This window comes from Pseudomonas chaetocerotis, from assembly GCF_015712105.2.
In the GTDB taxonomy this organism is placed as follows: domain Bacteria; phylum Pseudomonadota; class Gammaproteobacteria; order Pseudomonadales; family Pseudomonadaceae; genus Aquipseudomonas; species Aquipseudomonas chaetocerotis.
In genome coordinates this window covers 56,857-113,347 of the sequence record NZ_JACFYX020000011.1, presented here as the reverse complement: position 1 = coordinate 113,347, position 56,491 = coordinate 56,857, and the positions used below count along the sequence as shown (strand labels likewise).

54 protein-coding genes and 1 pseudogene (1 of these 55 cut by a window edge) are annotated in these 56,491 nt (G+C 61.5%); 23 read left to right on the top strand and 32 right to left on the bottom strand.

From position 1 onward, the window contains the following. The 8 genes from sucC to sdhC all read right to left on the bottom strand — a co-directional run. Positions 1-297, bottom strand: partial view of an ADP-forming succinate--CoA ligase subunit beta gene (gene sucC, locus H3221_RS19295; RefSeq protein ID WP_037051889.1) — the beginning only. It extends 870 nt beyond the left edge of the window; the window shows 297 of its 1,167 coding nt (coding positions 1-297); it begins with the start codon at positions 295-297; its stop codon lies off the left edge, out of view. A 241-nt stretch (positions 298-538) separates the two neighbouring features. Beyond that, the gene (gene lpdA / locus H3221_RS19290; RefSeq protein ID WP_192980861.1) at positions 539-1,975 is read right to left on the bottom strand and encodes a dihydrolipoyl dehydrogenase; all 1,437 of its coding nucleotides are present in this window, start codon (positions 1,973-1,975) and stop codon (positions 539-541) included. A gap of 66 nt (positions 1,976-2,041) precedes the next feature. Continuing rightward, the gene (odhB, locus tag H3221_RS19285) at positions 2,042-3,268 is read right to left on the bottom strand and encodes a 2-oxoglutarate dehydrogenase complex dihydrolipoyllysine-residue succinyltransferase (RefSeq protein ID WP_196474843.1); all 1,227 of its coding nucleotides are present in this window, start codon (positions 3,266-3,268) and stop codon (positions 2,042-2,044) included. A gap of 64 nt (positions 3,269-3,332) precedes the next feature. Then, positions 3,333-6,164 carry a 2-oxoglutarate dehydrogenase E1 component gene (locus H3221_RS19280; protein WP_196474844.1) on the bottom strand — a complete coding sequence of 944 codons (2,832 nt, stop codon included), beginning with the start codon at positions 6,162-6,164 and terminating at the stop codon, positions 3,333-3,335. 249 nt (positions 6,165-6,413) lie between these two features. Next, a complete protein-coding gene (locus tag H3221_RS19275; RefSeq protein WP_013715382.1) occupies positions 6,414-7,121 on the bottom strand; it encodes a succinate dehydrogenase iron-sulfur subunit in 708 nt (235 codons plus the stop codon). An 11-nt stretch (positions 7,122-7,132) separates the two neighbouring features. Beyond that, on the bottom strand, positions 7,133-8,905 hold the full coding sequence (sdhA, locus tag H3221_RS19270; protein WP_003459985.1) for a succinate dehydrogenase flavoprotein subunit: 1,773 nt from the start codon (positions 8,903-8,905) through the stop codon (positions 7,133-7,135). A 3-nt stretch (positions 8,906-8,908) separates the two neighbouring features. Continuing rightward, positions 8,909-9,277 carry a succinate dehydrogenase, hydrophobic membrane anchor protein gene (gene sdhD, locus H3221_RS19265; protein ID WP_074678171.1) on the bottom strand — a complete coding sequence of 123 codons (369 nt, stop codon included), beginning with the start codon at positions 9,275-9,277 and terminating at the stop codon, positions 8,909-8,911. Then, positions 9,271-9,645, bottom strand: a complete 375-nt coding sequence (gene sdhC, locus H3221_RS19260; RefSeq protein WP_013715379.1) for a succinate dehydrogenase, cytochrome b556 subunit — start codon at positions 9,643-9,645, stop codon at positions 9,271-9,273. Before sdhC ends, sdhD begins: the two co-directional genes overlap by 7 nt. Positions 9,646-10,008: 363 nt before the next feature. Here sdhC and gltA point away from each other — a divergent pair, with 363 nt between their 5' ends. Then, positions 10,009-11,292, top strand: a complete 1,284-nt coding sequence (gene gltA / locus H3221_RS19255; RefSeq protein ID WP_059392428.1) for a citrate synthase — start codon at positions 10,009-10,011, stop codon at positions 11,290-11,292. 63 nt (positions 11,293-11,355) lie between these two features. On the opposite strand, the gene H3221_RS19250 is transcribed toward gltA, so the two are convergent. From H3221_RS19250 to H3221_RS19240, 3 genes are all read right to left on the bottom strand, one after another. After that, positions 11,356-11,955: an START domain-containing protein gene (locus tag H3221_RS19250; protein ID WP_196474845.1), complete on the bottom strand. Its 600-nt coding sequence runs from the start codon at positions 11,953-11,955 to the stop codon at positions 11,356-11,358. 66 nt (positions 11,956-12,021) lie between these two features. Continuing rightward, complete coding sequence (locus H3221_RS19245) at positions 12,022-12,273, bottom strand: YkgJ family cysteine cluster protein (RefSeq protein ID WP_196474846.1); 252 nt, start codon at positions 12,271-12,273, stop codon at positions 12,022-12,024. Between the two features lie 73 nt (positions 12,274-12,346). Continuing rightward, positions 12,347-13,219 (bottom strand): NAD(P)-dependent oxidoreductase, encoded by an 873-nt coding sequence (locus H3221_RS19240; RefSeq protein ID WP_196474847.1) that lies wholly within the window; start codon positions 13,217-13,219, stop codon positions 12,347-12,349. 309 nt (positions 13,220-13,528) lie between these two features. On the opposite strand from H3221_RS19240, the gene H3221_RS19235 reads away from it, so the two are divergent. The 3 genes from H3221_RS19235 (at position 13,529) to rhtA (ending at position 15,594) form a co-directional block, all read left to right on the top strand. After that, complete coding sequence (locus H3221_RS19235) at positions 13,529-14,077, top strand: exonuclease domain-containing protein (RefSeq protein WP_196474848.1); 549 nt, start codon at positions 13,529-13,531, stop codon at positions 14,075-14,077. A gap of 138 nt (positions 14,078-14,215) precedes the next feature. Then, a complete protein-coding gene (gene ppnP, locus H3221_RS19230; RefSeq protein ID WP_196474849.1) occupies positions 14,216-14,497 on the top strand; it encodes a pyrimidine/purine nucleoside phosphorylase in 282 nt (93 codons plus the stop codon). 245 nt (positions 14,498-14,742) lie between these two features. Further along, a complete protein-coding gene (gene rhtA / locus H3221_RS19225; RefSeq protein WP_196474850.1) occupies positions 14,743-15,594 on the top strand; it encodes a threonine/homoserine exporter RhtA in 852 nt (283 codons plus the stop codon). Here the strand turns inward: rhtA and H3221_RS19220 are convergent. The 5 genes and pseudogenes from H3221_RS19220 to H3221_RS19200 form a co-directional block, all read right to left on the bottom strand. After that, positions 15,591-17,348, bottom strand: a complete 1,758-nt coding sequence (locus H3221_RS19220; RefSeq protein ID WP_196474851.1) for an ABC transporter transmembrane domain-containing protein — start codon at positions 17,346-17,348, stop codon at positions 15,591-15,593. The genes rhtA and H3221_RS19220 overlap by 4 nt on opposite strands. Before the next feature lie 8 nt (positions 17,349-17,356). Then, positions 17,357-17,772 (bottom strand): annotated as a pseudogene (locus tag H3221_RS19215) (DoxX-like family protein). Continuing rightward, complete coding sequence (locus H3221_RS19210; protein WP_196474852.1) at positions 17,765-18,199, bottom strand: thiol-disulfide oxidoreductase DCC family protein; 435 nt, start codon at positions 18,197-18,199, stop codon at positions 17,765-17,767. Before H3221_RS19210 ends, H3221_RS19215 begins: the two are co-directional and overlap by 8 nt. Continuing rightward, positions 18,196-18,786 carry a DUF1287 domain-containing protein gene (locus H3221_RS19205; RefSeq protein WP_196474853.1) on the bottom strand — a complete coding sequence of 197 codons (591 nt, stop codon included), beginning with the start codon at positions 18,784-18,786 and terminating at the stop codon, positions 18,196-18,198. Before H3221_RS19205 ends, H3221_RS19210 begins: the two co-directional genes overlap by 4 nt. Positions 18,787-18,795: 9 nt before the next feature. Beyond that, positions 18,796-19,911 carry an ATP-NAD kinase family protein gene (locus H3221_RS19200; protein ID WP_196474854.1) on the bottom strand — a complete coding sequence of 372 codons (1,116 nt, stop codon included), beginning with the start codon at positions 19,909-19,911 and terminating at the stop codon, positions 18,796-18,798. A gap of 147 nt (positions 19,912-20,058) precedes the next feature. Here H3221_RS19200 and H3221_RS19195 point away from each other — a divergent pair, with 147 nt between their 5' ends. Continuing rightward, positions 20,059-20,235, top strand: a complete 177-nt coding sequence (locus H3221_RS19195; protein ID WP_196474855.1) for a PA1571 family protein — start codon at positions 20,059-20,061, stop codon at positions 20,233-20,235. A gap of 41 nt (positions 20,236-20,276) precedes the next feature. Here the strand turns inward: H3221_RS19195 and msrB are convergent, their stop codons facing one another. Beyond that, positions 20,277-20,672, bottom strand: coding sequence for a peptide-methionine (R)-S-oxide reductase MsrB (gene msrB, locus H3221_RS19190; RefSeq protein ID WP_160017939.1), 396 nt, complete (start codon positions 20,670-20,672; stop codon positions 20,277-20,279). 274 nt (positions 20,673-20,946) lie between these two features. Here msrB and H3221_RS19185 point away from each other — a divergent pair, with 274 nt between their 5' ends. The 3 genes from H3221_RS19185 (at position 20,947) to htpX (ending at position 23,578) form a co-directional block, all read left to right on the top strand. After that, positions 20,947-22,158: a pyridoxal phosphate-dependent aminotransferase gene (locus tag H3221_RS19185; RefSeq protein ID WP_160017938.1), complete on the top strand. Its 1,212-nt coding sequence runs from the start codon at positions 20,947-20,949 to the stop codon at positions 22,156-22,158. Between the two features lie 6 nt (positions 22,159-22,164). Continuing rightward, positions 22,165-22,611, top strand: coding sequence for a hypothetical protein (locus tag H3221_RS19180; protein WP_160017937.1), 447 nt, complete (start codon positions 22,165-22,167; stop codon positions 22,609-22,611). A gap of 94 nt (positions 22,612-22,705) precedes the next feature. After that, positions 22,706-23,578, top strand: a complete 873-nt coding sequence (gene htpX / locus H3221_RS19175; protein ID WP_017676754.1) for a protease HtpX — start codon at positions 22,706-22,708, stop codon at positions 23,576-23,578. Positions 23,579-23,637: 59 nt separating this feature from the next. Here htpX and H3221_RS19170 read toward each other — a convergent pair whose 3' ends face one another. Next, positions 23,638-24,294 (bottom strand): thiopurine S-methyltransferase, encoded by a 657-nt coding sequence (locus H3221_RS19170; protein ID WP_196474856.1) that lies wholly within the window; start codon positions 24,292-24,294, stop codon positions 23,638-23,640. Between the two features lie 105 nt (positions 24,295-24,399). Between H3221_RS19170 and H3221_RS19165 the strand changes: the two genes are divergently transcribed. Then, a complete protein-coding gene (locus tag H3221_RS19165) occupies positions 24,400-25,167 on the top strand; it encodes a DODA-type extradiol aromatic ring-opening family dioxygenase (RefSeq protein ID WP_196474857.1) in 768 nt (255 codons plus the stop codon). Here the strand turns inward: H3221_RS19165 and H3221_RS19160 are convergent. Next, the gene (locus tag H3221_RS19160; RefSeq protein ID WP_196474858.1) at positions 25,164-25,748 is read right to left on the bottom strand and encodes a TetR/AcrR family transcriptional regulator; all 585 of its coding nucleotides are present in this window, start codon (positions 25,746-25,748) and stop codon (positions 25,164-25,166) included. The genes H3221_RS19165 and H3221_RS19160 overlap by 4 nt on opposite strands. Positions 25,749-25,851: 103 nt before the next feature. Here H3221_RS19160 and H3221_RS19155 point away from each other — a divergent pair, with 103 nt between their 5' ends. Then, positions 25,852-26,289 (top strand): hotdog fold domain-containing protein, encoded by a 438-nt coding sequence (locus tag H3221_RS19155; protein ID WP_196474859.1) that lies wholly within the window; start codon positions 25,852-25,854, stop codon positions 26,287-26,289. 38 nt (positions 26,290-26,327) lie between these two features. Here H3221_RS19155 and H3221_RS19150 read toward each other — a convergent pair whose 3' ends face one another. Next, positions 26,328-27,317 (bottom strand): YhdH/YhfP family quinone oxidoreductase, encoded by a 990-nt coding sequence (locus H3221_RS19150; RefSeq protein ID WP_196474860.1) that lies wholly within the window; start codon positions 27,315-27,317, stop codon positions 26,328-26,330. A 72-nt stretch (positions 27,318-27,389) separates the two neighbouring features. After that, a complete protein-coding gene (gene sohB / locus H3221_RS19145) occupies positions 27,390-28,409 on the bottom strand; it encodes a protease SohB (RefSeq protein WP_192980874.1) in 1,020 nt (339 codons plus the stop codon). Positions 28,410-28,608: 199 nt separating this feature from the next. Between sohB and H3221_RS19140 the strand changes: the two genes are divergently transcribed. The 4 genes from H3221_RS19140 (at position 28,609) to H3221_RS19125 (ending at position 31,748) form a co-directional block, all read left to right on the top strand. Beyond that, positions 28,609-29,307 carry a histidine phosphatase family protein gene (locus H3221_RS19140; RefSeq protein WP_196474861.1) on the top strand — a complete coding sequence of 233 codons (699 nt, stop codon included), beginning with the start codon at positions 28,609-28,611 and terminating at the stop codon, positions 29,305-29,307. Positions 29,308-29,363: 56 nt separating this feature from the next. Next, positions 29,364-29,675, top strand: coding sequence for an SCP2 sterol-binding domain-containing protein (locus tag H3221_RS19135; protein WP_003459932.1), 312 nt, complete (start codon positions 29,364-29,366; stop codon positions 29,673-29,675). A 221-nt stretch (positions 29,676-29,896) separates the two neighbouring features. Further along, complete coding sequence (locus tag H3221_RS19130; protein WP_196474862.1) at positions 29,897-30,964, top strand: phosphotransferase family protein; 1,068 nt, start codon at positions 29,897-29,899, stop codon at positions 30,962-30,964. Positions 30,965-30,980: 16 nt separating this feature from the next. Beyond that, positions 30,981-31,748, top strand: a complete 768-nt coding sequence (locus tag H3221_RS19125) for an SDR family oxidoreductase (RefSeq protein ID WP_196474863.1) — start codon at positions 30,981-30,983, stop codon at positions 31,746-31,748. Between the two features lie 234 nt (positions 31,749-31,982). Here the strand turns inward: H3221_RS19125 and H3221_RS19120 are convergent, their stop codons facing one another. Further along, positions 31,983-32,630 (bottom strand): hypothetical protein, encoded by a 648-nt coding sequence (locus H3221_RS19120; protein WP_160017927.1) that lies wholly within the window; start codon positions 32,628-32,630, stop codon positions 31,983-31,985. Positions 32,631-32,732: 102 nt separating this feature from the next. On the opposite strand from H3221_RS19120, the gene H3221_RS19115 reads away from it, so the two are divergent. Continuing rightward, positions 32,733-33,512, top strand: coding sequence for a TSUP family transporter (locus H3221_RS19115; protein ID WP_160017926.1), 780 nt, complete (start codon positions 32,733-32,735; stop codon positions 33,510-33,512). A 91-nt stretch (positions 33,513-33,603) separates the two neighbouring features. On the opposite strand, the gene nudC is transcribed toward H3221_RS19115, so the two are convergent. The 7 genes from nudC to H3221_RS19080 all read right to left on the bottom strand — a co-directional run bounded on the left by nudC (position 33,604) and on the right by H3221_RS19080 (position 41,609). Beyond that, positions 33,604-34,428: an NAD(+) diphosphatase gene (gene nudC, locus H3221_RS19110; RefSeq protein ID WP_196474864.1), complete on the bottom strand. Its 825-nt coding sequence runs from the start codon at positions 34,426-34,428 to the stop codon at positions 33,604-33,606. Continuing rightward, entirely contained in the window at positions 34,428-36,107 is a 1,680-nt protein-coding gene (locus tag H3221_RS19105) for a ferrous iron transporter B (protein ID WP_196474865.1), read from the bottom strand. The genes nudC and H3221_RS19105 overlap by 1 nt, the downstream gene beginning before the upstream one ends. 37 nt (positions 36,108-36,144) lie before the next feature. Next, on the bottom strand, positions 36,145-36,957 hold the full coding sequence (locus tag H3221_RS19100; protein ID WP_196474866.1) for a crotonase/enoyl-CoA hydratase family protein: 813 nt from the start codon (positions 36,955-36,957) through the stop codon (positions 36,145-36,147). Positions 36,958-37,158: 201 nt separating this feature from the next. Continuing rightward, positions 37,159-39,402: an Orn/Lys/Arg family decarboxylase gene (locus H3221_RS19095; protein ID WP_196474867.1), complete on the bottom strand. Its 2,244-nt coding sequence runs from the start codon at positions 39,400-39,402 to the stop codon at positions 37,159-37,161. Positions 39,403-39,524: 122 nt separating this feature from the next. After that, a complete protein-coding gene (gene dnaQ, locus H3221_RS19090; RefSeq protein ID WP_196474868.1) occupies positions 39,525-40,283 on the bottom strand; it encodes a DNA polymerase III subunit epsilon in 759 nt (252 codons plus the stop codon). Positions 40,284-40,356: 73 nt separating this feature from the next. Beyond that, complete coding sequence (gene rnhA / locus H3221_RS19085; RefSeq protein ID WP_021488942.1) at positions 40,357-40,809, bottom strand: ribonuclease HI; 453 nt, start codon at positions 40,807-40,809, stop codon at positions 40,357-40,359. A gap of 41 nt (positions 40,810-40,850) precedes the next feature. Beyond that, the gene (locus H3221_RS19080; protein WP_196474869.1) at positions 40,851-41,609 is read right to left on the bottom strand and encodes a class I SAM-dependent methyltransferase; all 759 of its coding nucleotides are present in this window, start codon (positions 41,607-41,609) and stop codon (positions 40,851-40,853) included. A gap of 72 nt (positions 41,610-41,681) precedes the next feature. Here H3221_RS19080 and gloB point away from each other — a divergent pair, with 72 nt between their 5' ends. Continuing rightward, positions 41,682-42,455 (top strand): hydroxyacylglutathione hydrolase, encoded by a 774-nt coding sequence (gene gloB, locus H3221_RS19075; protein WP_196474870.1) that lies wholly within the window; start codon positions 41,682-41,684, stop codon positions 42,453-42,455. Positions 42,456-42,576: 121 nt separating this feature from the next. Next, positions 42,577-44,154, top strand: coding sequence for a lytic transglycosylase domain-containing protein (locus tag H3221_RS19070; RefSeq protein WP_196474871.1), 1,578 nt, complete (start codon positions 42,577-42,579; stop codon positions 44,152-44,154). Here the strand turns inward: H3221_RS19070 and H3221_RS19065 are convergent, their stop codons facing one another. Next, a complete protein-coding gene (locus H3221_RS19065; protein ID WP_196474872.1) occupies positions 44,155-45,597 on the bottom strand; it encodes an HDOD domain-containing protein in 1,443 nt (480 codons plus the stop codon). A 147-nt stretch (positions 45,598-45,744) separates the two neighbouring features. Here H3221_RS19065 and H3221_RS19060 point away from each other — a divergent pair, with 147 nt between their 5' ends. The 6 genes from H3221_RS19060 to fabI are packed head-to-tail and all read left to right on the top strand — an operon-like array spanning position 45,745 to position 53,965. Continuing rightward, entirely contained in the window at positions 45,745-47,574 is a 1,830-nt protein-coding gene (locus H3221_RS19060; RefSeq protein WP_196474873.1) for an extracellular solute-binding protein, read from the top strand. Continuing rightward, positions 47,571-49,418 (top strand): extracellular solute-binding protein, encoded by a 1,848-nt coding sequence (locus tag H3221_RS19055; protein ID WP_196474874.1) that lies wholly within the window; start codon positions 47,571-47,573, stop codon positions 49,416-49,418. The genes H3221_RS19060 and H3221_RS19055 overlap by 4 nt, the downstream gene beginning before the upstream one ends. Position 49,419: 1 nt before the next feature. Continuing rightward, positions 49,420-50,505 carry a microcin C ABC transporter permease YejB gene (locus tag H3221_RS19050; RefSeq protein WP_196474875.1) on the top strand — a complete coding sequence of 362 codons (1,086 nt, stop codon included), beginning with the start codon at positions 49,420-49,422 and terminating at the stop codon, positions 50,503-50,505. Positions 50,506-50,507: 2 nt separating this feature from the next. Beyond that, the gene (locus H3221_RS19045) at positions 50,508-51,527 is read left to right on the top strand and encodes an ABC transporter permease (protein ID WP_196474876.1); all 1,020 of its coding nucleotides are present in this window, start codon (positions 50,508-50,510) and stop codon (positions 51,525-51,527) included. A gap of 1 nt (position 51,528) precedes the next feature. Further along, a complete protein-coding gene (locus H3221_RS19040; RefSeq protein ID WP_196474877.1) occupies positions 51,529-53,142 on the top strand; it encodes an ABC transporter ATP-binding protein in 1,614 nt (537 codons plus the stop codon). Positions 53,143-53,170: 28 nt separating this feature from the next. Further along, positions 53,171-53,965 (top strand): enoyl-ACP reductase FabI, encoded by a 795-nt coding sequence (gene fabI / locus H3221_RS19035; RefSeq protein WP_074678102.1) that lies wholly within the window; start codon positions 53,171-53,173, stop codon positions 53,963-53,965. A gap of 135 nt (positions 53,966-54,100) precedes the next feature. On the opposite strand, the gene H3221_RS19030 is transcribed toward fabI, so the two are convergent. Beyond that, the gene (locus tag H3221_RS19030) at positions 54,101-55,948 is read right to left on the bottom strand and encodes a SurA N-terminal domain-containing protein (RefSeq protein ID WP_196474878.1); all 1,848 of its coding nucleotides are present in this window, start codon (positions 55,946-55,948) and stop codon (positions 54,101-54,103) included. Positions 55,949-56,143: 195 nt separating this feature from the next. After that, on the bottom strand, positions 56,144-56,416 hold the full coding sequence (gene hupB, locus H3221_RS19025; RefSeq protein ID WP_003239952.1) for a nucleoid-associated protein HU-beta: 273 nt from the start codon (positions 56,414-56,416) through the stop codon (positions 56,144-56,146). Positions 56,417-56,491: the final 75 nt, after the last annotated feature.

Here is a 56,491-nt window from a genome sequence, read left to right as displayed (position 1 = left end):
TTCGACCAGGATTTTGCTGACCGGCTGACCATTGGCGTCAGTCTGGTAAGTCACCAGACGCTTGCCCAGCCAGTTGGCGGCGAAGGCCTTGGCGTCTTCTTTGCTCTTGACCAGCTTTACGCCACCGGCTTTACCGCGGCCACCCGCGTGGACCTGAGCCTTGACGACCCACTCGCTGCCGCCGATTTTTTCGCAGGCTTCTGCGGCTTCTTCCGGGGTGTCTACCGCGAAGCCCTTGGATACGGGCAGGCCGTATTCAGCGAACAGCTGCTTACCCTGATACTCGTGAAGATTCATGCTTGTCTACCGTCTTCGTTTAGGTATTGCGCATTCGGCGCTGTACTTGTGATACCGCGCCACCTGTGACTGCCGAAGCAGTCCGCCGGGCCTTCCGCTGCGAGTCGAACTCGACGCGGGCCACCCGACGTGGTTCTGCTTGCAAACACCACCGTAGCGATGAGGCGATTACACGACGCCCCGCCTTCCACGGCGGCTTACAACAACTACTGCAGTGGCCGGACACTGCCGGCCACTTCGCTTAACGCTTCTTGCGGTTGGCGATGTGAATCGCGCCACCGTTGACCGCCAGGGCCGCTTCATGGAGCGCCTCGGACAGGGTCGGGTGCGAGAAGACCATCATGCCCAGGTCTTCGGCACTGGTGCCGAACTCCATGCCGATCGCGCCTTGCTGTACCAGCTCGGCAGCGCTTGGGCCGATCACGTGAACACCCAGTACGCGGTCGGTGTTGGCGTCAGCGATGACCTTGACGAAGCCGCCGGTGTCGTTGGCCGCCATGGCGCGACCGCTGGCAGCGAACGGGAAGGTGCCGACGTTGACGGCAACGCCTTCGGCCTTCAGCTGCTGCTCGGTCTTGCCGACCCATGCAATTTCCGGGTGGGTGTAGATCACGGACGGGATCAGGTCATAGTTCATCTGCGCCTTGTGGCCAGCGATACGCTCAGCAACCATCACACCCTCTTCCGAGGCCTTGTGCGCGAGCATGGCGCCACGCACCACGTCACCGATGGCATATACGCCCGGAACGCTGGTTTCGCACTGGTCGTTGACGAAGATGAAGCCGCGCTCGTCCAGGTCCACACCGCTGTCGGAAGCCAGCAGATCGGTGGTCACCGGGCGACGACCTACGGCCACGATCAGCTTGTCGAAGGTCATCTTCTGCTCGCCATTGGCGTCAGTAAAACTGACGACGACCTGCTTCTTCTTGACTTCCGAACCGGTTACGCGAGCGCCCAGACGGATATCCAGGCCCTGCTTGGTCAGGGTCTTCTGGGCTTCCTTGGCGACCTGCTCATCGGCAGCAGCGAGGAACTTGTCCATGGCTTCCAGGACGGTGACTTCGGCACCCAGGCGAGCCCATACCGAGCCCAGCTCCAGACCGATCACGCCAGCACCGATGACACCCAGCTTCTTCGGTACACTCTGGAATTCCAGGGCACCGGTGGAGTCGACGATGACATCCTGATCGACTGGGGCCGGCGGTATCTCGACCGGCTTGGAGCCAGAGGCGATGATCACGTGAGCAGCTTCGACCACCTGGGTCTTGCCGTCGGTGCCGGTGACTTCGACCTGCTTGCCGGCCAGCAGCTTGCCGTGGCCTTCGAGCAGGGTCACGCCATTGGCCTTGAACAGGCCGGCAACACCGCCGGTGAGGTTCTTGATGATGGTGTTCTTGCGCGCCACCATGGCCGGGACATCGATGGTCACGCCCTTGGCTTCGATACCGTGAACGGCAAAGCCGTCTTTCGCTTCGTGGTACTTCCAGGAGCTGTCCAGCAGCGCCTTGGAAGGAATGCAACCGACGTTCAGGCAGGTGCCGCCGAGCGCGACCTTGCCGTCGCTGCCCTGATACTTCTCGATGCAGGCAGTCTTCAGGCCGAGTTGCGCTGCTTTGATGGCGGCTACATAGCCACCAGGGCCGGCACCGATGACTACCACGTCGAATTTCTGGGTCATAACGTATTCCTTCTCGAATAAACCGGACGGCCCTGAGAACAGGGCCGCCGTGGAGGAGACTGGCTTTTAGATTTCCAGCAGCAGGCGAGCCGGGTCTTCAAGCAAGTTCTTGATGGTCACCAGGAAGGTCACGGCTTCCTTACCATCAATCAGGCGGTGGTCGTAAGACAGCGCCAGATACATCATCGGACGGATCACCACCTGACCATTGATCGCCATCGGGCGCTGGATGATGTTGTGCATACCCAGGATGGCAGCCTGCGGCGGGTTGACGATCGGCGTCGACATCATCGAACCGAAGGTACCACCGTTGGTGATGGTGAAGGTGCCGCCGGTCATTTCTTCGATCGACAGCTTGCCGTCTTTGGCCTTCTTGCCGAAGGTGGCGATGCCGCTCTCGATTTCAGCCAGGCTCATCTGCTCGGCATTACGCAGTACCGGAACGACCAGGCCGCGGTCGCTGGACACGGCAACACCGATGTCGGCATAGCCGTGGTAAACGATGTCGTTGCCGTCGATCGAGGCGTTGACTGCCGGGAAGCGCTTCAGCGCTTCGGTGGCGGCCTTGACGAAGAACGACATGAAGCCCAGGCGCACGCCATTGTGGGACTTCTCGAACAGGTCCTTGTACTTCGAACGCAGGGCCATGACTTCGGTCATGTCGACTTCGTTGAAGGTGGTCAGCATGGCCATGGAGGACTGAGCCTCGACCAGACGCTCGGCGATCTTGGCGCGTAGGCGGGTCATCGGCACACGCTTCTCGGTGCGGTCGCCAGTGGCGACGACAGCGGCAGCGGCCGGAGCAGCGGCAGGCTTGGCAGCGGCAGCCGGAGCGTTCTTCTTGGCTTCGACGGCAGCGACCACGTCTTCCTTGGTCACTCGGCCACCTTTGCCGGTGCCAGCGATGCTGTTGGGGTCGATACCATTCTCTTCAGCCAGCTTGCGCGCGGCCGGCGAGAGGATGGCGTCGTCGCCAGCAGCGGCAGCCGGAGCAGCAGCCTGAGCCGGAGCGGCAGCAGCGGCCGGAGCGGCAGCCGGAGCAGCGGCGGCAGCGCCACCTTCGGTCAGTTTGCCCAGCAGTTCGTTGGAGAGAACGGTGTCGCCTTCGTTCTTGATGATTTCAGCCAGAACGCCGTCGGCCTCAGCCAGTACTTCGATCACGACCTTGTCGGTTTCGATGTCGACGATCAGCTCATCACGCTTGACCGCTTCGCCCGGCTTCTTGTGCCAGGTGGCCACGGTGCCGTCGGCAACCGATTCCGGGAAGGTTGGGGCTTTGATCTCGATAGCCATTGTATGCGTTTCCTTAAATTCGGTTTACCGGCAGGTGGCACTCGCCACCTGCCGGATGAAGGCGTTAAACAGTAAAGGCGTCCTGCAGCAGTTTTTCCTGCTGCTCGGCGTGCATCGACGCATAGCCACAAGCGGGCGCTGCCGACGCATCACGACCGGCGTATTCCAGGAACAGCGACTTCTTGTGTGCAGTAGCGACGCGACGCATGTGGTGCTGACTGCAGTACCAGGCACCCTGGTTCATCGGCTCTTCCTGACACCAGACGATGTGCTTGAGGTTCTTGTAAGGCGCCAGCGCTTCAGCCAGATCGTCTTCCGGGAACGGATAGAGCTGCTCGAGGCGCACGATGGCGATGTCTTCACGACCCTCGGCACGACGCTTCTCCAGCAGGTCGTAGTAGACCTTGCCGCTGCACAGGACCATACGCTCGACCTTTTTCGGGTCCAGCGAATCGATCTCGCCGATCACCGTCTGGAAGGAGCCTTCGGCCAGATCTTCCAGGGTCGAGATGGCCAGCTTGTGACGCAGCAATGACTTCGGCGTCAGCACCACCAGCGGCTTGCGCAGCGGACGGATCACCTGGCGACGCAGCATGTGATAGACCTGCGCCGGGGTGGTCGGTACGCAGACCTGCATGTTGTGCTCGGCGCACAGTTGCAGGTAACGCTCCAGACGCGCCGAGCTGTGCTCAGGCCCCTGCCCTTCATAGCCGTGCGGCAGCAGAACGGTCAGACCGCAGAGACGACCCCACTTGGTTTCGCCACTGGAGATGAACTGGTCGAATACCACCTGGGCACCGTTGGCGAAGTCACCGAACTGGGCCTCCCAGATCACCAGCGCGTTCGGCGTGGTGGTGGCATAGCCGTATTCGAAGGCCAGTACCGCCTCCTCGGAGAGGTAGGAGTCGTACAGTTCGAACTTCGGTTGGCCGTCGTACAGGTTCTTCAGCGGAACGTAGGTCGAGGCGTCCTTCTGGTTGTGCAGCACCGCATGACGATGCGAGAAGGTGCCACGGCCGATATCCTGACCGGTCATGCGGATCGGGTGACCTTCGACCAGCAGCGTGGCGTAAGCCATGGTTTCGGCGAAGCCCCAGTTGATCGGCAAGCCGCCTGCGCCCATCTTCTGACGGTCTTCGAGGATCTTCGCCACCTGACGCTGAACCAGGAAGCCTTCAGGGATTTCCAGCAGCTTGGCCGAGAGATCCTGCAGGGTCTTCAGATCGAAGCGGGTATCATGACGCGCGGTCCAGGCATGGCCCAGGTACGGACGCCAGTCGACGAACAGCTCCTTGTTCGGTTCCTTGACCAGGCTCTTGACCACGTGCTGACCATTGTCCAGCGCGGTGCGGTACTCGTCGATCTTGGCCTGCACGTCGTCGCTGTTCTGCGCGCCGGCTGCAATCAGAGCGTCGGCGTACAGTTCACGGGTGGTGCGCTGCTTGGCGATCTGCTGGTACATCAGCGGCTGGGTGCCGTTCGGCTCGTCGGCCTCGTTGTGACCACGACGGCGGTAGCAGACCAGGTCGATGACCACGTCACGCTTGTACTGCATGCGGTAGTCGACAGCCAGCTGAGTCACGAACAGCACAGCTTCCGGATCATCACCATTCACATGGAAGATCGGCGCCTGAATCATCTTCGCCACGTCGGTCGCGTACTCGGTGGAGCGCGCATCCAGCGGGTTACTGATGGTGAAGCCGACCTGGTTGTTGATCACGATGTGGATGGTGCCACCAGTCTTGTAGCCGCGGGTCTGCGACATCTGGAAGGTTTCCATGACCACACCCTGACCGGCGAAGGCTGCGTCACCGTGGATGGAAATCGGCAGTACCTTGTCGCCAGTGGCGTCACTGCGACGATCCTGACGAGCACGCACCGAGCCCTCGACCACCGGCGAAACGATTTCCAGGTGCGAGGGGTTGAACGCCAGCGCCAGGTGCACTTCGCCACCGGCAGTCATGACGTTGGAGGAGAAACCCTGGTGGTACTTCACGTCACCGGACGACAGACCTTCGGTCTTCTTGCCTTCGAACTCGTCGAACAGGTCGCGCGGATTCTTGCCGAAGGTGTTGACCAGAACGTTGAGGCGGCCGCGGTGGGCCATGCCGATGACGATTTCCTTGGTGCCGTAGGAGCCGGAACGCTGGATGATCTCGTCCAGCAACGGAATCAGGCTTTCGCCACCTTCCAGGCCGAAGCGCTTGGTGCCCGGGTATTTGGTACCCAGGTATTTTTCCAGGCCTTCGGCAGCAGTAACGCGCTCGAGCACATGCGCCTGAACCTCGGCGGAAAACTGCGGACGACCGCGCACGCTTTCCAGGCGCTGGGCAAACCAGTTGCGCTGACCGGAGTCGACGATGTGGGTGAATTCGGCACCGATGGTGCGACAATATGTCTGCTGCAGCGCATCGCGGATTTCGCGTAGCGTTGCCTCTTCCTTGCCGATATACAACTCGCCAGTGCGGAATGTGGTGTCCAGATCCGCGTCGGTCAGGCCATAGTGGTTGATCGACAGGTCAGACGGCGCAGTGCGCACCCATAGACCCAGAGGGTCGAGCTGGGCGGCCTGATGGCCACGCATGCGGTAGGCCTGGATCAAGCGCAGCACTTCCACCTGCTTCTTTTCGTGCTCGCTGCTGACGGCCCCGGCGGAAACCGGCTGGGCACGACGCGAATTCTTGGCGAGCAGGACGAAATGATCGCGAATGGTCGAATGCGATACGTCCGTTGCAGCGCTGCCGTCGGTCGGCAACTTCTGGAAGTAAGTGCGCCACTCTTCTGGCACAGCGTTGGGATCGTGCAGGTAGAGCTCGTAGAGCTCTTCCACGTAGGCAGCGTTGCCACCGGATAGGTGGGCACTGTCCCACATGCGCTGCATCACGCTTTCTTGCATGCTTGGTCACCCTCGGTAAGGGGACACCACCGGCGTGAATACCGCATGGTCCTGATCAAAGTCATGATGCTGCGACTCGGATAAAGCCACTTGGGTTCCCGCAGATAGTCCGGGTACCAGCCCGGATGCCCCTGCTGGTCGTCATGTTTTTCGTATATGAGCCGCGGCTTTGTGAGCTGCGGCCCTGGCTTTACTGCGAGGCCGACCTGAGCCGGACTCGCAGGTGTTACAGGTATAGCAACTTGCGAATCAGGTACCGCTCTGCAGCAGCATGTTACGCACGTGACCGATCGCCTTGGTCGGGTTCAGTCCCTTAGGGCAAACGTTCACGCAGTTCATGATGCCGCGGCAACGGAACACACTGAACGGATCGTCCAGCGAGGCCAGACGCTCAGCGGTCTTGGTGTCACGGCTGTCGGCCAGGAAGCGATAGGCCTGCAGCAGTGCAGCGGGACCGAGGAACTTGTCAGGGTTCCACCAGAACGACGGGCAGCTGGTCGAGCAGCACGCGCACAGGATGCACTCGTACAGACCGTCGAGCTTCTCGCGCTCTTCCGGCGACTGCAGACGCTCGATGGCCGGAGCCGGCGTATCGTTCTGCAGGAACGGCTGCACCTTCTCGTACTGCTTGTAGAAGATGCTCATGTCGACGACCAGGTCACGAATGACCGGCAGACCCGGCAACGGACGAATCACCAGCTTGCCGCCCTTGAGGCCGGCAGCGGAGATCGGCGTGATACAGGCCAGGCCGTTCTTGCCGTTGATGTTCATGCCGTCGGAACCGCATACGCCTTCACGGCAGGAACGACGGTAGGAGAAGCCCTCGTCCTGTTCCTTGATCAGCGCCAGCACGTCGAGGACCATGATGTCCTTGCCGCCGGTGTCGACCTGGAAGTCCTGCATGAACGGAGCAGCGTCCTTCTCCGGGTTGTAGCGATAAACACTGACTTGCAACATATCAGTCACCCTTAATAAGTCCGAACCTTGGGTTCAAATGCCGGAACGGTCTTCGGCGCGAAGTTGACATCACGTTTGGCAACGCGCTTCTCGCCCGGGAAGTAGAGCGAGTGGCACAGCCAATTCTGATCATCGCGCTCCTCGAAGTCTTCACGAGCGTGGGCGCCACGGGACTCTTTACGAGCCTCGGCCGCGACCGCGGTCGCTTCGGCGACTTCGAGCAGGTTTTGCAGTTCCAGCGCTTCGATACGCGCAGTGTTGAACGCCTGGCTCTTGTCCGCGATTTTGACTTTCGCGATGCGCTCACGCAGGTCGGCCAGTTGTTGGATGCCCTTCTGCATGTATTCGCCGGTACGGAATACACCGAAGTAGTTCTGCATGCACTGTTGCAGCTCTTTACGCAGCGGGGCGACGTCTTCGCCGGTGCTGCGCTCGTTGACACCTGCCAGACGCGACAGCGACTGTTCGATGTCGGTTTCGCTGGCGCCACGGACTTCCACGCCTTCTTTCAGCGCTTTTTCCAGGTGCAGGCCAGCGGCACGGCCGAATACCACCAGGTCGAGCAGCGAGTTGCCGCCCAGACGGTTGGCACCGTGCACCGATACGCACGCCACTTCACCTACGGCGAACAGACCTTCGATGATCTTGTCGTTGCCGTTGGCGTCCTGAGTGATGGCCTGGCCATGAATGTTGGTCGGCACGCCGCCCATCATGTAGTGGCAGGTCGGGATGACCGGGACCGGAGCGACGACCGGGTCCACGTGAGCAAAGGTCTTGGACAGCTCGCAGATACCCGGCAGACGGCTGTGCAGCACTTCTTCGCCGAGGTGGTCGAGCTTGAGCAGTACGTGGTCCTTGTCCGGACCACAACCGTTGCCGGCGATGACTTCCTTGACCATGGAGCGGGCAACCACGTCACGACCAGCCAAGTCTTTGGCGTTTGGCGCATAACGCTCCATGAAGCGCTCGCCATGGGCGTTGATCAGGTAACCACCCTCACCACGGCAGCCTTCGGTGACCAGTACACCGGCGCCGGCGATACCGGTCGGGTGGAACTGCCACATTTCGATGTCCTGCACCGGAACGCCGGCGCGCAGGGCCATGCCCACGCCGTCACCGGTGTTGATCAGGGCGTTGGTGGTGGAGGCGTAGATACGACCAGCACCGCCAGTGGCCAGAACCACGGCCTTGGAGCGGATGTAGACGGTTTCGCCAGTCTCGATGCAGATAGCGATGACGCCGACGATGGCGCCGTCCTGGTTCTTCACCAGGTCAACCGCGTACCACTCGTTGAGAAACGAGGTGCCGGCTTTCAGGTTGGCCTGATACAGGGTATGCAGCAGTGCGTGACCGGTACGGTCGGCGGCAGCGCAGGTGCGAGCAGCCTGGGTCGGATTGTCCGGGCCCTTGGACTGACCGCCGAACGGACGCTGATAGATGCGCCCCTGCTCGGTACGGGAGAACGGCAGGCCCATGTGCTCAAGCTCGAACACGGCCTCCGGACCGACGGAGCACATGTATTCGATAGCGTCCTGGTCACCGATGTAGTCGGAACCCTTGACGGTATCGTACATGTGCCAGCGCCAATCATCGTTCGGGTCGGCCGAAGCGATGGCGCAGGTGATGCCACCCTGTGCGGAAACGGTGTGCGAACGAGTCGGGAAGACCTTGGTGACCACGGCGGTCTTGTGACCGCCCTGAGCCAGTTGCAGCGCAGCACGCATGCCGGCGCCGCCGCCACCAACGATGATGGCGTCATAAGAGAGAGTACGAATGCTAGCCATGAATCAGAGACCCCACAGAATCTGCACGCCCCAGACGAACATCGCGAACATCGCAATGCCACACACGGCCTGGAACAGGAAACGCACACCAGTCGCCCACTTACCCAGCGCCATCGGCGTCAGGTAGTCGGTGGAAATGGTCCACATGCCAACCCAGGCGTGCACGCTCAGTGCAACGAGGGCCAGCAGGCTGAAGATGCGCATTGCGGTATGCGAGAACAGACCATGCCATTCGGCGTAGCCCATACCCGGATTACAGATCACATAGCCCAGCAGAAACAGCGTGTAAGCCGCGAGAACGACCGCAGAAACGCGCTGAGCCATCCAGTCATAGAGGCCCGAACGCGAGAAATTCGTGACATTGGTTACCATATCCACACCCCCAGCAGCACGATCACGACCGCCGCGACGGCGATGACGATTTTCGAGCCCAGCTTGCCGCCTTCCAGCGTCTCGCCGATGCCCATGTCCATGATCAAGTGGCGCACGCCGGCCACCAGGTGATACAGCAGAGCGGACAGAAGACCCCAGATCACGAACTTGGCCAGCGGGCTGGTCAGGCATTCTTTCACCTGGGCGAAGCCCTCTTCGGAGGTCAGCGACTTGTCGAGGCCGAACAGCAGAATGGCGATACCGACAAAGAGGATGACACCGGAGATACGGTGAAGAATGGAGGTGTAAGCGGTGACTGGGAGCTTGATAGTCCTAAGGTCTAGGTTTACAGGTCGTTGGCTATTCACGGCTTTTTTATCACACTGAGAGCCCCTAACTATCAGGGCAAAGTTGTTGGGAAGTGCACTGGTCAGGTACCCATCACCCAATGAGTGACAACCGCCATGACACGGCCCTAAAGCCTGTGGCGGTCGGCCGCAGAGTATAGACAGTTAGCAGACTAATGACAATGCAATGCCCTACCCCAAAAAGCGCATTGCAGCCTGTAAACAAATGGCGTAAATAGCGCCCTTTTTTCGTTGAAAATACCGTTCAAACCCTTCTACTGCCTGGGTTCTCGCAAATTGACTTTCGGATTTATCCCACTATAGTGGTGCGGGCCCTGCGTGGGGGGCTGTCTGATGATTTCAAGCATAACTAGGAGGCCACATATGGCTGACAAAAAAGCGCAGTTGATCATCGAGGGCAATGCCCCCGTCGAACTGCCCGTTCTGACCGGCACTGTTGGTCCCGATGTAATCGATGTGCGGAGCCTGACCGCCACGGGTCGGTTCACCTTTGATCCTGGTTTCATGTCGACCGCCTCTTGCGAGTCGAAGATCACCTATATCGATGGCGACCAGGGTATCCTGCTGCACCGCGGCTACCCCATCGAGCAGCTCGCTGAGCAATCCGACTACCTGGAAACCTGCTACCTGCTGCTCAATGGCGAACTGCCGAGCAAGGAAGAGAAGGCCAAGTTCGTCAGCACCATCAAGAACCACACCATGGTTCACGAGCAACTGAAGACTTTCTTCAACGGTTTCCGCCGAGATGCCCACCCGATGGCCATCATGTGCGGCGTGGTTGGCGCCCTGTCCGCCTTCTATCACGACTCGCTGGACATCAATAACCCGCAGCACCGTGAAGTGTCGGCCATGCGCCTGGTGGCCAAGATGCCGACCATCGCCGCCATGACCTACAAGTACTCCATGGGCCAGCCCATGATGTACCCGCGCAATGACCTGAATTACGCGGAAAATTTCCTGCACATGATGTTCAACACCCCGTGCGAGATCAAACCGATCAGCCCGGTGCTGGCCAAGGCGATGGACAAGATTTTCATCCTCCATGCCGACCATGAGCAGAACGCCTCCACCTCCACCGTACGCCTGGCGGGCTCCTCGGGTGCCAACCCGTTCGCCTGTATCGCAGCCGGTATCGCCGCGCTGTGGGGCCCGGCACACGGTGGCGCCAACGAAGCCGTACTGGCCATGCTCGACGAGATCGGTGACGTTTCGAACATCGACAAGTTCATCGCCAAGGCCAAGGACAAGAACGACCCGTTCAAGCTGATGGGCTTCGGTCACCGCGTGTACAAGAACCGCGACCCGCGCGCCACCGTGATGAAGCAGACCTGCGACGAAGTCCTCGGCGAGCTGGGCATCACCAATGACCCTCAGCTGGAACTGGCCATGCGCCTGGAAGAGATCGCCCTGACCGATCCGTACTTCAAAGAGCGCAACCTGTACCCGAACGTCGACTTCTACTCGGGCATCATCCTCAAGGCCATCGGCATTCCGACCTCGATGTTCACCGTTATCTTCGCCCTGGCGCGTACCGTGGGCTGGATCTCGCACTGGAAGGAAATGCTCTCGGGCCCGTACAAGATTGGCCGTCCGCGCCAGCTGTACACCGGTTACGAACAGCGCGATCTGCCGACTAACCGCGACTGATAGCGCCACGAGACAAAAAAGGCTGCCAATCTGGCAGCCTTTTTTATTGCCGATATCCCGAACTCAGCGCCCTTCTACCTTCGCCCGCAGGCCCCGCAGCGTCTGCAGCGGCGCATCGACGACGAAGCTATTGGCCAACCAGGAGGGCACGCTACCACCCGGTTCGGTATGCACCTCGTAGGTCACCTCCACCCTGCCCTGATCCAGCGGCTTCAGGTGCCACTCACCGTCAACGCGCGGCACCCGCACGAAGCCCTTCTCCTCCGGCAATCGCTGCGGCACTGCCTTGAGCACGCGGGTGACAGCGCCATCGGCATCAGTGCGCGTGGTCACCTGGATCACCGAGTCACGCGCCTTCACCGGCCAGGGCATGTCGAAACGGGTGTACAGCTCGCTCACATCACCCTCGGTTTCGAGCAGCCGCTGCTGCTGACAGCTGAAGATCCAGGAGCACGCCCCCGCGACATCCTCCTGCGCCGCTTGCACCGCAGCCAGGTTCGCGTTGATCGTCACCACACCGCGATAGGCCTTGTACTTGGACCCAGGTACATCGGCCAGGTAAACGCTCACACCGTCTTCTTCGCGCTCCAGTTGCCACTGCCTCTCGGCAGCCTGGACAGCGCTCGCACACAACATCATGGCCAGAACGGAATAACGCATCATCTTCGAGCAACTCCCGGTGGGACTGTTTGCGTTTCGACCCGCACGGGCCAAGAGCGGTTCACATCGTCAGGCAGTCGCCTGCTCCAGCCAACCCAACATACGAATGGCGCTTTCGCGATCATCCGCGCACAGCTGCTCTTCCGCCTTGAACCCACCGCACACTGCGGGCCTCTCGGGACGACCAAAGATGGCGCAGAGAAACTCGGCATTGAGGTGAATGCAGCGCACGCCAGCGGGCTTGCCCTCAGGCATACCCGGAATAGGTGAACTGATGGAAGGCGCGATGCAGCAGGCACCGCAACCGGCACGACACTCCATGAAACGACCTCGATTGGAAGCAAACGGCGGCGATCCTAATGACCTCCGCGCTTGCCGTCGAGGTCTTTGGCGATCAGCGGTTACGCTGCAGGCGAGCCAGCAGGCTGGAGGTATCCCAGCGCCCGCCGCCCATGGCCTGAACGTCGGCGTAGAACTGATCGACAAGCGCCGTGACTGGCAGTTGGGCGCCGTTACGACGCGACTCCTCGAGCAGGATCGACAGGTCCTTGCGCATCCAGTCGACCGCGAAACCGAAGTCGAACTCGCCAGCCAGCATGGTCTTGTAGCGATTTTCCATCTGCCAGGACTGCGCCGCGCCCTTGCTGATCACATCGACCACAGCATGGCCATCGAGCCCCGCGCACTGAGCGAAGTTCAGTGCCTCTGCCAGCCCCTGAACCAGGCCGGCAATGCAGATCTGATTGACCATCTTGCTCAGTTGGCCACTCCCAGCCGGCCCCATCAGGCGCATCATTCGCGCGTAGCTCTGGATGACCGGCTCGGCAACCGCATAGGTCTCGGCCTCGCCACCGACCATCACAGTCAAAATGCCATTGACCGCGCCGGCCTGGCCGCCTGATACCGGCGCATCGAGAAAGCCCAGGCCACGCTCGGCCGCAACAGCCGCCAGCTCACGCGCCACATCGGCGGAGGCGGTGGTGTGATCTACCAGAATGGCGCCCGGCGCCATGCCGGCGAACGCGCCCTGCTCGCCCAGAATCACGCTGCGCAGGTCGTCATCGTTACCGACGCAGCACATCACCAGCTCGGCGCCCGACACAGCCTCGCGCGGGCTAGGCGCACTGCTGCCGGCATATTCACCCATCCACTGCTCAGCCTTGCCAGGCGAGCGGTTATAGACCGTTACCTGATGACCGTTGCGAGCCAGATGCCCAGCCATCGGATACCCCATGACGCCCAAACCGAGAAACGCGACCTTTGCCATAGCAACCTCCAGCAGATATAGACGCCAGAGCCTAACGGGCATGCCGCTAATCATCAAAGCTTTTGCAGCACACCTTCCCCTCATCTGACGCTACGCGCCACCTTCCCCCGCCGGGGAAAGACATCAGGAGTGTTCGCTGTGCGACTCTCGCACCAAGGTCGTTTGCCCTGCTCGAAAAGGCCTTCCATACTGCCTGCGATTCCGTTCAGAACGGGAGGCCTGAGCTTGCCTCGGCCCTGATGCCAGGAACCTTTTCCATGCAGCGGGGCCGAAGCGCAACAGATCGCAGACAGGTTCTAAGGAGCGCCCATGGGGCATTGGCTAGTCATCGACCTGGAGGCCACCACCGATGAGGGTGGCTGGGCGATGGAGGAAATGGAAATCATCGAGATCGGCGCCAGCCTGGTTGGCGTGGATGGCCATGAGCGGGATCACTTTCAGCGTTTTATCAAACCACAGCGCCGCCCATGCCTGACCGACTTCTGTCGCGAACTCACCCACATCAGCCAGGGCGATGTCGACAGTGCAGCACCATTACCCCTGGTCTGGGCTCAATTCGAACGCTGGCTCATGCAACATGCATCGCGCCTGGTCGGCTGGAGCAGCTGGGGCGATTACGATCGACGTCAACTGGAACAGGAGTGGCGCCAGCACCGATTGCATAGCCTGCTGGCTGACGTGCCACACCTCAATCTCAAGCAAGCTTTCGCCAAGGCGCGCCAGCTACAGCGCCCGGTAGGCCTGCACAGCGCGCTGCAGTTGGCCGGCATGCAGTTTCAGGGGCAACAGCACCGCGCCCTCGAAGATGCACGTAACACCGCACGCCTGCTGCCGCTGGTACTGCCTCTCAAAGACTGATGACGAAAAAAAGGCGCTTGGGCATACTGGCGGCCCTTTTATGGCCTGCCATTCATGGCGGCTACCCTTCGGGCCGTCGCCACACGACGTAAAACATGGTTCTCAGCAAATTTTCCACCCCCTTCCGAGGAATCGCAGATGTTCAAGGTCAACGAATACTTCGACGGCACCGTCAAATCCATCGGTTTCACCATGGCCGAAGGCCCTGCCACCATCGGTGTAATGGCCCCGGGCGAATACGAGTTCGGCACCAGCCAACTGGAAGTCATGCATGTGGTTGCCGGCGCACTGACCGTCAAACTGCCAGGCAGTGAAAACTGGAACACCTTCGAAGCCGGCAGCAAGTTCACCGTCGAGGCCAACAGCAAGTTCCAGCTCAAGGTGGCCGTAGACACCGCCTACCTCTGCGAATACCGCTAACAGGCCGTTGAAAAACTACCTACATTGGCAATACCGCGTTAAAAGCGACCTCGCGTGCGAGGCCAGTCAAAATGCTCATTTACAGCTTGTAAAGTCGAGCGCGACTCCGACCGTTTTTCGGTCGTTTTTGCCTTGTCTTGCCTGCCTAGCCTACTTTTTTTTCAACGGCCTGGCAGCAACTAGGCGCCACGAAGAACCGGCCTCAGCGGCCGGTTTTTTCTTTGACCATCATCAGGATTCTGTCCATGCAACGCTCCGCCCTTCTTGTTCCCATCGCCCTGCTCGTGGTGGCTATGGTCTCGATCCAGAGCGGCGCGTCGCTGGCCAAGAACCTGTTCCCACTGGTAGGCGCCGAAGGCACCACAGCACTGCGCCTGGTGCTCGGCGCGATCATTCTGTCGCTGGTGATGCAGCCCTGGCGGGCCAGGCTGGATCTGCGCAAGTGCCATGCCCTGCTCGCCTACGGCCTGGCGCTGGGCGGGATGAACCTGATGTTCTACATGTCGCTGCAGAGCATCCCGCTGGGCATCGCCGTGGCGCTGGAATTCACCGGCCCACTGGCCCTGGCGCTGTTCTCTTCACGCCGTCTGCTGGATTTCGTCTGGGTGATCCTGGCTATCGCAGGCCTGTGGATGCTGCTGCCCACCGGCGCCACGCAAAGTGCCATCGACCCTCTCGGCGCAGCCCTGGCCCTCGGTGCGGGCGTTTGCTGGTCCCTGTACATCATCTTCGGGCAGAAAGCCGGCGCCCGGCATGGCCGCCACACCGTCGCCCTGGGCACCTGGGTCGCTGCCTTGCTGGTATTGCCCATTGGCATCTGGCATGCAGGCACTGACCTGCTGAGCGTGGACCTGCTGCCCATCGCCCTCGGCGTCGCACTACTGTCCTCAGCTCTGCCCTACAGCCTGGAGATGGTCGCCCTCACGCGCCTGCCAGCGCGCACCTTCAGCGTGCTGATGAGCCTGGAGCCGGCAGTCGCCGCCATGTGCGGCCTGGCCTTTCTCGGTGAGAAACTGCTCTGGGGCCAGTGGCTGGCCGTCGGCGCCATTATCGTCGCCTCGGCCGGTGCGGCCGCCACTATCAGACCCAAGAGCTAGTTGCCAAACTGCAACTCGGCCAACCGCGCATAGAGCGGGCTACTCTCGATCAGCTCGGCATGGCTGCCGATCGCAGCCAAACGGCCATGCTCGATCACCGCGATGCGATCGGCCTGCTTCACGGTGGCCAGGCGATGAGCGATCACCAAGGTGGTACGCCCGGCCATGAGTGACGGCAGCGCCTGCTGGATCAGGTGCTCGCTCTCGGCATCCAGCGCGCTGGTAGCCTCATCGAGCAGCAGGATAGGCGCATCGGCGAGCAAGGCACGGGCAATCGCCAGGCGCTGACGCTGGCCCCCGGAAAGCCCGAGCCCGGCCTCCCCCAGATGAGTCTGGTAACCCTGCGGCAGGCGCTGAATGAACTCATGCGCATGCGCTGCCCGTGCGGCCGCCTCCACCTCGGCCTGGCTGGCATCCAGGCGACCATAGCGAATGTTGTCGTCGACCGAACCGAACAACAGCGCAGGATTCTGCGAAACCAGTGCAAAACTGGCGCGCAGCTCGCGTGGGTCGAGCTGATTGATCGGCACACCGTCGATAAGGATGCGCCCGCCCTGCGGATCGAAGAAACGCAGCAGCAGGTCGAACAGTGTCGACTTGCCAGCCCCGGACGGCCCCACCAGTGCCAGCGTCTCACCCGCCGCCACCTGCAGGTCAACGCCATCGATGGCGTAGCTGTCCGAACGCGACGGATAGGCGAAACGTACGCTCTGCAGCTCGATGCGCCCCTGTACCGGCTGCGGCAGATGCTGCGGCTGCTCCGGCGCCACGATGGCGTTAGTGGCTCGCAGTAGCTCGCCGATACGCTCGGCGGCGCCTGCAGCGCGCTGCAATTCACCGATCACCTCGCTCAGCGTGCCGAAGGACGAGCCAACGATCAGGCTGTAGAACACGAAAGCTGCCAACTCACCGCCAGAGATGCGCCCGGCGATCACGTCCATGCCGCCGACCCAGAGCATCACCCCGACGGCGCCGAGCACCAGCACGATGACCACGGTGATCAGCCAGGAACGCTGGGCGATGCGCTTGCGCGCCACATCGAAAGCCGCTTCGGCAGACTCGCCAAAACGGCGCTTGTCCTCGTCCTGGTGGTTGTAGGCCTGCACCGTCTTGATCTGTCCCAGCACCTCACCGACATAGCTGCCGACATCGGCCACGCGGTCCTGACTCTGCCGCGACAGTGCGCGCACACGGCGGCCGAACAGCAGGATCGGCGCCACCACCAAGGGTAGAGCCAACAGAACGATACCGCTGAGCTTGGGATTGGTGACCACCAGCAGCACGCTGCCACCGATCAACATGATCAGGTTGCGCAGTGCCATCGACAGTGACGAGCCGATTACCGACTGCAGCAAGGTGGTATCGGCAGTCAGCCGCGACTGGATTTCCGAGCTGCGATTGCTCTCGTAGAAGCCAGGATGCAACTCGATCAGGTGATCGAACACACGCCGACGGATATCCGCGACCACCCGCTCGCCGATCCACGACACCAGGTAGAAGCGCGTGTAGGTGCCGAAGGCCAGCGCCAATACCAGCACGAAAAACAGCAGCAGGGACTGCCGCAGCGCGGCCGGCGACTGCGTGGCCAGCCCCTGATCCACCAGCAGTTTGATGCCCTGCCCCATGGATAGGGTGATCGCCGCCGTGAACATCAGGGCCAGCAGCGCGCCAAGCACCCGGCCGCGATAGGGCGCGATAAAGCGCCAGGCCAGACGTATGGCGCCACGCTGGCGAGAAGAAAGCATCGATGTCATGACGGGTCTCAGGAGTCAGCAGCCGAGGGCGCTTCGGCCAACCAGGCCACTGCGCACAAGGCCAGCGCAGCCAGGTTGGTCGAAAGCGGATTGAACGCCTGAATCAACAGATGGGGGCTCAGCAGCACGACATCAAGCAGCAATACCAGCAACACCGCGCCAGCGACCGGCAGGGGCCAGCGCTGGCGCTGCACCGTCAGCAGCAGGACGCCCACAAGGATCTCGGCAATACCGCCAGCAGCCGCGATCAGTTGCGGCGCGAACAGCGGGTGATCTGGCAATCCATGGGCCGCGATCATCGCCACCTCGTCAGGGCTTAGCCAGAGAATCTTCGGCGCCAGGCCATGCCAGATGAAAACCACTGCCAGAGCCAAGCGAGCGAGCGAGCGAGCCAGGCGATCTGCGCCAGGCGCCGCTCAGTCATGCAGAAAGCGCTCAGCGTGATCGGCAGTGGGCAGCAGGCAGACCTGGTAGCGCCCGAACAGGCGGTAGCGATTCAGCGCGATGCGGTCATAACACCAGTCACGCAGTGGGCGCGGAATCAGGCGCAGCCAGGCAAGAACACGCCAGGGCTGGGGCAGGAGGGCGAGAATGCGCAACAACGCGGTGGAGCGTACATGCAAGCCTGCCTCATCGATCAGCGCCATGGTGTCGAAACGGTCGGTCGGCAGCCCATGCCAAGCCAGCAACGCCTGGCCTTGCACCGACTGCACCGAAGCCAGGCGAAACTGGCGTTGGCGGTCATGCCGAATGAGGAATCTCGCCCAGCCATTGCACAACTTGCAGACGCCATCGAACAGCACGACACGCTCGCCTTCAGCAAGACCGGGCGGCAGCGACTGCTGCGTCATTGGCCAGCGCTCGCCTGTTGCGCCAAAGGGCGGTAATGGCCGGTGATGCGGTAGGCGAACAGAATGTCTTCTTCCTGCGTGCCACGGCCGATGTTGTGCAGCACCAGCGGCGTAGCCGTTGGCGCCTGACGATCACTGATGATGCCAATATGAGTGAGACCACGACCCAGATCCCAAGTGACGATATCGCCGGGCTGGTATGCAGCGGCCTCCTGTTTGACCGGCAGCAACCAGCCCTGGCGCGTGAACCAGGTCATCAGGTTGGGCACGCGTCGGTGGTCGATATTGCTGTCCGGGCGACTCAGTCCCCAGTTCTTCGGATAGACGGAGAAGTTGCCACGCATATCGCGATGCACCGCTTCCTGCAGATCCAGCCCCTGCTGACGCAGTGCGCGGATCACCACGTCGGTGCAGACCCCGGTTGCCATGGGCACGTCGCCGCCCGGATAGCTCAAGCGGCGATAGGCCGGGTCATAGCTCAGGGTCACGCCGATCTGCTTGCGTGCATCCAGCACCAGTCTGTCTGCCTCAATGGCCTGCACGGCAAAAGCCAGCAACCCGAGCAGCAGCGCGCTCACTATGCGCATATCGATCTCCTATCGACTCAGGGGGTACAGCAGTTCTTCCTTATAACCGGCCCAGACCCGCACTGCATCGGGAAACGCGTCGTCCAGACTCACGTCGCCACTGTCAACCAGCAGCGGCCGACCTTCCAGCGTCGCCAGCTTGCGCTTGGTCGCCACCACGCGCAGACGCTCCAACCCCACGGCGAGCAGCACGCGCGGGCTGATCTGCTGGTTGCCGCGACCGATGATATGGCCCTGACCACCAATCGCGGTCACCAGCAGGTAAGTCGGGTGCCCCTCGACCAGGGCGAACAGCTCGACTTCATTGACGTCGCGGGCGATGACCCGGCCATCCTCGATCACATCGACGCCGAGCAAGGTGGTTTCCAGACCAAGATTCTGCGCCAGACCGTGCAGGGTCGAGCCGGGACCGAACACGTAACGCGCACCCGGCTCCCACTCGCTCTCGAGCCAGGCGGCCAGATCAGCCAACACCAGCTCTTCGGACTCCACACCACCCTGTTTCACCGCCTGCACGTAGCCGCCCTCCTGCGGCACGCACAACTCGCCGTACCAGCGCGCGGTGACGCGGCCTTCGCGCAGGGCGCTCTCGTCGATGTCACGCACCTCGCCGCTGGCCAGTCGTACCAGGCCGCCCTCCACCAGGCGCGCAGTCAACTCGCCCGCTGCACGCGGGCTGATGGCGTAGACGCCGGACTGGATCTTCACCCCAGCTGGAATGCCCAGCACCGGCTGCCCATGCCGGACAGCCGCGCACACATCGCGCGCGGTGCCATCACCGCCAGCGAAGAGGATCAGCGCAACGCCGGCGTCCTGCAACTGCTGCACTGCCTGGCGAGTGTCTTCGGCGGTGGTTGGCTGTACGCCGAGCGACCCCAGCAGACGGCGCTCGAAGCCCATCTGCGCCAAAAGATCGCCACCCATAGCGCCCGGATAGCTGAAGAACTCGATGCGCTCGCGCAGGGTCAACAACTGTTCAAGCGCGGTGCGCGTACGTTGCGCCGCCTTTGGCTCGACCCCCAGAGCCAGCGCCTGCTCGGCCATGCCGTCACTGCCCTTGAACCCTGCAGGGCCACCCAGCCCGGCCAGTGGATTGATGATCAGACCGATATGAAAACGCGACATGAATTCCTCGTTCCACACAGACTGGCACGCAGCCTGCAATACGACTTTCGCAATGTGTTTTGTGACATAGTTCCTACGTCGCAGCTGTCACCGCGCCTTCATCTGGAATCTCTAAAGTGGCGCGCATCACTGATGAGGAGACAGGCCATGAGCTTGCAAGATAACCCAGCCCAGTACCCCACCGCAGCCAAGCAACAACAGGAGCTGGTGGGCGGTTTTATCATTGATGGTCAGGGCCGCGAAGTGCCCATTACCGAAGAGATGATCAAACAGGCCTGCGATGCTCTGGAAGAAAGCCGTCAGCGCACCAGCCAGCAGGCTTGAACCTCCTGCGCCAGACACGCAATGTGCCTGGCGTACCGGCCTCAATCGTGTGGCACCAGCTTCAACGACAGTGAGTTGATGCAGTAGCGCAACCCGGTCGGACGAGGCCCATCGGGGAATACGTGCCCCAGGTGCGCGTCGCATTTGGCACATTTGACCTCGATCCGATGCATACCGTGACTGTAATCGTCGAGGCTGGCGATCACCTCGTCGTTGATCGGCTGAAAGTAGCTTGGCCAACCGCTTCCAGAGTCGTATTTGGCATCCGAGTCGAAGAGCGCCTCGCCGCAGCAGGCGCAGTGGTAAATGCCAGGGGTCTTGCTGTCGTGATAAGCGCCGGTGAACGGTCGTTCCGTGCCGCCCAGACGGCAGACATGAAATTGCTCGTCAGTCAGTTCTTCGCGCCAGCTATCCAGGGGTTTATCGACTTTATCCACGAACAGGGTTCCTCCTCGGTAATTAGGCAATACGCGGCGTTACAGCTAGCACCAGCATTTGACAGCTTCGACGGTGAGGGTTCTACGACTGCAGCGCCATTGTGCGCCGCGTGGCAGGCCAGAAAAAAGCAGGACGGGTACCTTTGCCGCGATCAGGTCGCCACGTATGATTCGACCCCAGTCTGTCACCCACGTTACAGGCTGCCAAGATTCCTCCGGTGGGAGAATTTTGCAGCGTACTTCAGTGGGTTCTCCATAGCTCGGGATTCCTTACATGCAGGTCAGCAAATCGAACAAGCTCGCCAACGTCTGCTACGACATCCGCGGGCCGGTGCTCAAGCACGCCAAGCGTCTGGAAGAGGAAGGCCATCGCATCCTCAAGCTGAACATTGGCAACCCGGCGCCGTTCGGTTTCGAGGCGCCGGAAGAGATCTTGCAGGATGTGATCCGCAATCTGCCAACCGCGCAGGGCTACAGCGACTCCAAGGGTCTGTTCAGCGCGCGCAAGGCGGTGATGCAGTACTACCAGCAGAAGCAGGTCGAAGGCGTCACCATCGAGGACATCTACCTCGGCAACGGCGTGTCCGAGCTGATCGTCATGGCCATGCAGGCGCTGCTCAACAACGGTGACGAGGTGTTGATTCCGGCGCCTGACTATCCGCTGTGGACCGCTGCAGTGGCTCTGTCTGGCGGTAAGCCAGTGCATTACCTGTGCGACGAGCAGGCCGGCTGGTTCCCCGACATCGCCGACATGCGCACCAAGATCACACCGAACACCAAGGCGCTGGTGTTGATCAACCCAAACAACCCGACCGGCGCGGTGTACTCCAAGGAAGTGCTGCAGGACATCGTTGAACTGGCGCGTCAGCACAATCTGGTGATCTTCTCCGACGAGATCTACGACAAGATCCTCTACGACGAGGCCGTGCACATCAGCACCGCCTCGCTGGCACCGGATGTGCTCTGCCTGACCTTCAACGGCCTGTCCAAGAGCTACCGCGTAGCGGGCTTCCGCTCCGGCTGGGTAGCCATCTCCGGGCCCAAGCACAGGGCACAGAGCTATATCGAAGGCCTGGATATCCTGGCCAACATGCGCCTGTGCGCCAACGTGCCGAGCCAGCACGCGATCCAGACCGCGCTCGGCGGCTACCAGAGCATCAATGATCTGGTACTGCCCAACGGCCGCCTGCTGGAGCAGCGCAACCGTGCCTGGGAACTGCTCAACGACATTCCTGGCGTCAGCTGCGTCAAACCCATGGGCGCGCTCTACGCGTTTCCCAGGATCGACCCGAAAGTCTGCCCGATCCATAACGATGAGAAGTTCGTCCTCGACCTGCTGCTGTCAGAAAAACTGCTGATCGTCCAGGGCACCGCCTTCAACTGGCCGTGGCCGGATCATTTCCGTGTGGTCACACTGCCCCGCGTCGACGACCTGGAGCAGGCCATCGGCCGTATCGGCAACTTCCTCAAGGGTTACAGCCAGTAAGCCGACATGGACCTGCAGATCGACGATTTCTACAAGGACGCCGCCAGCGGCCTGCTCATGCTCTATCAAGCCTTCCCGCGCAAGATGGCGCTGTACGTGGAAGACCTGATCGGGCGCGAGGAACCGGACGAGTTCGGCCTGCCCAGCAAGCGTCACCAGGCTTGCCTCGGCGCGCTGCTGTGGCTGGCCGAGGAAGGCTATCTGCGTTTCGAGTCGACCATCGCTTACGACGCGCTGGATCAGGCGGTGCTCAGCGAGAAAGGTTTTCTGCGCCTGTCACGCGCTATCCCCCATGCCTTGCGCGAGGGTGAAGTGCTGCCGCCAAGCGTGCGCCGCGTGCACGCCACACTGGCATTTCAGCTGCGCGAGGCCCTGGCCCAGCAGCACGGTGAGCGCACTGCCCGTCTTACTCGCCTGCTGTTCGAGAGCGCGCTACAGGGTCAAGAGACATAGTTTGAAATAGTCGCTGGTTGAAAGCCCCAGGGGGGCGCCCTTATATAGCCGGCATTACTCGTACGTCTTTCCCCGTGAGGAGTCCGTTCACACCATGATGCGCATTATGTTGTTCCTGGCCACCAACCTGGCGGTTCTGGTTATCGCCAGCATCACCCTCAAACTACTGGGGGTCGACCGCTTCACCGGCCAGAACCATGGCAGCCTGCTGATTTTCTGCGCCGTGTTCGGTTTTGCCGGCTCGCTGGTGTCGCTGTTCATCTCCAAGTGGATGGCGAAGATGAGCACTGGCACGCAGATCATCACCCAGCCGCGCACCCGTCACGAACAGTGGCTGTTGCAGACTGTCGAGGAGTTGTCGCGCGAAGCCGGGATCAAGATGCCTGAAGTCGGCATCTTCCCTGCCTACGAGTCCAACGCCTTCGCCACAGGCTGGAACAAGAACGACGCACTGGTAGCCGTCAGCCAGGGCCTGCTCGAACGTTTCTCGCCGGATGAAGTACGTGCGGTGCTGGCCCACGAGATCGGCCACGTCGCCAATGGCGACATGGTCACTCTGGCGCTCATCCAGGGCGTGGTGAACACCTTCGTTATGTTCTTCGCACGCATCTTCGGTAACTTCGTCGACAAGGCGATCCTGAAGAACGAAGACGGCCACGGCATCGGCTACTTCGTCGCGACCATCTTTGCCGAGCTGGTACTGGGCATCCTGGCCAGCATCATCGTCATGTGGTTCTCGCGCAAACGCGAGTACAAGGCCGACGAAGCCGGTGCTCGCCTGGCCGGTACCGGCGCGATGATCGCCGCACTGCAACGCCTGCGTGCCGAACAAGGCGTACCGGTGCAGATGCCGGACAGCCTGACCGCTTTCGGTATCAATGGTGGCCTGAAGAATGGCCTGGCGGGCCTGCTGATGAGCCATCCGCCACTGGAAGATCGCATCGAGGCGCTGCGACGCCGCGGCTGATCCATCTGGCACAGACAAAAAGGCGACCTTCGGGTCGCCTTTTGCATTGGCCTGCCGTATCAGCGGCGTGCCAGGTGAAACACCACCTCCTCCACCGCCTCGAGCTGATTCTCGATAAAGCGCGGGTTGCCACTCAGCACGTCCTTGCGCTCCACCTCACGCGGCACCCAGCCTGCACTGAAGTGCTGAACGACTTCGGCGTCATCGACCGAGAAGGGAGGACCATCCATGCGCTGCTGGTCGTACACCAGGGTCACCAGCAGGCCCTGGCAGGCTGGCGGCAAAATTGCCTGCAGATGAGCGACATAGCGCTGGCGCATTTGTGGCGGCAAGGCGATCAGTGCAGCGCGATCATAGAACGCCTGGCAGTCGGCAACATCCTCACGACTCAGGGCGAAAAAGTCGCCGCATAGAATCCGCAGCTTGCCCGCCTGGTAAATCTTGAACGCGCCGTGCTGAGCGATCTGCGGCTGCACATCACGCTCGGCGAAGAAATCCTGCACCGCGCGCTCAGCCAACTCCACACCAATCACGGCATGCCCTTGCTCCGCCAGCCAGGCCAGGTCGAGGCTCTTTCCACACAGCGGCACCAGTACTGCCGCATCCTCAGAGAGCCCGAGTCGAGCCCAGTGCCGGCGCAGATAGCCGTTGACCTTCTCCTGATGAAAGCCAATTTGGCTACGTGCCCAACGCTCCTGCCAGAACGCCTCTTGCATGAATGAAACCTCCACAAAATCGATAGGAATACTCAACTATTTATGCTGGAAATCGATAGGTCCAGCAACGAAGATGACGACATCCTACTTCAGGAGCTGATTGCGATGCTGCCCTCACTGTTCATATCTCATGGTTCGCCCATGCTGGCCCTGGATCCGGGTGCCAGCGGCCCTGCCCTGGCCAGACTGGCCGCCGAGCTGCCCAGGCCCAAAGCCATCGTGGTGGTGTCGGCCCACTGGGAAAGCCAGCGCCTGCTGCTGACGGCGGGCGAGCATCCCAAAACCTGGCACGACTTCGGCGGTTTCCCGGCTGCGCTGTATACCGTGCAATATCCGGCACCCGGCGCACCAGAGCTGGCCGCGAAGATCGCCGGGCAATTGAACGAGGCCGGCCTGCCGGCTGAGCTCGATGCTCAGCGCCCCTTCGATCATGGCGCCTGGGTTCCGCTGTCGCTGATGTATCCGCAAGCCGATATTCCCGTGCTGCAACTGTCGCTACCAAGCCGCATGGGCCCCGAGCTGCAGACCCGCGTGGGCCGTGCTCTGGCCAGCCTGCGTACACAAGGCATCCTGCTGATTGGTTCCGGCAGCATCACCCACAATCTCGGCGAACTCGACTGGCGCGCCGGACCGGACGTCATCACGCCCTGGGCCAAGGCCTTTCGCGACTGGGTGGTGGAAAAGCTCGAAGCGAACGACGAAGAGGTCTTGCACCATTACCGTCACCTGGCACCGAGTGCCGTACGCAATCACCCCAGCGACGAACACCTGCTACCGCTGTTCTTCGCCCGCGGTGCTGGCGGCGCCTTCAAGGTCGAGCACAGTGGTTTCACCTACGGTGCACTGGGGATGGATATCTATCGCTTCGGCTAGCCTCTGTTTTTCACACTATCCCAGGCGATCTGCGCCAGTAGCTCGCGGCACTCGCCAAGATTGCTCCGGGTGCGGCCTGCCAGCCAGTTGCGCGCCAGATCATGCGTTGGGCCAATCACCACCGAGGCGAAACAGTCATCCGGCAGCGCCTTGAACAGTCCCTGCCGACGGTACTCGGCGAGCGCCGTGAGAATCTGCGCAAAATGCTGATGATTGGCGTCGCGCAGGGTATCGCCCATCTCCCCCGCTTCGACCCGACCGCGGCTGTGCAGGATGAAACGCGCCCAATCCGGATTGGCCACCACCCAGTCGATATAGCTGGTCACCAGCAACTTGACGCAGGCCTCAGCGCTGGCTGCGCTGGCAAATCCGCGCTGCAGCAGGTCGGCGTATTGCGCGGTGCCGGCCAGATAGAGCGCGGCGATGATCCGCTCCTTGTTGCCGAAGTGATGATACAGGCTGCCGATACTCGCCCCCGAGCGGTCACGGATCATCTCGATGGTGGTGACGTCGACGCCGTGCTCGGTGAAGCAGGCCAACGCTGCCTGCAGGATCTCGTCTTTACGCGATGGACGGGCCATGCCGCTTCCTATGACTAGAATATTTTTCTAGAATAACTTTCTAATGCTCGTATACTGCCTCGGCGCGCGCTCATCTTCAATCGCCAATACGCAGGAGAGAGTCATGAGTCAGATGTTGCAGATGTTCCAGCAGGCCGGCGCTGCCCAGTTCAGCGCGATGATCGGCCAGGTCGCCCCTTACTTCGCCACTATCGCTCCGCAGATGGTCGAGCTGCGTCCCGGCTATGCCGAGGTCAGTTTCGCCAAACGCCGCGAAGTGCTGAACCATATCGGGACAGTGCACGCCATTGCCCTGTGCAATGCAGCCGAGCTTGCCGCCGGTAGCATGACCGATGCGTCCATTCCCAGCGGTTGTCGCTGGATTCCCAAGGGCATGACGGTGGAGTACCTGGCCAAGGCCGATGGCGACATCCGCACCGTGGCCGACGGCAGCAAGGTGGATTGGAGCCAGTCCGGCGACATCAAGGTGCCGGTGATGGCCTACGTCGGCGACAAGCCGGTGTTCCGCGCCGAGATCACCATGTACGTCAGCCAGGCCTGAAAATGCAGAGGCCCGTCATCGACGGGCCTCTGACTCACTCAGTCGAGTCGCACCAGGATACGGCCAACCATACCGCCGGAGAGTATCCGCTCGATGGCCGTAGGCAACTGGGCCAGGCCTATTTCCTGGCACAGCGGCGAAAGATCGAGCTTCCACTGCAGCGACAGCTTGTCCCACATGGAAGCCTTGACCACCAGTGGCAGCTCCACCGAATCCACGCCCAGCAGGTTGACCCCGCGCAGGATGAACGGCAGGACGCTGGCCTGGAAACCGACACCGGCAGTCAGTCCACAGCAAGCCACACTGCCGCTGTGGCGCAGCGACTTGACCACATTGAACAGGATGTCGCCACCCACTGTGTCCACCGCTCCCGCCCAGCGTTCCTTGAGCATCGGACGCTCACTCCCTTGCTGGAGCTCTTCGCGGCTGACGATCTCGTCAGCACCCAGGCCACGAAGGAAATCGCCCTGCTCGGCCTTGCCGGTCGCGGCAGCGACGCGATAGCCCAGCTGCTTGAGCAGCACCACGGCGATGCTGCCAACGCCGCCCGTGGCGCCGGTGACCAATACGGTGCCGGACTCGGGAGTGACACCGGCCTGCTCCAGTTTGTCCACACACAGCGCGGCGGTGAGGCCGGCGGTACCGAGAATCATCGCCTCGCGCAGCGGCAAGCCTTGTGGGCGCTTGATTGCCCAGGCGGCAGGCACGCGAATGTACTGGCCGAAACCACCGGCAGTGTTCATGCCCAGGTCGTAGCCAGTGACGATCACCTCGTCGCCCACGGCGAACTCGGCAACGCTGGAGGCTTCGACTACACCGGCCGCGTCGATACCGGGCGTATGTGGGTAAGCCTTGGTCACGCCTCGATTGCCGCTGGCGGACAGGGCGTCCTTGTAGTTGAGCGAGGAATAGCGCACGCGAATCAGCAGCTCGCCCTGCGGCAGTTGCTCGACGTTACGCTGGACCACTTCACGCTGGAAACCGCCATCGACGCCTTCGCTGACCAGCAAGGCCTTGAAATCGGTCATCATCCTCTCCTCTTGTCGTGGCTCGCGACTGCGCGGCGCAAGTCGCTCGTGCAGTCCATCATGAACGAAGCGTTACCAGAAGCGCTGCTGATTGAGTCTGCTCAACCAGGTCAGGACGAAGCGATCTGCCGCCATACTGGCAGCCAGCCCGACGCGCTCCTGCAGGCTCTTCTTATGAGCGAAATGCAGATGGAACAGTTCAGCCTCGACGGCGCGCTCGGCCAGGTACTGATCGCTGGTCTTGAGTTCGTCAACCAACAGGCGCTCCTGCGCCGCCATGCCCAGCCAGATCTCACCGGTGGCAATGGCATCGATGTCCAACTGTGGGCGGTAACGGGCAACGAAGCCCTTGAACAGTTCGTGGGTGGTCTCCAGGTCTTCCTGGAATTTTTCCCGGCCCTTTTCGGTGTTCTCGCCGAATACGGTCAGCGTGCGCTTGTACTCACCAGCCGTCAGCACTTCAAAATCGATTTCGTGCTTCTTCAGCAGGCGATGCACGTTGGGCAACTGCGCCACCACCCCGATGGAGCCAAGGATGGCGAACGGCGCGCTGAGAATCTTCTGGCCGATGCAGGCCATCATGTAACCGCCGCTGGCCGCCACCTTGTCCACGCACACAGTCAGCGGGATGCCGGCATCGCGGATGCGCACCAGTTGCGACGACGCCAGACCATAGCTATGCACCATACCGCCGCCGCTTTCCAGACGCAGCACCACTTCGTCCTCGGCCTTGGCCATGGACAACAGCGCCGTCACTTCGTGGCGCAGGTTGTCGGTGGCTGACGCCTTGATATCGCCATCGAAGTCCAGCACGAACACCCGCGGCTTACTGGGCGGCGCCTTCTTCTCCTGCTTGGCAGCCTTGGCCTGCGCCTTGCGCGTGGCCTTGAGCTGATCCTTGGACAGCACGCTGTGCTCCAGGCGCTCACGCAGATCCTTGTAGAAGTCATTGAGCTTCTGAACCTGCAACTGACCGCTGCCGCGCCGCCCTTTGCCGCGCGTGGCAGCGATCGCTACCAGCACCACGACGATGGCGACCACCAGGGTCAGGGTTTTCGCCAGAAAGCTGGCGTACTCGCTAAGAAACTCCACGGATCCCCCTTGGGTAATGCGGCGGCGCCTGAGCGCACAAAGGCTCAAGCATACCGGCGCAGCGCCTCGCCGGCCAAGCGTGGCAGCACCGCACAATGGACATACAAGCAATTCAAACAAGCGTATGTTTTTTCGTTGACAGCCTTTGAGCTTCCTCATACCCTCGCCAAACATTCAACGTGCCGGGACCAATACGGACGTGGGCAGCATCTATCTGATTCGACATGGCCAGGCCTCATTCGGTGCAGACGACTACGATGTCCTGTCTCCCGTCGGCGTGCGCCAGGCCGAAGTACTGGGTGAACACCTGGAGCAACTCGGCATCGCCCTCGATCGTTGCGTCAGTGGCAGCCTGCGCCGCCAGCAACACACCGCCAACGCCACCCTGCAGCACATGAGCAACGCGCCGGCGCTGGATATCGATGAAGCCTTCAACGAATTCGATGCCGATGCGGTGATTCGCACGCTGCTGCCAGATCTGCTGCCGGAAGAACCCGAAGCCCTGCATATCCTGCGCAACGGTGCGCAGAACCGCGCCGAATTCCAGCGCCTGTTCGCCAAACTGATCCAGCGCTGGATTTCCGGCGAGCATGACAAGCCCGGCCTGCAAAGCTGGCAGGCCTATGTCGAGCAGGTCGAAGGCGGCCTGCAGCGCATCCTCGAGCAAGCAGGCAGCAAACAGAATATCGCCGTATTCACCTCCGGCGGTACCATCACCGCCCTGCTCCGTCTCATTACCGGCGTGCCGGCGGCAAAGGCCTTCGAATTGAATTGGCAAATCGTCAATACCTCACTCAGCCAGCTGAAATTCCGCGGCAACGAGGTGAGTCTGGCTTCCTTCAACAGCCATGTGCATTTACAGCTGCTGAAGGCGCCGGAGCTCATCACCTACCGATGAGCTCCAGCCCACTGCGGCCGCGAGGCTGCGCGAAAAAACCGAAAAAGGATAAGACCATGAGTGTTGCTGACATCGCCCAAACCATGCAGTCCAAGTTCAACGCCAGCGCCGCTGCTGGCCTGGATCTGGTATTCCAGTTCAACATCGAAGATGGCGAAAACTACGCGCTGATCGTCAAGGATGGCACCTGTGCCCTCGAGCAAGGCGACAACCCGAACGCCAACGTGACCCTGATCATGGACAGCGAAACCCTCAAGGGCATCGTCAGCGGCGAAACCGACGGCATGCAGGCCTTCATGGCTGGCAAGCTGCGCGCCGAAGGCGACATGATGCTGGCGATGAAGCTGGGCGAACTGTTCCCGGTCTGATCGGCGAACTGAGCGCAAAACACGAAAACCGGAGTCCTGGCACTCCGGTTTTTTTTGCCCGTGATGTGCGGCCAAGGTGATAAACCGAAATGACTGATCAGGCAGTTTGATCGAGGTGCAACACGCCCGCCAATAACGGCGCGTATTGCTTGTGACAGCCTGAGTGCAGCATTAGATTAACCAATTATCTAGGGCACCCATCATAAGCAGAAGGGATAAGCATGGCGCTCACCGACCAATCCACCCGAATCCGTACCGGCGAAGAACTCGACGCCGACGTCATCGACGCTTATCTGAAAGCCAATATTCCGGGCCTGAGCGGCGCAGCCAAGATCAGCCAGTTCCCCGGCGGCGCTTCGAACCTGACCTACCTGATCGAATACCCGCAGCAGGAATTCGTCCTGCGCCGCCCGCCGTTCGGCCACAAGGCCAAGTCGGCGCACGACATGGGCCGCGAATACCGCATTCTCAACCAGCTCAACGCTGGCTTCCCTTACTGCCCCAAAGCTTACGTGCACTGCACCGACGAGTCGGTGATCGGCGCCGAGTTCTACGTGATGGAGCGGGTCAAGGGCATCATTCTGCGCTCGGACATGCCGGCCGAGCTGAATTTCAGCGCCGAGCAGACCAGCGCGCTGTGCAAGAGCTTCATCGACAAACTGGTCGAGCTGCATAACGTCGATTACAACGCCTGCGGCCTGGGTGACCTGGGCAAACCCGAGGGCTATGTTGGGCGTCAGATCAAGGGCTGGAGCGAGCGCTACGAGAAAGCCCTGACACCGGACGCACCGACCTGGGAGCCGGTCAAGGCCTGGCTGAATGACAAGATGCCGGCCGATCACCACAAACCGGGCATCGTGCACAACGACTACCGCTTCGACAACGTGATCCTAGACCCGAACAACCCGATGCAGATCATTGGCGTGCTCGACTGGGAGATGACCACCATCGGCGACCCGCTGATGGACCTGGGCAACACCCTGGCCTACTGGATCGAAGCCGGTGACCCGGCTCCGGTGCAACTGATGCGCCGTCAGCCGAGCAACGCGCCCGGCATGCTCACGCGCCAGCAGTTCGTCGACTACTACGCCGAAAAGGCCGGCATCGAGATCAAGAGCTTCGACTTCTACTACACCTACGGCCTGTTCCGCCTGGCCGGTATCGTGCAGCAGATCTACTACCGTTTCTACCACGGCCAGACCCAGGACAAGCGCTTCGCCCAGTTCATTCAGATGAACAAGCTGCTGGAGCAGATGTGCCTGCAGGTCATCGGCAAATCCACTCTCTAACCCCGGGGTAATCACAATGTCCAAGACCCAACTGTTCGACCTCGACGGCAAGATCGCCTTCGTTTCCGGCGCCAGCCGCGGCATCGGCGAAGCCATCGCCAAGTTGCTGGCCCAGCAAGGCGCGCACGTGATCGTCTCCAGCCGCAAGATCGAAGGCTGCCAGGCCGTGGCAGATGCCATCACCGCCGAGGGCGGCAAGGCCACCGCCATCGCCTGCCACATCGGCGAAATGGAGCAGATCACCCACGTCTTCGCGCAAATCAAGGAACAGTTCGGCCGTCTCGACATCCTGGTCAACAACGCCGCCACCAACCCGCAGTTCTGCAACGTGCTGGATACCGATCTGGGCGCGTTCCAGAAAACCGTGGACGTGAACATTCGCGGCTACTACTTCATGTCTATCGAAGGCGGCAAATTGATGAAGGCAGGCGGTGGTGGCTCGATCATCAACGTCGCCTCCATCAATGGCGTCTCGCCGGGCGAATTCCAGGGCATTTACTCGGTGACCAAGGCCGCGGTGATCAGCATGACCAAGGTGTTCGCCAAGGAGTGCGCGCAGTTCGGCATTCGCTGCAACGCGCTGCTGCCAGGCCTGACCGACACCAAGTTCGCCTCGGCACTGACCAAGAATGACGCCATCCTCAAGCACGCCCTGCAGCGCATCCCGCTCAAGCGCGTGGCCGACCCGAGCGAGATGGCTGGCGCGGTGCTGTACCTGGCCAGCGAAGCGTCCAGCTACACCACCGGTGTGGCACTGAACGTGGACGGCGGCTTCCTCTCCTGAGGCCGGATGCCATGAACGACAAAGGCACCTTACAGGTGCCTTTTTTGTAGGGTGCGCCGGGCGCACCGCAAGCTCATTCGTTTTCATTGGTGCACACGGAGCGCCCTAATTCCACTCCTCTCCCGGCAGCTACAAAGGATCATCAACTTTGTAGGGTAGCCAGGCTGCGCTCCGCTTTAGCCCACCAATCATTATCTAATGCGGGCTAAAGCCCACCCTACATCTGCCCCTCCGCTACCAGTCTTTCAGCGCAGCTTCGGCGGCAGGGTTCATGGGTTCGGCCAGCAGGCCGGTCGGCGTCAGGCTGACGCTGTAAACAGCATCGGCGGCAATCGGCAGGTAGGTGACACGCAATGCCTGCGGGTCGAACAGCAGCAAATCGCGCTGATTCAGGCGCAACCATCGCCACAGGTCCACACCGTAGGGGCTTTCAGCCAACTGCACGCGACCATGTTGCGCCAATGCCTGCTGCTCGATGGCCAGAAAACGCCCGGACAGACGCTCAAGGCGGTAACCCGGCTCAAGTCCTATCAGCTCGGCCAGGCCTTTCCAGCGAATCAGGCGACCGTCGAGTTGCCACATGTCGCCCTCGAGCGTGACCGTGCGCTCGCGCCCTCCTTCGAGCAACGTCACCTGATAACGCTGCGGACCATCGGCCTTGAAGCTCAGCGTTACCAGCGGCTTGCCCGGCTGCAGAGGCTCGTAAGCATACAGATCGTAAGCCACCAGACCGACCAGGCCGGCCAGGGCGAGAAATGCCAGACCACAGGTGCCACGCAACCAGCCTAGGAACCAGCCCGTATTGAGCAGAATGCGCAATGCCACCAGCAGCACCAATACGGCCAGCAGCGCCACGGCCCAGGCCAACCCGTCGTATTGCATCGATTGCGTTCCTTCTCTGACGAAATCCCGGCATTATGCGCAGCTCTCCCCACGACGAACAGCCAGCAGGCTGCGCACTCGCCCACAAGTCGACACTTTAATATGCCCTTCGCTCTCGAGCTCGCCATCGATCCCAGCACACTGGCCATTCTCGCTCTGGTCGCCTTCATCGCCGGCTTCATCGACGCCATTGCCGGTGGCGGCGGCCTGCTGACCATCCCTGCCCTGCTTACCGCAGGTTTGCCGCCACATCTGGTGCTGGGCACCAACAAGCTGTGCGCCACCTTCGGCTCGGGCACCGCGGCTCTCACGTTTTATCGCCGCAAGCTGTTCGACCCGAAGCAATGGCGCAACGCGTTGCTGGCAACCCTGATCGGCGCCCTGCTCGGCGCCGTCATCGCGCACTGGATGCCGGCCGCCTGGCTCAACCAGATGCTGCCGGTGATCGTCTTCGCCTGCGGTGTTTACCTGCTGTTCGGACGTATGCCGGAGGCGCCAGCCGAACACGACCTGCCGATAGCGCGCGGTCGGCAATGGCCCCAAGGGCTTGGCCTGGGACTCTACGATGGGGTGGCGGGCCCTGGCACCGGCGCGTTCTGGACGGTCAGCAGCCTGCTGATGTACCCACTGGATCTGGTGCGTGCCAGCGGTGTGGCGCGCACCATGAACTTCGTCAGCAACGCGGCGGCGCTGGCCGTGTTCATCGCCTTCGGCCAGGTCGCCTGGGTGCTCGGTCTGACCATGGGCGCCGCGTTGATGGTCGGCGCCTTTCTCGGTGCGCGCACCGCGATCAAAGGCGGTTCGAAGTTTATCCGCCCGGTATTCATTACGGTGGTATTGGCATTGACCGCACGCCTGGTCTGGCAGCACTGGTTTGGCTGATTCGGCGGGCCATCCGGGACCACGCAGGAGCGGCTTCAGCCTCGAAATGGTCGGAGAGGTTCGCGCCTGAAGCGCTCCTGCATGAAGTGCTCTACGCCGGCAGCACAGGCTCGGGCCATCCCAACCGGCGCGCCACGTAAAGATCGATCAGATGGCGAGCGATGGAGCGCGACGCAGGCAGCGGTGGCAACTGATCGACACGGAACCAGCGCGCATCCTCGATTTCGTCTTCCTGCATGACGATCTCGCCACCGGCGTACTCGGCGTGGAAGCCAAGCATCAGCGAATGCGGAAACGGCCAGCCCTGGCTACCGATGTACTGCAGGTTACGCACCTCGACGCCGACTTCCTCACGCACTTCCCGCGCCACGCAATGCTCCACCGATTCGCCCGGTTCGACGAACCCGGCCAGGGTGCTGTAGACCCCAGTGACGAAACGCGGCGAACGCGCCAGGAGTATCTCGTCGCCCCGCGTGACCAGCACGATCATGCTCGGCGAAATGCGCGGATAGTGCTGCGATTCGCAGCTGTCGCAACGCATCGCACGCTCACCAGGAAGCTGGCGCGTCGACGCACCGCAACTGCCGCAATAACGATGTTCGGCGTACCAGGTGCCGATCTGCGCGGCATAGGCCAGCATGCGGAAGGTTTCTGCTTCCCCCTGCAGCATGAACTGACGCAGGCTTTGCCAGCTGCAGCCCTCCAGCGTCGCCGAGGGTTTGAGTTGCAGAAGGTAAACGGCATCGTCGCCGAAATGACCGATACCCTGCTCGCCGAGAATCGGCAGGTCCTGGCGCTTGATCCAATCACGCGGGAACAGCACGCCATTGCTGTCGGCGAGAAAGTGCTGCTGGTTATAGAGCAGCGCCCAGCCGCCAGGCTGGGCAGGATCGAGAAAGGTATTGCGCCAGACCATCAGGCTGCCACCGGCATGCCCAGTGCCTTGACGCTTTCTTCAGCCAGGTCGAGCACGCTGGGACGCGTTTCAGGACGCATAACCGCGCCCGCTTCCAGGTAGTACTCGAGGCTGCTCAAAGCATCAGCCAGGGTTTCCAGCATCTGCTCCGACGGCATTTGCGCCGACTCGAGCATGCGCGCCTGGATATAGTCGGCACAGGCACCGACCAGTATCGCGGCACGGCGCTGCTCGAGAAACCACAAGCCGCCACGCACGGCCTGCAGGCTGAACGGCACGTTGGACAGGTGCATCTTGTCGCCAGCCGACTCCAGGTACGCGGTGATCGCGCGCTTGGCCAGAGCCAGACCGGCCTGGGCCTCGTCGACCACGACGATACGAGCTTCGTTGAGCTGATGAGTAGCGAAAGAGTCAGCCTCATTGCCCGGCTCGACGGCAGCCGGCCTGATATCGTGACCTTCGCCACGTTCCAGGCTGGCCACCATGCCTTCGACATAGAGCACGGCATCGGCCAGCTTGTGCAACTGCTCAGCCTGTGGCGGCGTGTCTTCGCTCCAGGCGGCGACCAGCGGCAACTGCGCACCGAGCGAGTTGCCGGCAGAGTTCAGACCGACCATGCCCAAGGTCTTGGCCAACTTGCCCAGCAATGCATGCAGGGTGCCCAAGGTTTCGCCTTGCAAGGTGCCGCGCTCGAGCAGGTCGAGCATGTCCTTGACGCTGGCCAGTTCTTCGCGAATCGCCGTGGACAACGAACGCATCACCGCCTGGCCCGGCCCGGCCAGGCGCCGGTATTCCTCTTCCAGCAGGTGGTCGGTGAACGGCAACGGCGTGAGGCCGAACACTCCGCGCATGGCGCTGGCGTGCGGGCCATGGCTGTCGGCCAGCGCGACCAGATACAGCAGCTCTTTGAGCAAACTGCGCGGCGCTTCGTACTGCGGGTTACCGAGCATCAGCTTGAGTTCGCGATCGACCCGCGAGAACAGCTGCTTGCGCGATTTGCGTGGCAGCAGTTGACCATCGCACTGCGCTTCGATGGCAGCGGCACCAATCCAGCACATGCGCCCACGCGGCTCGTTGGCGAACAGGCTATCCAGGCGCGCCATGGCACGCACCATCAGCTTGAGGCTGGCCTGCGGATTCTGCTCACGGATGAAGCCCAGCAGCCCGACCTGATACATGTGGCGCAGGCGCTTGCCTTCGGTCAGCTTGGCCGCGCCATCGAGTGGTTGGGTAGCCGTGTGCGGCCGCACATGATCGAGGCGGACGCTGAAGAAGAAACTTTCCGGCAGCGGCTGCTGTGCGCCGGCCTGACGCAAATCATTGATTGCCGGAAGCAAAAGCTCAGGCATTTCCTGGCGATGGGCATCGACGTTTTCCAGATAACGGCGCAGCACATGCAGGGCATTGCTCAGTGCCGAGAGCTGAGCATCACGCTCCTCGCCAGCACCGGCGGGAATATCAGTGGCCTGATCAAGCACTTCCTGGGCCAGCAACTCGGCGCCGGCCAGCTCGATCAGGTTGAGCGTGCCGCGAACCTGATGCAGGCTTTCCACCGCCTGCTGCAACAGGCTACCGTTGTGCCGCTCGGCGATGAAATGCTCCAGGCTCTGCTCGGCCTCTTCCATGGTGACGAACAGCTCGTCGCGCACCAGATTCAGGGATGTGGCTCCACTTACCATGCTCTAGGCCTCGCAGCGAACATCAGCGAATACGGCATCAGTCGGCGAACTCCGGCTTCTGCTTGGTCATGTGCGCCGCCATGGCCAGGCGCAGGTCTTCCGACTGCAGCATGGCGGCATTCCAGGTAGCGATGTATTCAAGGCCATCATCGACCCGGTGATCGCGCATATAGCGAATCATTTCCTTGGTTCCACGCACGGCAATCGGCGACTTGGCGGCGATTTGTGCAGCGATTTCCATCACCCCGGCCAGTAGCGCCTCGTGATTTTCGTAGGTGCGATTGACCAGGCCAATGCGCGCAGCCTCGTCACCGTCGATGGTGCGCCCGGTGAAGGCCAGCTCGCGCATCATGCCGTCGCCGATGATGCGTGGCAGGCGCTGCAGCGTGCCGACGTCAGCGGCCATGCCCATGTCGATTTCCTTGATCGAGAACTGCGCATCGACGCTGGAGTAACGCATGTCGCAGGCGCTGATCAAGTCGATGGCGCCGCCAATGCAGTAACCCTGAATGGCAGCCAGCACTGGCTTGCGGCAGTTGTCGACGGCGTTGAAGGAAGCTTGCAGCTCGAGAATCTTGCGGCGCAGCGCCGAGGCATTGCGGCCAACGTCCTTGCCCAGTTGGGCACCGACCGAGGCCAGCAGCATCAGGTCGATGCCCGAAGAGAAGTGTTTGCCGGCACCGGAGAGCACCACGACACGAACTGCATCGTTGTCATCGACCCACTGGAAGATCTCGATGATCTCGCGCCAGAAGTCGGCATTCATTGCATTGACTTTGTCGGGACGGTTGATCTGCACATGGGCGATCTTGTCCGCCAGCTCGACGCGGAAGGCTTTGTAGTCGGACATGGCAGGCATCCTCAGCCGCGGCTCGGCAGCACAGTAACAATTTTGTGATTAATAACCGAGCAACTATAACAAGCGCGTCATAAAAGTCGATGCTTGCCACTGTGACGCAGGGCACGCCCCGGACGTTAACAACCGCTTTGAGTATCACGGATAAGGGCTTGATCTACCGAGAGTCTTGCCCTCGGCAGTCACCTCGTCAATTCACTCCACGAGACAGTCCACGCAATAGTGCCCCGCCTCGGTCTGCAAGCCGTGCACATCGATATCGAAGCCGGGGAAGGCCTGGTCGAAGGTCCGCGCGAAGGTCAGGTAGTCGAGAATCGAACGCGTGGCGGCCGTGAAGCGCTCGCCCGGCATGATCAACGGAATACCCGGCGGGTAAGGTACCAGCATCACCGCAGCGATACGTCCCAGCAACTGGTCGATGGGCACCGCCTCGACCTCGCCGCGCACCAGGCGGTCATAGGCATCGGCAGGTTTGATCGCCAGCTCGGGCAGCACCGTGTACATGCTTTTCAGCGCCTTGGCCGTGGCATTTTCGCGGTAGCAGCCATGCAGCGCGTCGCACAGATCTCGCAGGCCCATACCCTGGTAGCGTCCACCGCCCGCGTGGGCGATGCAGGGCAGCACGTCGATCAACGGCAGATTGGCGTCGTAGCTGCGCTTGAACTCCAGCAGTTCGGTCAGCAGCGTGCTCCACTTGCCCTTGGTGATGCCCATGGAGAACAGCACCAGGAAGGAGTACAGGCCGGTTTTCTCAACAACCAGGCCGCGCTCCCAGAGAAACTTGCTGACCACCGCTGCGGGGATCCCCTGCTGCTCCAGTTTGCCGGCCGCATTGAGGCCGGGCATCACCAACGTAACCTTGATCGGATCGAGCAGCACATAGTCATCGGCCACTTCACCGAAGCCATGCCAATCAGCGTCCGGCTGCAACACCCAGTCGGAAGTCGTCAGGCTGTCAGCACCATCGGCCCTACCTGGCTGCCAGATGCTGAACCACCAATCTTCGGCGCTCAGGTTGCGCCGTACATTGGCCAGTGCCCGGCGGAAGCTCAGCGCCTCGTCGAAGGTTTCCTGGATCAGCGAACGGCCGGCCGGTCCTTCCATCATCGCCGAGGCCACATCCAGCGAGGCGATGATGCCGTACTGTGGCGACGTGGAAATATGCATCATGAAGGCTTCGTTGAAACGATCACGATCCAGCTGCCGCTGCCCGCCGTCCTGCACGTGAATCATCGAGGCCTGGCTGAAGGCCGCCAGCAGCTTGTGCGTCGAATGGGTGGTGAACACCAGCGGCGAGCGCTCGTCGTACTGAGTACCCATGCCATAGCGGCCAGCATAGAATTCGTGGAAGGCGGCGTAGGCATACCAGGCTTCATCAAAGTGCAGCACCTCGACCGAATCACCCAGCGCCTGCTTGACCATTTCGGCGTTGTAGCAGAGCCCGTCGTAGGTGGAGTTGGTCACCACCGCCAACTTGACCCTGGGCGCACGGCCACGCGCCAGGGGGCTGGCATCGATCTTGGCCTGAATCGACTCTTTGCTGAACTCACTCAACGGAATCGGCCCGATGATTCCCAGCTCGTTGCGCTCCGGGCACAGATAAAGCGGAATTGCACCGGTCATGATGATCGAGTGCAGGATCGACTTGTGGCAGTTGCGGTCCACCAACACCAGGTCATCGCGACCGACCATCGAATGCCAGACGATCTTGTTCGCAGTCGAGGTGCCGTTGATCACGAAGAAGGTATGGTCGGCGCCGAAGTTGCGCGCTGCGCGCGCCTCGGCCTCGGCCAGCGGGCCGGTGTGATCGAGCAATGACCCCAGCTCCGGCACCGATACGGACAGGTCCGAACGCAGCGTATTCTCACCGAAGAACTGGTGGAAAGCCTGACCCACCGGGCTTTTACGGTAGGCCACGCCACCGCCATGCCCCGGTGTGTGCCAGGAATAGTTGGATTGCGCGGTGTGCTGCACCAGCGCCTTGAAGAACGGCGGCAGAAGGCCGTCGAGGTAGTTGTGCGCCGCACGCGCCACCTGCCGCGCCAGGAAGGACACGGTGTCTTCGTAGAGATAGAGAATGCCACGCAGGTGGTTGAGATCGGCCATGGCCTCGGCCGGCGCATTCTCGATGGTGACCTGCTCGCCCAGGGCGAAGATCGGCAACTGTGGCGCACGCACTCGCGCCACGCGAATCAGCTCGACCATGTCCTGCAGCAGGCGACTGTTCTCCCCTGCTCCCTCTGCCGCCACCAGGATGCAGGCCAGACCATGGTGGGTGGAGGCGACAATACGCCCCTCAGCGGCGCTCGCCGTGGGCAGAATGCTGAAACCGTCCTGGGTGAGTTCCTGAGCGATGGCGCGCACACGATCACCGGCCACGGTGTCGGCCTTGATGTCGCGGTGCACGATTAGGACGGGAAACTTGAGGTCTTTATACATTGTGACGTCCTGAAGGCTGGCAGGCTCGGCCTGCCCATCGCCTCAGGTTAGAGGCTCCCCCTGATCGGCGGAACCCCCCTGAGCATCACGCTATAAGAAAAGGTCGCAATTGCGCTGTTCGGTTATTCCGGCGCTTTTTCCAACTGTGCCCACAGCGACGGGCCACCAGCGGATTTCTCGATCACGGCCAGGCGCGCCAGATGCGCTGCAAGCTCCTCTTCGCTGGCGTGAATGACGCGAGTGCGTGGCCGCGATGCGTCCAGACGGCGAATCGGCGTGGCCTGCTGGCGCCCGCTGCCATCGCCATCAGAGCCTTCGCCGGCCAGGGACAAATTGGTCTGGCCACCGGTCATCGCCAGGTAGACGTCGGCGAGAATCTCCGAGTCGAGCAAGGCGCCGTGCAGTTCGCGGTTGGAGTTGTCGACGCCGTAACGCTTGCACAGCGCATCCAGGCTGTTGCGCTGCCCCGGATGGCGCTCGCGCGCCATCATCAGGGTATCGAGTACCGAGCAGTAATCGCTGACGTCGGCACGCTCGCTCTGCCCCAGCAGGGCGAACTCGTTGTTGATGAAGCCAACGTCGAACGCCGCGTTGTGGATGATCAGCTGGGCGCCCTTGATGAACTCGTAGAATTCATCGGCGACCTCCTTGAAGCGCGGCTTGTCGGCAACGTACTCGTTGGTAATGCCGTGAACCGCGATGGCGCCTTCGTCGATTTCACGATCAGGGTTGAGGTAAACGTGGAAATGACGCCCGGTCAGACGGCGGCCCAACAATTCGACACAACCGATCTCGATGATGCGGTGCCCGTCAGTGACCGGCATACCCGTGGTTTCGGTATCCAGCACTACGTAGCGCTTGACGGTGTTCTCGGTTGTCACGCCTTGCCTCTCTCATCTATTCGGGTTGCCGCACATTCAGCGCAGCATCTTAACTCAGGTGCCATGTCACCGCTCAGCGCGCCGCACGCACATCGTCGACACCGCGATTGGCCAACTGGTCGGCACGCTCGTTGCCGGGATGGCCAGTATGCCCACGCACCCACTGCCAGCTCACCTGATGGCGATTCACTTCCTCATCCAGCTTCTGCCAGAGGTCGGCGTTCTTCACCGGCTCTTTCGAGGCGGTCTTCCAGCCGCGTTTCTTCCAGTTCGGTAGCCATTCCTGGATACCTTTCATCACATACTGCGAGTCGGTCACCAGCTTGACCGAGCACGGCCGGGTCAGCGCGATCAGGCCGGCAATCGCCGCCATCAGCTCCATGCGATTGTTGGTGGTATTGGGGTCGCCGCCCCAAAGCTCCTTCTCCACGCCTTTGTACACCAGCAGCGCGCCCCAACCTCCGGGGCCGGGATTGCCTTTGCAGGCACCGTCGGTGTAAATCACCACATCATGGGTTTCAGACATTCATAAACTCTGTACAGAATTGTTTGGCCGCAGCCTGGCATTCAGTTATCGAGATCGCGCCGACTGACCTTGGCCACCGGCATTGGCAGCAACTTGCCCATCGGCTCCCGACGCGACTGCCGCAACGGACGCAGGCCAACCACCAGCTTACGCGCCACCAACAGATAGAAACCGGCGCCCGGCAACTGCCAGGCATCGCCCCAGCTTTCCATTCGCCGCAGGCGCATTTGCCAGGCCAGCGAAGCGAGCGGCGGACGATAGCACCCGAACCGCCGTTTCTCCAACGCAAAGCCCAGCAAACTCAGCCAGTCACCGACACGGCTCGGCGCGATGCAACGCGCCTTGGCCAAACCGTCCCGGGCAAACAACCGACGCACGCCCCAGGCGCTCCAGGGGTGAATACCCAGGATCAACAGATGCCCGCCAGGCCTGACGCTGCGAGCCGCCTCACGCAGCAGGCCGTGAGGCGACAGGCTGAAATCCAGACCATGCTGCAGCACCACCACATCGGCGGCGTGCTCACCCAAGGGCCAGGCTTGCTCCTCACAGACGATCTGCACGCCTGGCATCGGCGCGCCAAGACGCACGTTGTGCTGGATCTGCCCCGCGCTGGGCGGGCCTTCGGCGCTGGGGCCGTAGCTCACCAGATAGCCCCCGAAAAAGCGCGCCAGCTCTTCTTCCAGCAAGCGCCGCTCTTCTTCCAGCAACAGCTGGCCGAGCGGCCCGGCAAGCCAGTCGCGCGCCTCGCCGATGAGTTTTAGCCACTCAGGGTCGGCCTGGGCGAATGCCTGATCAGTCATCGCTGCCTCCACATGACAGGTTCTGCATGTCGTGTCTAAGATGCACCTTTATCACTCGCTTAGCGACCCGCAATGATCCAGATCGACGCACTGCCCGCCTTCAATGACAACTATATCTGGCTGCTGCAGGACGTCGGCAGCAAACGCTGCGCCGTGGTCGACCCCGGTGATGCGGCCCCCGTCATGGCCTGGCTGCAGGCCCATCCTGACTGGACGCTCAGCGACATCCTGATTACCCATCATCACTTCGATCATGTTGGCGGTGTCGAGCAACTGAAGACGGCTACCGATGCCCGTGTCGCCGGCCCGGCGGCGGAAAAGATCCCGGCCCGTGACATCGACCTGAACGACAACGACGAGATCGAGGTGCTCGGCTTGCACTTCGAGGTCATGTCCGTACCCGGCCATACCCTCGGTCATATCGCCTACTACCACGCCGAACAGAACCTGCTGTTCTGTGGCGACACTCTGTTCGCGGGCGGCTGCGGGCGCCTGTTCGAAGGTACACCGCAACAGATGCACCAATCCCTGAGCCGCCTGGCAGCACTGCCCGCCGGCACGCTGGTGTACTGCACCCACGAATACACCCTGAGCAATCTGCGCTTCGCCCACGCTGTTGAACCGGACAATGCACGTTTGAACGAGCGCCTGGCCGAAGTGGCCCGCTGGCGCGACGAGGGCCGTATCAGCCTGCCGTCGAACATCGAACTGGAACTGGCCACCAATCCTTTCCTGCGTGTTGGCGAGCCTTCGATCATCGCTGCGGCCAAAGGACGCGACGACCGGCAGCCGAGCGAGCCAAGCGCCGTATTCGCTAGCCTGCGTGCCTGGAAAGACAGGTTTTAGTCACAGGGAAAAAGGTCGACAGCCCCGCAAAAGACCAGATCAAGACTGGCGAAAACTTGACCACCCCCGGCCCGATTCCTAGAATCGCCCGATCTTTTCGCCGGGACATACACCTCAACCAATGCCTTTAACATCACGCAAGCCATTGAATATAAAGGTATTAGCGCGAAGCTCCCGAGCGCTCGCGGTGATGTGCAGCATGATTCTGGCCGGCTGTCAGAGCCTGCCCAGTGACACCCCGGATCACTCTACCGATACGTCTCGTGCCATTGGTCTGGAGCGTGAGGCCGAGTGGCTGAGTAGCAACGAAGTCAAACCTCGCGAATACACCGACATCTGGGAGCGCGTGCGCGACGGTTTCAAGCTGCAGGATGAAATCGGCATCAACCCGCGTATCGAACGCGTGCGCCTGTGGTATGCCAGCAACCCGAAACACGTCAATACCGTCAGTGAGCGCAGCGCGCCTTATATCCACTATATCGTCGAACGCCTGGCCGAACGTGACATGCCGATGGAGCTGGCGCTGCTGCCGGTGATCGAAAGTGCTTACGACCCACAGGCCTACTCCTCGGCGCACGCGGTCGGCCTCTGGCAATTCATTCCTTCGACCGGCCGCTACTACAACCTGCGCCAGACCAACTGGTACGACGGCCGCCGCGACGTCACCGCCTCGACCGAAGCCGCGCTCAACTACCTGAGCCGTCTGCACGAAATGTTCAACGGCGACTGGTTGCTCGCCCTGGCGGCCTACAACGCTGGCGAAGGTCGCATCAGTCGTGCCATCGAGCGTAACGAGAAACTCGGCCTGCCCAGCGACTACTGGAACCTGCCGCTGCCCAAGGAAACCGAGGACTACGTGCCCAAGCTACTGGCGCTGTCACAGGTCATCCTGACGCCGGAAGCCTACAGCGTTACCCTTTCACCAATCGCCAACGAACCCTACTTCGAACAGATCGCAATCAAGCAGCACATGGATCTGGCCCGCGTCGCCAAACTGGCCGACCTCGATGAACAGGAGTTGTTGCAGCTCAACCCCGCCTACAAGCACGGCATTACCCTCGACGGCCCGCAACATCTGCTGGTACCGACCGAGAAAGCAGAGATGCTCAGCGCCAACCTGGCCTTGATGAAACCGCAGGAAATGGTCGACTGGCAGCGCTACACCGTGCGTTCTGGCGATAGCCTGCACGCCATCGCCAACCGTCATCATCTGTCAGTGAGCATGCTCAAGGACGTCAACCGCCTGAGCAGTAACAACCTGAGCATCGGCCAGGTGCTGACCATTCCCGGCAAACCTGGCGCGCAACCAAGCGCGCCGCTGTATCAACAGCGCAACACCGCGCAGAGCGCGGCCGGCCGAACCTATCAGGTGAAGAATGGCGACAACCTGTGGCAGATCGCTCGCGCCAATCAGGTTGCCGTGCATGATCTGAAGCACTGGAACAAGCTGCAAGGCAATCAGCTGAAAGTCGGCCAGGTGCTCAACCTGGCTGCCGCTGACAGCGCACCACGGGCTGCCAGCACGACGCGCAACAGCTCCAGCTCACGGGACAAGGCCACTTACTACCGCGTCCAGCATGGCGACTCGCTGTACGTGATCGCCAAGCGCTTCAAGATCGACCTCAAGCACCTGCAAGCCTGGAACCCGCGTAGCAGCACGTTGCGCCCCGGGCAAATGCTGACCCTCTATCTGCCGTGATCAGCGCTTGCTGATCGCCTCCAGGCAACGCCCCGCCAGTTGAGTGAAGCGCTGAAACGCCACGAACTGCTCATGTCGCAATGCCCTACCGGACAGTCTGCTGTCGGCATATAACACGCCGATCTCCCGCGTACCGGCGATTATCGGCGCGATGAAAAACATGCCAGCGCCAAGACTGCGCCGAATAGGCTGGGTTACCAACTCGGCCAGGTTGTAGCTGGCGGGCACGCCCATCCAGATCGCCTCACGATGGCGCAACGCATAACTGAAGATATGTGGCTGCTCCGCCTGCTCGGCCGGCAACACGAAGTCTTCCAGCCATTGCTGAGCTTTTTCACCGATCACCCGTTTGGCGCGAAAGCGGCTTTGCCCGTCGGCCAGAACCGTGAGCATCACCCGCTCCAGACCAGCGCCTCGATGCAAGCCCTTGAGCAAGGTGTCGAGCACCAGCCCGACATCGGCCCTGGCATTGACCATCAGGCCGAGATCCTGCAAAGCCTGCTGCATCACCAGCAGATCCGGCTGCAGCAAACGCGCACGACGCTCTTCCTGCTGCTGGCGAATCTGCTCGGGATCGGTATTGGGAATCAGCCGGCACAACTTGCTGGCCCCGAAGGTCGAGGCGACCTTGACCGCTTCATCAGCACTGGCAAGCACCTGCTGAAGGGTTTCCTCCGGAGTCAGTTCGATAAATGCCGCTACCTTTCCCAGCACGTCCTCCATCTCTGCACAATCCCAGCCATCCAGCGCCGCCTCGCTGATACGCACGCCCAACTGCACGGCATAGGCGGCCGGATCATGCTGACTGGCGCCCGCCTGGGCGAGGATGGCGGTTTCGCCCAGGTTCCAGCTTTTCAGCAACGCCTGGGTAAGTTGACGAAAGCTGGCACCAAGCACCTCGCGCACCGCCTCATCGACATCGACACCTGGGCGTTCAAGCGCGTCGGCCAGCTCGTCAGCCTGCGCCCCACCACAGCCCCAGAACGCCAATTCGCCCAGATGATGGAGCAGCGCAGCGATGAATACCTCTTCGGTGTGTCCGGAAATGACATACCCGGCCAGGTTGCGCGCCTGCACCGCAGCGTGGAACGACCGCGCGAGCAACGTCTGCAACTGCTCACGCGGAGCGCGGGTCAGCAGCCCGTCTACCAGGCTCACAGAAAGGCTGATCAGGCGCACATTGTCGAAGCCGATCAGTACGATGGCTCGCGAGATGGTCTTTATGGTTTCCTGGGAAGGGTTGTAGTAGACGCTGTTGCCGACCCGCAACACCTTGCTGGTCAGTGCCGCATCACGCAACAACACATCTGCCAGTTGCTGTACCGACGCAGAATCCTGCTGCGCAAGGCGTTGCAGATCCTGCACCACTGTAGCCAGCGCGGGCAGTTCTGCTTGGTTCAGGCGATCGATCCATGACTGCAAACCATGGCTTCGTTCCGACAAATTCGTACCCTCATGGTGTGTCCCTGAAGTGTATGTCATCGTGTCGTAACCGCCTGCCCACCGCAGCACTCTTTTTCCTGTCCATACAAGCTGTTACTGTACCGACCCAGAAGCCCAAACGCCGCCATGGATCGGATCTCACGCCCGATGCGTCCCCTCCTACTGCTGTTCCTCAGCCTGGCCTTGAGCTTTCCCGCCTCTGCGACTATCAGCGAGAGCCACGGCTACGCCCAGTTCGGGACACTCAAGTATCCTGCCAGCTTCAGTCATTTTGACTGGGTCAACCCCAATGCGCCCAAAGGTGGCACGTTGCGCATCATGGCGTCCGGCACATTCGATACGCTCAACCCCTATACCTTCAAGGGCAGCAGCCCGATCAGCACGGCGCATTTCCTGCAGTACGGCGCCAACGAGCTGAACGAACCCTTGATGGTTGGCACGGGCGCTTACGACCCCTCGGGGGATGAGCCTGCCTCTAGTTATGGCCTGATCGCGAAAAGCGTCGAGTACAGCGAGGACCGCAGCTGGGTGGTGTTCAACCTGCGGCCAGAAGCGCGCTTTCACGACAGCAAGCCGATCACCGCCTACGACGTGGCCTTCTCCTATCGCCTGCTGCGCAATGACGGTCACCCGCAGTACCGTACCAACCTGCAGGAAGTGAAACGCGTCGACATTCTGGGCCGCCACCGCATCCGCTTTGTCTTCAAGCGCGCCGGCAACCCGCTGCTGATCCTGCGCCTGGGTGAACTGCCTGTGTTGCCGCAGCACTACTGGAAAGACCGCGACTTCAAGAGCACCACCTTCGATGCGCCACTGGGCAGCGGGCCATACCGCATCGTTCAGGTTGTGCCCGGCCGCCGTCTGGTTTTCGAACGGGTGAAGGACTGGTGGGGCAAGGATCTGCCGGTCAATCGCGGCAAGTACAACTTCAACCGCATCGAAGTGGAGTTCTACCGCGATAACCATGTCGCCTTCGAAGCCTTCAAGGCCGGTGAATTCGACTTCTACATCGAGAACCAGGCCAAGAACTGGGGCAACGGTTATCGCTTTCCGGCCGTGACCCGTGGCGATGTGATTCGCGCCGAGATACCACACCAGATCCCGACCCAGACCCAGGCGCTGTTCATGAACACGCGCCGCGACCTGTTCAGCGACCGCCGGGTGCGCGAGGCACTGGGGCTGATGTTCGATTTCGAGTGGACCAATCGCGCGCTGTTCAACAATGCCTACGTACGTGCCGCCAGTTACTACCCCAACAGCGAATTCTCGGCCACCGGCAAACCCGAGGGCGCGGAGTGGCTGTTGCTTTCACCACATCGCGACAAGCTGCCCGCACGCCTGTTCACCGAAGCCCCGACCCAACCGGTAACCGACGGCCGTGGCATCCCCCGGGAAACCTTGCGCCGCGCCCTCGGTCTATTGGCCGATGCCGGCTGGAAGCCTGCCGGCCAGGAGCTGCGTAATGCACGCGGTCAACGCCTCGAGTTCGAGATCATGCTGGTAAACCCCAGCCTCGAACGCATTCTCCAGCCCTACACTGCCAACCTCGCGAGTATCGGCATACGCGCCAACCTGCGCACCGTTGACCGCGCCCAGTACAAGCAACGCCTTGACCAGTTCGACTACGACATGATTCTGCTGACCCTGCCGCAAACCCTCAGCCCAGGCCTGGAGCAATCGCTGTACTTCCATTCCAGCCAGGTGAACATCAAGGGTGGCAAGAATTATGCTGGCGTCAACGATCCGGTGGTCGACGCGATGATCGACAAGCTGCTTTCGGCGCAGACTCGAGACGAACAGATAGCAGCCACGCGGGCCCTGGATCGAGTCCTGCTCTGGCAGCACTACAGCATTCCCAACTGGTACATCAATTATCACCGCCTGGCGTACCGCAACCGGTTCGCCTTCGTCACCACGCCGCCCTACACGCTGGGCCTGCGCACCTGGTGGCTGAAGCCCACGGAGAACGCTCGATGATCCACCCGCTGCGCAGTTTCCTGCTCCAAGGTAGCAGCCTCATTCTGCTCGGTCTGGCCGGCCTTGCCTTCGCCGCCCCCAAACACGCCGTCACCCTCTATGACGAGCCGCCCAAATACCCCGCCGACTTCACGCATTTCGAATACACCAACCCCGAAGCGCCCAAAGGCGGCACTTTTCGCGAAGCGGGCTTCGGCGGCTTTGACAGCCTCAACCCCTTTATCAGCAAGGGCGTGGCTGCCGACGAGATCAGCCTGATCTATGACACGCTTACCGTGCAGAGCATGGACGAGCCCTTCACCGCCTACGGACTGGTGGCGGAAAAGATCGAGAAGGCACCTGACAACGCCTGGGTGCGCTTTCTCCTGCGCAAGGAAGCCCGCTTCCACGACGGCACGCCGGTCACCGCCGAGGACGTCAAGTTCACCTTCGATACGCTGATGGAAAAAGGCGCCCCGATGTACCGCGGCTATTACGCAGATGTCGAGCAGGTGGAAGTGGAATCACCGCACAGCGTGCGCTTCGTGTTCAAGCACGCTGGCAACCGCGAGCTGCCGCTGATCGTCGGCCAACTGCCGGTGCTACCCAAACACTGGTGGACCGAGCGCGACTTCAGCAAGGGCAACCTTGACGTACCGCTGGGCAGCGGCCCGTACAAGGTCGGCCGCGTCCAGCCCGGCCGCAGCATCCGCTACGAGCGGGTCGACGACTGGTGGGCCAAGGATCTGCCCGTCAGTCGCGGCTTCTACAACTTCGACGCCATCCAGATCGACTACTACCGCGACAACACCGTTGCCCTGGAGGCGCTCAAGGCGGGCCAGTTCGACTATTGGCTGGAAACCAGCGCGAAGAATTGGGCCACGGCCTATAACATTCCGGCGGTTGCCAACGGCCAACTGATCAAGGAAGAAATCCAGAACCGCAACCCTACCGGGATGCAGGGCTTCATCTTCAACACCCGTCGCCCGCAGTTCCAGGATCGCCGCGTGCGTGAGGCCCTGGGCCTGCTGTACGACTTCGAATGGGCCAACAAGCGCCTGTTCAACGGCGCCTATTTCCGCACCCGCAGCTACTTCGACAATTCCGAACTGGGCTCACAGGGCCTGCCTGGCGAAGACGAGTTGGAGATTCTCGAGCCGCTACGCGGCAAGATACCGGCCGAGGTATTCAGCGAAGAGTTCCGCGTACCGGTCACCGACGGCAGCGGCATCATTCGCGAGCAACAGCGCCGCGCCTACCAGTTGCTGCAGCAAGCCGGCTGGCGTATCGAAGGTGATCGCATGCTCGACGCCAATGGTCAGCCGGTCAGCTTCGAGTTCCTCCTCGCGCAAACCGAGTTCGAGCGCGTGCTGCTGCCATTCAAGCGCAACCTGGCCGATCTCGGCATGGATCTGGTGATTCGTCGCGTCGACGTTTCGCAGTACGTCAACCGCCTGCGCTCACGTGACTTCGACATGATCGTCAGCGGCTTCGGCCAGTCCAACTCGCCGGGCAACGAGCAACGCGAATACTGGCACTCCTCCAGCGCCGACAATCCCGGCAGCCGCAACTTCATCGGCCTCAAGGACCCAGCCATCGACCAGATCGTCGAGGGGTTGATCAACGCCGACTCCCGGCAGAATCTGATCGCCCACACCCGCGCCCTCGATCGCGTGCTGCTGTGGGGTTATTACGTGATCCCCAACTGGCACATCAAGACCTGGCGCGTCGCCTACTGGAACCGCTTCGAGCATCCGAAGGTGACGCCGCTCTACGACATCGGTCTGCACACCTGGTGGGTGCGCCCGGACCTGGAGCAGCCGAGCGAGGCCCCGCAGCAAGCCGCAGAACAGGCGGAGCAATAACATGCTGGCCTATATCTTTCGCCGTCTGCTCCTGATTATTCCGACCCTGTTCGGCATTCTGGTCATCAACTTCATCATCATCCAGGCCGCGCCCGGCGGCCCGGTCGAACAGATGATCGCCAAGCTGGAGGGTTTCGATGCGGCCGCTGGCGGCGCCACCGGGCGCATCGGCGGTGGCGGCGCCGAAGTGTCGGTGGCCGGCTCCAACTATCGCGGCGCCCAGGGCCTCGATCCGCAGTTGATCGCCGAGATCGAAAAGATGTACGGCTTCGACAAGCCGGCGCCACAACGTTTCTGGATCATGCTGAAGAATTACGCCCAGCTGGATTTCGGCTCCAGCTTCTTTCGCGACGCCCAGGTCATCGACCTGATCATCGAGAAGATGCCGGTGTCGATCTCGCTCGGGCTATGGAGCACCCTGATCATGTATCTGGTCTCCATCCCACTGGGGATCGCCAAGGCCACCCGCCACGGCAGCGCCTTCGACGTCTGGACCAGTTCGGCGATCATCGTCGGCTACGCCATTCCGGCTTTCCTCTTTGCCATCCTGCTGATCGTGCTGTTTGCCGGTGGCAGCTACTGGGACTGGTTCCCACTACGCGGCCTGACGTCGAACAACTTCGAGCAACTGAGCCTCGGCGGCAAGATTCTCGACTACCTCTGGCACCTGGTGCTGCCGGTTACGGCACTGGTCATCGGCAACTTCGCCACCCTGACCCTACTGACCAAGAACAGCTTTCTCGACGAGATCAACAAACAGTACGTGGTGACCGCCCGCGCCAAGGGCCTGACCAACAATCGCGTGCTCTACGGCCACGTATTCCGCAACGCCATGCTGCTGATCATCGCCGGCTTCCCCGCCGCCTTCATCGGCATCTTCTTCACCGGTTCCCTGCTGATCGAGGTGATCTTCTCCCTCGACGGCCTGGGCCTGATGAGCTTCGAAGCGGCGATCAACCGCGACTATCCGGTGGTGTTCGGCACCCTGTTCATCTTCACCTTGCTGGGGCTGATCGTGAAACTGATCGGTGACATCACCTACACCCTGGTCGATCCGCGTATCGACTTCGAAAGCCGGGAGGGTTGAGCATGAAACTTTCCCCTCTAAATCGACGCCGCTTCGACCGTTTCAAGGCACACAAGCGTGGCTGGTGGTCGCTGTGGCTGTTTCTCATCCTGTTTGGCCTGAGCCTCGGTGCTGAACTGATCGCCAACGACAAGCCGCTGGCCGTGCGCTACGACGGGGATTGGTATTTCCCGGTGCTCAAGCGCTACCCGGAAACCGTGTTCGGCGGCGAATTCCCGCTGCAGGCCAACTACAAGAGCCCCTACATTCAGGACCTGATCGCGGAAAAGGACGGCTGGATGATCTGGCCGCCCATTCCATTCAGTTATTCGAGCATCAACTACGACCTGGAAGTACCGGCACCTGCACCGCCCTCGGCGCAGAACTGGCTGGGCACCGACGATCAGGGCCGTGACGTACTGGCACGAGTGATCTACGGCTTTCGCATCTCAGTGCTGTTCGCCCTGATCCTGACCCTGGCCAGCTCGGTGATCGGTGTGATCGCCGGCGCGCTGCAGGGCTTCTATGGCGGCTGGGTCGACCTGATCGGTCAACGCTTTCTGGAAATCTGGTCAGGTCTGCCGGTGCTCTATCTGCTGATCATCCTGGCCAGCTTCGTGCAGCCCAATTTCTGGTGGTTGCTGGGCATCATGCTGCTGTTCTCCTGGATGAGCCTGGTCGACGTGGTGCGCGCCGAGTTCCTACGCGGGCGCAATCTTGAGTACGTGCGCGCGGCGCGGGCGCTGGGCATGGAGAACGGCGCCATCATGTTTCGCCATATCCTGCCCAACGCCATGGTCTCGACCATGACGTTCATGCCCTTCATCCTCACTGGCGCGATCGGCACCCTGACGGCTCTGGACTTCCTCGGCTTCGGCCTGCCCCCTGGCGCGCCATCGCTGGGTGAACTGGTCGCTCAGGGCAAGAGCAACCTGCAGGCACCCTGGCTGGGTATCAGCGCCTTCGCCGTATTGGCGATCATGCTGAGCCTGCTGGTATTCATCGGTGAAGCCGCCCGCGATGCCTTCGACCCGAGGAAATGACATGAGCCAGAACGAAACCCTGCTGCAAGTACGCGACCTGGCCGTCGAGTTCGTCACGGGCGAGCATTGCCAGCGTGTGGTCGAGAACGTCAGCTTCGACATTCATAAAGGCGAGACCCTGGCCCTGGTCGGTGAAAGTGGCTCGGGCAAGTCGGTCACCGCGCACTCGATCCTTCGCCTGCTGCCCTACCCGCTCGCGCGCCATCCACACGGCAGCATCGAGTACGCCGGTGAAGACCTGCTCAAGCTCAGCGAAGGCCGCCTTCGCGGCATTCGCGGCAACCGTATCGCCATGGTCTTTCAGGAGCCGATGACCTCGCTCAACCCGCTGCACTGCATCGAAAAGCAGATCAACGAGGTGCTTGCCCTGCACAAGGGCCTGCGCGGCAAGGCCGCCAGCGCGCGTACCCTGGAACTGCTCGAGCTGGTCGGCATCCCGGAACCGAAGAAGCGCCTGAAGGCCTACCCGCACGAACTCTCTGGCGGCCAACGGCAGCGCGTGATGATCGCCATGGCCCTGGCCAATGAACCTCAACTGCTGATCGCCGACGAGCCGACTACCGCCCTGGATGTCACCGTACAGTTGAAGATCCTCGAGTTGCTCAAGGATCTGCAGGCGCGCCTGGGCATGTCGCTACTGCTGATCAGCCACGACCTCAACCTGGTTCGCAGAATTGCCCACCGCGTATGTGTCATGCAGCGCGGTTGCATCGTCGAACAGGCGTCGTGTGAAGAATTGTTCCAGGCTCCGCAGCATCCCTACACTCAGGAACTGCTCGGCGCCGAGCCCAGCGGCGACCCTGCGGCCAACCCCGTGGGCCAGCCGCTGCTGGAAGTGGACGACCTGCGTGTGTGGTTCCCGATCAAAAAGGGCCTGCTGCGCCGGACGGTGGATCATGTCAAAGCGGTGGACGGCATCAACTTCAGCCTGCCCCAGGGCCAGACTCTGGGCATCGTCGGTGAAAGTGGTTCCGGCAAATCCACACTGGGCATGGCGATTCTGCGGCTGCTCTCCAGTCGCGGTGACATCCGCTTCCAGGGTCAGCAGTTGCAGGGCCTGAGCCAACAGGAAGTACGCCCGCTGCGTAGGCAGATGCAGGTGGTGTTTCAGGACCCCTTCGGCAGCCTGAGCCCACGCATGTCGGTGAGCCAGATCGTCGGTGAGGGTCTGCGCATTCACGGTATGGGCAACGAGGCGGAGCAGGAACAAGCCATCATCGACGCGCTTTTGGAGGTAGGGCTGGACCCGCAGACGCGGCATCGCTACCCCCACGAGTTTTCTGGCGGGCAACGGCAGCGGATTGCCATTGCCCGGGCACTGGTGTTGAAACCGGCGCTAATCCTGCTCGACGAGCCCACTTCAGCGCTCGACCGCACGGTGCAGCGTCAGGTGGTGGAATTGTTGCGCGGCTTGCAGGCCAAGTACAACCTGACCTATCTGTTTATCAGCCATGACCTGGCGGTAGTCAGAGCGCTGAGCCACCAGTTGATGGTGGTCAAGCAGGGCCAGGTGGTCGAACAAGGGTCTGCAGAGTCGATCTTCAGTGCACCGCAACACCCTTATACGCAGCAATTGCTGGAAGCCGCTTTTCTGGCCCCGGCAACGGCTCACTGATCCTTGAAACAGGAAGAGGAATAGCACAATGGGTTTTCTAACCGGTAAGCGCGTACTCATCGTTGGCGTTGCCAGCAAACTGTCCATCGCCTCGGGCATCGCCGCCGCCATGCACCGCGAAGGTGCCGAGCTGGCCTTCACCTACCAGAACGAGAAGCTCAAGGGCCGCGTAGAAGACTTCGCTGCCGGCTGGGGCTCCAGCGCCGACCTGTGCTTCCCTTGCGATGTGGCCAGCGACGAGGAAATCGCTTCGGTGTTCGAAGCGCTGAGCAAAAAATGGGATGGCCTGGACTGCATCGTCCACTCGGTCGGCTTCGCTCCCGGCGATCAGCTCAACGGCGACTTCACCGACGTCACCACCCGCGAAGGCTTCAAGATTGCCCATGACATCAGCGCCTACAGCTTCGTTGCCCTGGCCAAGGCGGGTCGCGAGATGATGAAAGGCCGCAACGGCAGCCTCCTCACCCTCTCCTACCTGGGCGCCGAGCGCACCATGCCCAACTACAACGTCATGGGCATGGCCAAGGCCAGCCTGGAGGCCGGCGTACGCTACCTGGCCGGCAGCCTCGGTCCGGAAGGCACCCGCGTCAACGCTATCTCCGCTGGTCCGATCCGTACCCTGGCTGCCAGCGGCATCGCCAGCTTCCGCAAGATGCTGGCCGCCAACGAGAAGCAGACTCCGCTGCGCCGCAACGTCACCATCGAGGAAGTCGGCAATGCCGGCGCTTTCCTCTGCTCCGACCTGGCTTCGGGCATCAGCGGCGAGATCATGTACGTCGACGGCGGTTTCAACACCACCGCCATGGGCGCCATGGAAGACTGACAGGTTAGCGCCCGGCCCCGGCGCCGGGCGCGACTCGGTGCCGCCAGCGGCGTCTTGTCAGGCAATAAAAAACCCGCACGACGTGCGGGTTTTTTATTGCCTGCTCAAGCCTCCGTAGGAGGCACCTGAGCGACTTTAGAAGCGCTCGACATCAGCCTGGGCTTCCAGCTGCTTGCGCAGTGCGGCGAAGTCCTGCTGACCAGCTCGCGACGCCAGGAAGTTGCGATACATGGCGATTTCTTCGTCAGCCAGCGCTTCTTCCGGCACATTCACACCATCGAGGCGCAGCACGACGTAGTCGCCATTGTTCAACGTCACACCGGCGAAAGTCGGCTCACCCGCCTTGGCTGGCTTGGGCATGCGGAACAACGTCTGAAGCACTTTAGGCTCGACGCCATCCTGGCTGCGAGTGGCCGCCTCCTGGACCTGCCAATCAGTAGCAACCTGCTCACCAGTCTGGGCAGCAGCCAGTAGCTTCTCACCCTCGGCCTTGGCCGCGGCACTGGCACGCTCCTGCTGCAGATGGGCACGAATGCTTTCAGCGACCTGTTCCAGAGGCAGCTGCTCGGGCTTTTTGTGTTCCTTGACGCGCACGACGACGACGGTGCTCGGGTCCAGCTCGATGGTCGAGCTGTTGGTGCCATCTTCCAGAACTTCAGGACTGAATGCAGCCTGCAGCACCTGACGGTTGGCAGTAATGCCAGTCGCACCACCTTCACGACCGAAGGCTTCGCTGGTCTTGACCTCAAGCCCTAGCTCCTGGGCCGGCTGAGCCAGATCCGATGCTTCGAATGCAGCGTCTTCCAACTGCTTGGTCACCTCGACGAAGCGCTGCTCGACCTGCTGCGCCTTGAAGTCACGCGCCAGCTTGTCCTTGAGACTGTCGAAGCTTGGCACTTCTGGAGCCTGGACACCCAGCAGCTTGATCAGATGCCAGCCGAATTCGCTCTGTACCGGTTCGGAAACCTGCCCCTGCTGCAGGGCATAAAGCGCCTCCTCGAAGGCCGGATCGTAAACGCCAGGGCCGGCGTAACCCAGATCACCACCATCGGCAGCCGAACCCGGGTCCTGCGAGAACTCCTTGGCCAGGGCAGCAAAGTCTTCGCCAGCGTCCACACGCGCCTTGATCTCTTCGATCTTGGTACGCGCGGCCTGGTCATCGCCCTCGATAAGGATGTGCGCAGCCTGACGCTGCTCAGCCAGGTTGGCGATCTCGCTCTCATACAGTGGCTGCAGGTCGTCATCGCTGACTTCGACCTGATCGAAGAAGCTGTCCTTCTGCAGTTCGACGTACTCCAGCACGACCTGCTCAGGGCTCATGAACTCGCTGGCGTGCTCGTCGTAATAGGCGCTGACGTCGCTATCGCTCAACTCGATCGCTGTACTATCGGCCTTGATGGTGAGGCTGGCGAAGTCGCGGGTCTGGCGCTCGAGATTGGCGAAGGCACGCGCCTCCTGCTCGGTGACGAAGCTACTGGCACCGAGACCGGCACGCAGTTGCCCGATCAGCATTTCCTCTTCCAGCATCTGGCGGAACTGCAAGCGGGTGTAACCCATCTGGCGAATGACCTGATCGAAGCGTGCGGCATCGAAGCGGCCATCTACCTGAAATTCGGGAGTTTGCAGAATCACCTGATCCAGCGATCCCTGCGAGAAGGCGAAATGAGCGTCATCGGCTGCTTGCAGCAGCAGCTTGCGCTCGATCAAGCCCTTGAGCGAAGCCTCACGCAGCAGGTTGTCATCGAGCAACGAGGCATCAAAATCGCGACCCAGTTGCTGCAGCAGTTGACGACGCTGCATTTCAACGGCCTGGTTGAGCTCGTTGAGGGTAATGGTGTCACCGTTCACGTCGGCCGCATTGTTGCGATTGCTGGTCCCTGTGACGATGGCTTCGAAACCGGTAAACGCCATCAGCATCACAATGAGGCCGATGATGATTTTGGCAATCCAACCGCGTGAATTGTCCCTGATGTTTTGCAGCATGCTTCCCCCAGAACGACTGTACAGAGTCACCAGCCGCGCAGTGTGGGTAATGTCCAGATAGAAGAAAGGCGCATCCTTGGATGCGCCTTCTCGTAACGCGTCAAGCGGTCAGAGCAGAAGAGTCTAGGACTACCTGCGCTGCCCCTTGACAGCCGCCAGGCTGAACCTGGTCGGCGAGGCAAACCCAGAAGACGCTTAGTTGACGGCGTCTTTCAGAGCCTTGCCAGCTTTGAAGCCTGGGATCTTGGCAGCAGCGATGCTGATCGGCTTGCCGGTCTGCGGGTTGCGACCAGTGCGAGCAGCACGTTCTTTGACAGCGAAGGTGCCGAAGCCAACCAGCACAACGGAGTCACCAGCCTTCAGAGCGCCAGTGACGGATTCAATCACTGCATCCAGCGCGCGGCCAGCAACAGCTTTCGGGATATCAGCAGATGCAGCGATGGCATCAATCAGTTCCGACTTGTTCACTCTAAGTCCCCTTATTTCTGTTGAGTTTGTTTCTTGATTTTTAGTGTAAGCAAAGCGGGTGCTGGATGGCCTGCC

Excerpts from the sequence above, each read along its gene's own strand:
- lpdA (WP_192980861.1), bottom strand. The coding sequence starts at position 1,975 with ATGACCCAGAAATTCGACGTGGTAGTCATCGGTGCCGGCCCTGGTGGC.
- odhB (WP_196474843.1), bottom strand. The coding sequence starts at position 3,268 with ATGGCTATCGAGATCAAAGCCCCAACCTTCCCGGAATCGGTTGCCGAC.
- H3221_RS19280 (WP_196474844.1), bottom strand. The coding sequence starts at position 6,164 with ATGCAAGAAAGCGTGATGCAGCGCATGTGGGACAGTGCCCACCTATCC.
- H3221_RS19275 (WP_013715382.1), bottom strand. The coding sequence starts at position 7,121 with ATGTTGCAAGTCAGTGTTTATCGCTACAACCCGGAGAAGGACGCTGCT.
- sdhA (WP_003459985.1), bottom strand. The coding sequence starts at position 8,905 with ATGGCTAGCATTCGTACTCTCTCTTATGACGCCATCATCGTTGGTGGC.
- sdhD (WP_074678171.1), bottom strand. The coding sequence starts at position 9,277 with ATGGTAACCAATGTCACGAATTTCTCGCGTTCGGGCCTCTATGACTGG.
- gltA (WP_059392428.1), top strand. The coding sequence starts at position 10,009 with ATGGCTGACAAAAAAGCGCAGTTGATCATCGAGGGCAATGCCCCCGTC.
- H3221_RS19250 (WP_196474845.1), bottom strand. The coding sequence starts at position 11,955 with ATGATGCGTTATTCCGTTCTGGCCATGATGTTGTGTGCGAGCGCTGTC.
- H3221_RS19245 (WP_196474846.1), bottom strand. The coding sequence starts at position 12,273 with ATGGAGTGTCGTGCCGGTTGCGGTGCCTGCTGCATCGCGCCTTCCATC.
- H3221_RS19240 (WP_196474847.1), bottom strand. The coding sequence starts at position 13,219 with ATGGCAAAGGTCGCGTTTCTCGGTTTGGGCGTCATGGGGTATCCGATG.
- H3221_RS19235 (WP_196474848.1), top strand. The coding sequence starts at position 13,529 with ATGGGGCATTGGCTAGTCATCGACCTGGAGGCCACCACCGATGAGGGT.
- ppnP (WP_196474849.1), top strand. The coding sequence starts at position 14,216 with ATGTTCAAGGTCAACGAATACTTCGACGGCACCGTCAAATCCATCGGT.
- rhtA (WP_196474850.1), top strand. The coding sequence starts at position 14,743 with ATGCAACGCTCCGCCCTTCTTGTTCCCATCGCCCTGCTCGTGGTGGCT.
- H3221_RS19220 (WP_196474851.1), bottom strand. The coding sequence starts at position 17,348 with ATGACATCGATGCTTTCTTCTCGCCAGCGTGGCGCCATACGTCTGGCC.
- H3221_RS19210 (WP_196474852.1), bottom strand. The coding sequence starts at position 18,199 with ATGACGCAGCAGTCGCTGCCGCCCGGTCTTGCTGAAGGCGAGCGTGTC.
- H3221_RS19205 (WP_196474853.1), bottom strand. The coding sequence starts at position 18,786 with ATGCGCATAGTGAGCGCGCTGCTGCTCGGGTTGCTGGCTTTTGCCGTG.
- H3221_RS19200 (WP_196474854.1), bottom strand. The coding sequence starts at position 19,911 with ATGTCGCGTTTTCATATCGGTCTGATCATCAATCCACTGGCCGGGCTG.
- H3221_RS19195 (WP_196474855.1), top strand. The coding sequence starts at position 20,059 with ATGAGCTTGCAAGATAACCCAGCCCAGTACCCCACCGCAGCCAAGCAA.
- H3221_RS19185 (WP_160017938.1), top strand. The coding sequence starts at position 20,947 with ATGCAGGTCAGCAAATCGAACAAGCTCGCCAACGTCTGCTACGACATC.
- H3221_RS19180 (WP_160017937.1), top strand. The coding sequence starts at position 22,165 with ATGGACCTGCAGATCGACGATTTCTACAAGGACGCCGCCAGCGGCCTG.
- htpX (WP_017676754.1), top strand. The coding sequence starts at position 22,706 with ATGATGCGCATTATGTTGTTCCTGGCCACCAACCTGGCGGTTCTGGTT.
- H3221_RS19170 (WP_196474856.1), bottom strand. The coding sequence starts at position 24,294 with ATGCAAGAGGCGTTCTGGCAGGAGCGTTGGGCACGTAGCCAAATTGGC.
- H3221_RS19165 (WP_196474857.1), top strand. The coding sequence starts at position 24,400 with ATGCTGCCCTCACTGTTCATATCTCATGGTTCGCCCATGCTGGCCCTG.
- H3221_RS19160 (WP_196474858.1), bottom strand. The coding sequence starts at position 25,748 with ATGGCCCGTCCATCGCGTAAAGACGAGATCCTGCAGGCAGCGTTGGCC.
- H3221_RS19155 (WP_196474859.1), top strand. The coding sequence starts at position 25,852 with ATGAGTCAGATGTTGCAGATGTTCCAGCAGGCCGGCGCTGCCCAGTTC.
- H3221_RS19150 (WP_196474860.1), bottom strand. The coding sequence starts at position 27,317 with ATGACCGATTTCAAGGCCTTGCTGGTCAGCGAAGGCGTCGATGGCGGT.
- H3221_RS19135 (WP_003459932.1), top strand. The coding sequence starts at position 29,364 with ATGAGTGTTGCTGACATCGCCCAAACCATGCAGTCCAAGTTCAACGCC.
- H3221_RS19130 (WP_196474862.1), top strand. The coding sequence starts at position 29,897 with ATGGCGCTCACCGACCAATCCACCCGAATCCGTACCGGCGAAGAACTC.
- H3221_RS19125 (WP_196474863.1), top strand. The coding sequence starts at position 30,981 with ATGTCCAAGACCCAACTGTTCGACCTCGACGGCAAGATCGCCTTCGTT.
- H3221_RS19120 (WP_160017927.1), bottom strand. The coding sequence starts at position 32,630 with ATGCAATACGACGGGTTGGCCTGGGCCGTGGCGCTGCTGGCCGTATTG.
- H3221_RS19115 (WP_160017926.1), top strand. The coding sequence starts at position 32,733 with ATGCCCTTCGCTCTCGAGCTCGCCATCGATCCCAGCACACTGGCCATT.
- nudC (WP_196474864.1), bottom strand. The coding sequence starts at position 34,428 with ATGGTCTGGCGCAATACCTTTCTCGATCCTGCCCAGCCTGGCGGCTGG.
- H3221_RS19105 (WP_196474865.1), bottom strand. The coding sequence starts at position 36,107 with ATGGTAAGTGGAGCCACATCCCTGAATCTGGTGCGCGACGAGCTGTTC.
- H3221_RS19100 (WP_196474866.1), bottom strand. The coding sequence starts at position 36,957 with ATGTCCGACTACAAAGCCTTCCGCGTCGAGCTGGCGGACAAGATCGCC.
- H3221_RS19095 (WP_196474867.1), bottom strand. The coding sequence starts at position 39,402 with ATGTATAAAGACCTCAAGTTTCCCGTCCTAATCGTGCACCGCGACATC.
- rnhA (WP_021488942.1), bottom strand. The coding sequence starts at position 40,809 with ATGTCTGAAACCCATGATGTGGTGATTTACACCGACGGTGCCTGCAAA.
- H3221_RS19080 (WP_196474869.1), bottom strand. The coding sequence starts at position 41,609 with ATGACTGATCAGGCATTCGCCCAGGCCGACCCTGAGTGGCTAAAACTC.
- gloB (WP_196474870.1), top strand. The coding sequence starts at position 41,682 with ATGATCCAGATCGACGCACTGCCCGCCTTCAATGACAACTATATCTGG.
- H3221_RS19070 (WP_196474871.1), top strand. The coding sequence starts at position 42,577 with ATGCCTTTAACATCACGCAAGCCATTGAATATAAAGGTATTAGCGCGA.
- H3221_RS19060 (WP_196474873.1), top strand. The coding sequence starts at position 45,745 with ATGCGTCCCCTCCTACTGCTGTTCCTCAGCCTGGCCTTGAGCTTTCCC.
- H3221_RS19055 (WP_196474874.1), top strand. The coding sequence starts at position 47,571 with ATGATCCACCCGCTGCGCAGTTTCCTGCTCCAAGGTAGCAGCCTCATT.
- H3221_RS19050 (WP_196474875.1), top strand. The coding sequence starts at position 49,420 with ATGCTGGCCTATATCTTTCGCCGTCTGCTCCTGATTATTCCGACCCTG.
- H3221_RS19045 (WP_196474876.1), top strand. The coding sequence starts at position 50,508 with ATGAAACTTTCCCCTCTAAATCGACGCCGCTTCGACCGTTTCAAGGCA.
- H3221_RS19040 (WP_196474877.1), top strand. The coding sequence starts at position 51,529 with ATGAGCCAGAACGAAACCCTGCTGCAAGTACGCGACCTGGCCGTCGAG.
- fabI (WP_074678102.1), top strand. The coding sequence starts at position 53,171 with ATGGGTTTTCTAACCGGTAAGCGCGTACTCATCGTTGGCGTTGCCAGC.
- H3221_RS19030 (WP_196474878.1), bottom strand. The coding sequence starts at position 55,948 with ATGCTGCAAAACATCAGGGACAATTCACGCGGTTGGATTGCCAAAATC.